Here is a 56713-nt window from a genome sequence, read left to right as displayed (position 1 = left end):
GCATAAAGCAAACAATAGTCAATAAAATAACCATAATAAAGCGTCTTGACGATTTCAAAAATGACAATGTATAGTAAGTGTGATCACGCTTTGTGTGATTAAGCGACTGCCACTGACAGTCGAAAATAAATTTCCAAAGGAAAAATAAGAAATGCGAAACTTTGTCTTTGCCACCGCGGCTACGATCAGCTTCATGGCCGGCACCGCCGTCGCGCAGGAAACCGAGGTATTTGATGTAAGCCTGCCTCTCGGGCCAACCTCGCATCACGCAGTCGGCGTACTCAAATTCGGTGAGGAGCTGGAGAGACTGTCTGGTGGGCGCCTCACCATCCGGCCCCATTACGACAACGCCTTGGGCGGTGAACGCGAGGTCGTCGAGGGAATAAGCTTCGGCCTGATCGACATGGGTATTTCCTCGACCGGACCCATGGGTGGCTTCGTCGATGATTTCATGCTGTTCGACCTACCCTACGTTTTCACCAGCCCTGAACAGGCCTACGGCTTTCTGGATGGGCAATATGGTGACGGGCTGGCGCAGAAGCTGGACGATCAGGCAGGCGTCAAGATCCTGGGTTGGATGGAAAACGGTTTCCGCCACAACACCAACAGCGTTCGGGCGCTGAATACACCCGATGATCTGGCCGGTATCCGGCACCGCACACAGGAAAGCCGTGTGCAGGTCGATACCTGGAGCGCACTGGGGGCTAATGCCTCGCCCATGGCCTGGACCGAGGTCTTTACAGCGCTTCAGCAGGGCGTGATGGACAGCCAGGAAAATCCAATCGCGACGATCTATGACGTCAAATTCTATGAAGTGCAGAAATACCTGAACCTCACGGGCCATGTGTATTCGCCGGCGCCCTTGATGATGGGGTCGAAGCTTTTCAACTCTCTGCCGGACCAGGATCAGGCGATCGTACTTGAGGCTGCCGCAACCGCCGTGCAGGTACAGCGTGAAGCGTCACAGCTCATGGAACAACAACTTATCACCAAATTGGAAGAGCTAGGAATGGTCGTCACACGTCCCGATCTCGCACTATTCCGGGAGCGTGTACAGCCTGTAATTGAGCAGTGGAAAGGGACCGTCGGGGCCGAACTGGTGAATGCCGCTATCAACTTCCAGCCTTGATTGCACTCTCTTTGGCGCGGGCCCGGCAAGCAGCCAAGGCCCGCCATTTCCAACACTTCAGGAGATTCCGATGCAAGTCGTTTTGCGTAAGCTGATACGAGGTGTGGACCAGGTCAACTGGCTGTGCGGATGGTTTCTGGCCGCTCTCCTGCTGGTGATGACCGTGCTGATTAGCTGGCAGGTCTTCGCGCGCTACGTGATGGGCAATTCGCTGACCTTCTCCGAGGAAGTCGCTCGCTTCTCGATGGTCTGGCTGACCATGCTGGGGGCGGCTTACGCCTATCGCCACGGCTCGCTGATCGCGGTCGACATGCTCTCCGAGATTGCGGGGGGGCGGTTTGCAAAGGGACTGCGCCTGATCATTGCGGTGGCATCCTGCATCTTCGCCTGGGTCTTGCTGACAGAGGGGGTCAACATCACGGAACGCGTTGTCGCGCAGACCGCGCCCAGCATACGGGTGTCGATGGCCTGGCTCTACGCGTCAGTGCCTGCGGGCGCGGCAATGATTCTTATCAATGCTTTCGCCATCATCGCAGACAACTTTACCGCAAGAAAGGACTAGGTCATGGCTGTGCTTCTTTTTGGGTCACTTCTGTTGTTTCTGGTGGTTGGCGTGCCCGTGACCTTCGCGCTAGGGCTTGCTGCGATCGTCACCATTTGGCTGGGCGAGATCATGCCTATGCTTATCGTCCCGCAAGAGATGATTCGTTCAATCAATTCATTCCCGTTACTTGCCATCCCATTTTTCATCCTCGCGGGCGATCTGATGCAGCGCGGTGGCATCTCGCACAGACTGGTTGAATTCTCGCGCACGCTCGTAGGCAGCATGAACGGCGGACTGGCAATGGTGGCCATCGTGACGTCAGCCTTCTTCGCCGCAATCTCTGGATCAGGCGCAGCAACCACTGCGGCGGTCGGGGCCATCTTGATCCCGGCGATGATCACCCAAGGCTACAGCGCCTCTTATGCAACGGCCAATCAGGCCGCGTCCGGTGCACTGGGCGTCATTATTCCACCGAGTATTCCGCTGATCCTCTATGCCATCGCCGCCAACCAGTCCGTGAGCGACATGTTCGCGGCGGGCTTCCTGCCGGGATTTGTCGTTGTTGGCTCGCTGATGCTCTACGCCTATTTCCATGCGCTGAAGCATCCCGCGACGCGTGACGAGCCCGCAAGCTTCGCCGAGATTTTTCGGGCGGGCCGCAAGGCCATCCTCGCCTTACTGATGCCAGCGCTGATTCTCGGCGGTATCTATGGCGGCATCGTCACGCCGACGGAAGCAGCGGTCATCGCCGTGGTCTATTCCTTCATCGTCGGAGCCATTATCTATCGTGAACTGCCGTTGCGAGATGTCCCAGACATTCTACGAAAATCTGCCGTCACCTCGGCTGTGGTGGTCAGCATCATCGCAACCGCCGGGCTCTATGGGCGCATCATCCTGTCGTTGGAGATCCCTACGCTCATCTCCGAACTGGTGGTCGGCTTCATCGACAGCCCGTGGCTGTTCGTCATCCTAGTCAACATTCTGCTGCTTTTTGTCGGCATGTTCCTTGAGGCAGCGGCGGCGATCCTGATATTCACACCGATCCTTTTGCCGATCGCGCTGAATTTCGGCATCAACCCGATCCATTTCGGCATCATCATGGTGGTGAATCTCGCGATGGGAATGTTCACACCACCGGTGGGGCTGAACCTGTTCATCGCCTCACAGATATCACGCATCTCGATCGCGCACCTGACGCGAGCAATCCTGCCTTTCGTCGCACTTATGCTTGTGGTGCTGATGATCATCAGTTTCGTCCCCTGGCTGTCTCTGACGCTGACGGGTCATTAATACGCTTGGCGGTTCCGACCCCAGCCTCTAAAAGAAGGAATACTTTGCATGGATCTGTCCCTTGAAGGTGCCCGCATTATCGTCACGGCCGGTGCAGGAGGCATCGGGCGCGCGATTGTCGATGGCTTCCGCGAAGCTGGCGCACAAGTCGCCACCTGCGATATTGATGAAGTAGCCCTTGCTGCGTTGCCTGAAGATATCTTTCGGCAGCAGGTCGATGTCGCGGATAGTGATGCCCTGACGCGATTCGTTGATGCGGCGGTGGAGCGACTTGGCGGGCTCGACTGTTTAGTCAACAACGCCGGTATAGCTGGGCCGACCGGGCGGATCGAGGACCTGGAGGTAGGAGTGATCGAGCAATGCCTGTCGATCTGCCTGACCAGCCAATTCGTAACCATCGGTCGCGCCGTCCCGCATCTGCGACAAAGCCACAATCCGTCGATCGTGAACATTTCTTCGCTGGCGGGCCGACTGGGCTTCAAGCTTCGCAGCCCCTATGCGGCGGCCAAATGGGGTGTGATCGGCCTGACCAAGTCCATGGCCATCGAGCTGGGCCCGGACAAGATCCGCGTTAATGCGATCCTGCCCGGCATAGTGGCCGGTGATCGCCAGCGCAGAGTGCTGGAAGCACGGGCGCTGGCAAGGGGTACTAGCTTCGATGAAGCGGAGCGCGAGGCGTTTTCGTTCACCTCGATTCATGACTATGTCACGCCGCAGCAGATCGCCGATCAGGTTATTTTCCTGGCCAGCCCTCGCAGCATGACCGTGTCGGGACAGTCGATTTCAGTCTGCGGCGATACGGGAATGCTTGGCTGACCGGAGGTCCCATTAATCCGGGCATGCCAACGCAACAGGCGCTGGACTACCCGGAAACAATGGCCGAGGTAGTGAGGAGGAATGGAGCGCTGTGGCGTTGTAAAGCGTTTCCGGTCTGCTATACGTTTACCGCCGCAGTCTCTTTCATCCAATGCGACGATCAAAGGTTTCGAAGGTCATACGAGCGCTGAAAAAACGACAGGCGACTGTCATTAAAATCCAGCCAGGAGCCAGGAGCCATGGGCAAGGTAACGTACGCTTGGCATCGGACCAGACATGATGCTGACGGAACGCTCGAATATCGCAAAAAAGCAATCGAGAAATAGGCGGCTTGACCAGCTCTAATCAGCCCACATTTTAACGGTGTTCAGTTTTTGCAACAGAGTGCCATCGAACGAGAGTGTGTATTGGCCGAAGAGAGCCTCCGACTCAAGCGACAACTGACTAAGAACCCCGAGGAGCTTGAAATCGAAAAAAGCCTTTATTCACGATCGCAGGCAAACTTTCAACATTTTCAGCCTATACGCTTGTGCCCAAAAGTATGCTGGCGTTGGGCTGTTCGGCACATCCTGAACCGCTAGGTCGACCATGCCTACAACGACTGCGCCGGATCTGTAACCGCGCCCCCTACCCCGTTGCCAGGCTGCGTATGTGCCATCAACCGCAGTTGAATCACATAGTTATCCAGCACATCCGCGAGCACCTGATCGCTCGAGCTGGCTTTCATGAACTGCTGCAATTGGTCGAGTCGCGCCCGGACAGCATCACCTTCGCTCCGAAAAGCCTGAGCATCGATAGGCACCTGTAAAGCCACTTTAAGCGCATTCAGCGCGCGTGTTGCGGTCTCACGCTCACAATTAATCGCATCCACGCGGCTCACTTCGCCGGTCAGCCGGTAGATCTGCGCATGCAGCACTTTTGTTTTTTGCCGCCAGCGCTTTTCCGCCCGGTGCTCGAAGAGCTTTTTGAGACCAAAGAACCCCAGTATTCGGCCGCCCAGTGATTCGTACGGCTTGAATTTTTCCACCAGTGCCTGGGCCGCGACCCGCGCATCCTCCGCCGTTTGGCGCGCCTGAGCCGCAACAAGCGCATCCGCCTGGGCTTGCTGATGCAGTTTTTCGGCCCGCTCCTTTTCTTGCGCAATGCGCGCGGTCTGCAACCGGGCTTCTTCCTGCGTCGCTTCCACAAGCCACGTAGCCTGCGCCTGGGCGTCCGACAGGACCTTTGCCGCTTGCCGGTCCACGATATCGGCCTGCCGCTTGGCATTGGCCAGGGCTTCCGCCTTAGCTTGCTCACGTTGCCACTGCGCACGCGTCAGCCGCTGACGCCGCGGCCCTATGCGGGCCTGACCGTAGTGCACGGCAACTTCATGATGATAACGGTCCTGAAACCTCCTCATTTCAGCTTTGTACGCGTCGTTACCGGCTTTTTTACCTTGGCCTGTACGGTCGTTGCCCTGCACAGCTCGGCGGGCCAGCTCACCTTTGTGCAATTGCTTGAAATCATTGCAGGGCTCGGTCGCCCCCACCAGAATGTGGATATGCGGATGACTCTCGTCCCAATGCAGCGCGGCAACCTGTACGCGGCCGGGAAATTCGCTTTGCGCAAATGCAATTGAGTCTTCCGCCCATTCCCGTATCTCTGCCAGGCGCAGCTGCCGCTGCTCGTCCGGCAGCGCGTCCAGGTCAGCGACTGACAGCGGATAACTCGCTATCAGGCCAATGCCTGTATTGGCGTCGGCCCTTACCTTGCGCTTTTTACCGCCATGCAAAGTGGTGCTCGCATCTGCCGCTATCGAAACCTGCTCCGCCACTGCAACGAACGAAGTGCCCAGTAAGTACTCAGGCTGCAACGGCGACTTAACATGCGGGTGGCTGTAAGACACCCGTTCAGCCTCCCGCGCAATTGACGTCAGACTGCGCTTTTTACTCGTCCCCTTAGTTCCGTATGCTTCGTAGTGTATAAATTGATAACCCGCCATGAGTTCCTTCTCTTGCTTTCAACATATAGCACTCCATGCTATTTAGAATATGTTAACCAATCGACTGTAATTCCCATCGCCTGACATCCTGAACAACAGCACGGCATTGGATAGGCAAAAAACACTGATCGATGGAAATAAATTTTCCATCTATGCTCAACCACGAAATAAAAAATTACGCGGCGTCTTTAGCTTTACGAATGGGCTGCTTTCGTTTCACGCGATGAGTACGTCGCTGACGCGGTTCAAAATCATCTTTCATCCGCAAGAAACGCGGGTAATCGACGTGCTCCATATCCATGTCATAGCGTATTTTTTCTATTTCTTTACTCAACGACTGAATATTGAAGCCACGTCCGTAGTTACTCGTCATACTGGCATTCTCGTGCCCGACAATAGCAGCAATACGCGCTTCTTCTACACCGGCATTCCGCAACAGGTCAATAACCGTATGTCGATGACTATGGAAGGATTTATTACCACGATTTTTAATCTGGACTGTGTCGAGATAGCCATTGGCCTTCGCCTCGCCGTCACCATTATACCAGCGTCCAACTTTACGCCCCCAACGACTGCCTTTCTCGTACTCAAGCCCCTCAAACAGCATTGTATTTGACGCATCGCCAACTACGGCCTTATTACGCGATTCCCAATACTCAATAAAACCAAACTTCAGAAGCTGACTATGAATCGGAACCTTGCGCTTCGAGCTTTTGCGCTTCAGGTTCTGATGTTCATCTTCATCGGTAATATTAAAGCACCAGATATCCCCTTCGCACTGGATGTCAGCAACCCCCAGCTGACATAGCTCGTTCAAGCGAGCGCCCGTGTACATGGCCATCAGAGGCACCCAAAAGTGCGCGGACAGGAACTGACGCTTGCCACCCGTGTAATCAGCGGTATACATATACCCATTGACGATAGCTTTCAGGTCGGCAGGATCAAACGGGTGCTTTTCGTCCTCTTCAAGGGTTTCTGCCGGGAAATCGATATCGCGGGCAATATCTTTTTCAAGGTCATCGTTGGAGTAGGCAAAACGTATCAGAGACTGGCAGATTTCAAAGTACGCCTTGGCGGTATTGGGAGATATGCGCGCATAAGTATCCCGCGCCATCAAAACCTGTAGCGACTCGCTCGCCGAGTGGCCCAGATTACGTCGGGCAGGATACTGACGTAGCGTCTTTTTGACGTCAACTATATCGGACTTTTTGAGAGAACCAACAATTTTGTCCTTTCCGATTATCTCGACGATAGCGTTAATCCGGCCGACGTTAATCTGTAAGGTTTTTTCGTCCTTCCACTTTCCCGCCACCAGGCGATCCTGCAAAAAGTCATCAGCAAGCTCACGAACGCTATAGCCTTTTATTTGCCCCCCATTCCCCGATGCAGACTCTTCCAGCACACCAGAAACAGCCGCAGGACGAGATACAGAATGCACTTCAGAGATCTCTGTATACTCACCCATCATTTTTAAATACTTCAACAGCGCTTCCAGGTCTTGATCGGCAGAGCCGTAGTCAAACCGAACTTCACTGCCACTATTACTCTGATGTGTAATGCTTTTTAAAAACATACTGCTATCCTTCTCTACAAATCCTTTTAAGTAACTAACCACCCCCCGGGCCATTATATTGGCCTCATGTTCGGTTAACTCTTTTTTAAAATACTCGTATTTTAAAACGCTAGCAATTAATTCATTAAAAAAATTAATATGTGCGAAAGCCCTGTGTTTAGCAACGGAACGTTCTTTGGTTTTAAGGGAGCAGCGGAATATAGAAGAAATGGACGGCAAAAAACCGAGAACAGCCTTGGGCCAGATCAGGCGAAGGTAGTAAGTCCCGGTTGCAGTACGGTAAGTATGTGGTAAGTGCGCAGGCATGAGCGAAACCCCTAACTGTCATAGCTAAGTGTCACACCTGGGTATTTTTACTGACATTTCCCTTTAAGTCATTGAAACTTAAAGAGAATTAAGAATATGGCGGTGAGGGAGGGATTCGAACCCTCGATACCTTGCGGTATACACACTTTCCAGGCGTGCTCCTTCGGCCACTCGGACACCTCACCATATTGTATGCTGCACTGTCTTTTCAGACTTGTAACTTGCACGCCTGGGCGTACTCGTTACCGTCGTCGCAAGCTCCGACGTTCTCTACGGCTTCGCCTCCGAGTCGGCCACTCGGACACCTCACCATATTGTATGCTGCACTGTCCTTTCAGACTTGTAACCTGCATGCCTGGGCGTACTGGTTACCGTTGTCGCAAGCGCCAACGTTACTTCTTTTCTCAACAGCACCGAGGGCTTTTGCTGCCGTTGCGTAACGTTGAGGCCGCGTAATTTAATGGATAAGGTCATGTATTGCAAACTTTTTATCTGATTTTTTAAGAAAAAGTCAGGCACTGCGAAGATAAGCCTCGCGTGGAGTCTACTTCAGCTCCACCAGGCCCTGTTCGATGGCGAAACGGGTCAGGCCGGCGGCGGTCTGGATGTTGAGCTTGGTCTTGATATTCTGCCGGTGGGTTTCCACGGTTCGCACCGAAATATCCAGGGTGCGGGCGATGTCCTTGTTACTGCCACCTTCCGCCAGCAGGCGCAGTACGGTTTCCTCCCGCGGTGTCAGTGGCTGCGAGTCGGGATCAGGCGCCGATGGACTCAGGGGCGCGGCAAAGGCCTCATCCAGACTGAACAGCGACTGAGACGCACTGGCGCTGAAGTAGGTGCCGCCCTGGTGCACGGTTTCGATGGCTTTTATCAGCTCATCGGAGGAGACATCCTTGAGGATGTAACCCGAAGCGCCGGCACGGATCAGTTGCAGTATGTACTCGCGGTTGTCGTGCATGCTGAGGATCAGCACCCGTACCGAGGGGAAGCGCTGCTGGAATATCTGGGTCGCTTCAAGTCCGCTCATCACGGGCATGGAAACGTCCATCATCACGACATCCGGCTGCAGCTGTTCAGCCAGTTCCAGCGCTTCCTGGCCGTTGTACGCCAGCCCGATGACATCCAGATGGGCTTCGGTGCCAAGCCGGGACGAAATGCCTTCAAGCACCAGTGGGTGGTCGTCCACCAGCAGCACGCGAATGGGTTTAGCGACGGTCATGCTCTAATACTCCCGAGTCTCGTACATAAATACTGCAGGGCAACTCATGCCGGCAGGCCGATGCATAGCCGCGCCCCCTCCCCCGGTGCCGATTCCAGCGCAAGCTCGCCACCGAGCAGCTCCAGCCGGTCGCGGATATTGCGCAGACCAATGCCCGCCTGGGGCGAGAGGTCATCGGGGTCAAAGCCACAGCCGTTGTCTTTCAGCTCAAGCCACAAGAGCCCGCTGCTATACCAACTGCGCACCAAAAGGTGGCTGGCGTCGGCATGTTTTTCAATATTGGTCAGGGCTTCCTGCACCACTCGATACAGGGTGGTTTCAATATCATCATTCAGACGTGCCGCCGGCAGCGAGAGCCGCAGATCCACCAGAATGCCGGTGCGCAGCTTGAATTCATCCAGCAGATTGCGCAGCGCAGGCTCCAGCCCCAGGTCATCGAGAATACTGGGGCGCAGGTTATGGGACACACGGCGCACTTCCTGTATCGCTTCATTAAGCACCGCCATGGCGTGATGCAGATCAGCCGTCGCCGAGGCACTGTCACCGGCCTTGGACAGCTTGTTCAGGGCCGACTCTATGCGAAACTTCACCGACACCATCAGCTGGTTGATGCCATCGTGCAGCTCCCGGGCAAAGCCGCGGCGCTGGCTCACCTGTAGCTGAATCGACTTGTGGGCCAGGGAGCGCAGGCGCCCATCGGCGAGGCGACTTTCATGCAGATTCAGCGCTATGCCGATAACGATAATCACCGCCACCGCCGCCGCCACTATCAGCAGTACGGTAAAGAAGGTATTGCGGATATTGCGCGTCACTTCACTGCGGATCTTCGCCACTTCCTCGGTGATGTCGTCTATATAGAGACCTGTTCCCAGCATCCAGCCCCACTTGGGCAGACTCACCACATAGCCGAGCTTTTCCTCCGACTCGCCCCGGGACGGTTTTTGCCACAGGTAACGATGAAAGCCGCCACCCTCGCGGGCACGCTGCAGCAGGCTGCGAATCACATAGTCGCCGCGCGCATCCTGCATGTCATACAGATCCTGCCCCACCAGGTCGGTGAGAATCGGGTGTACCAGCACCTTGCCGTTACGGTCATAAACGAAGAAGTAGCCATCATCGCCGAAGGTAAGATCACTCAGAATGCGCATGACCTCAATTTTCGCCGCCTCATCATGCACATCGGCATTGGCCACAATATGATCAATGGAGGTCAGCGCCAGACTGACATAATTCTGCAGCTCACGCTGCTTGGTGCTCAGCAGGTTGTCCTCGAAAATGCGGATTTCCTGCTCAGAGAGGTTGCGCGCCTGCTGCAGGCTGACCATGGTCACCAGGCTGCTCACCAGCAACAGTGGCAGGATCGCCAGCAATAACAGCTTGGCCTTTAATGACATACCCATGACACCTCTGGTGAACAAATCCGTACCGCTGCGCGGCAGGATCATGATAACAGCAAAAAACGGCGACCCCGACAGAAGTCGGAGCCGCCGCAGATGGCGATAGCTGTATAAACCTGCGCCGACAGTACCGGTGTCAGGCGGACCTTGCTCAGGTCAAACCATAGAGACCCGGGAACGCCAGAATCGTGACCAGCACCACCAGCTGCAACAGGATAAAAGGCACGACACCCTTATAGATGTGGGTGGTGCGTATCGAGTCCGGCGCGACCCCTTTTAGGTAAAACAGTGCAAAGCCAAAGGGCGGTGTGAGGAAACTGGCCTGCAGGTTCATGGCGATAAGGATCGCAAACCAGATAGGCGCTATCCCCAGGGCATCGGCCACCGGCGCCAGAATCGGCACTATGATAAAGCTGATTTCAACGAAGTCGATAAAAAAGCCCAGCACCAGAATGGCCAGCATCGACAGCAGCAGGAAACCCATCTGGCCGCCGGGCAGCTGTGTCAATACTTCTTCGACGATGTAATCACCACCGGTATAACTGAAGGCCATCGAAAACGCCGTGGCGCCCAGCAGAATGGCAAATACCATGGCGGTGACTTTCACCGTCTCCAGCGAAGCGTCATAGAGCATCTTGAAACTGAACTGGCGATAGATCAGCGCCAGCACCAGGGCACCAACCCCGCCCAGGGCTGAAGACTCGGTGGGCGTAGCAATGCCGGCAAAGATAGAGCCCAGCACCACCAGAATCAGTGCCAGCGGCGGCAGTATCGCCTTAAGCGCCTGACCGTAGTAGCTGCGGCGGCTGATGCTCGGATCCACCGGCAGAGCCGGTGCTGAGGCAGGATTCATAAAGGCATAGATAAGGATATAAACGATATAGGCGCCGATCAGAATCAAACCAGGCCAGAGCGCGGCCTTGAACAGATCCCCCACCGGGATACCCAGCACATCCCCCAGAATGATCAGGATAATGGAAGGCGGAATGATCTGCCCCAGGGTGCCGGATGCGCAGATAGTGCCGCAGGCCAGGGATTTATCGTAGTTGTATTTCAGCATCACGGGCAGCGAAATCAGGCCCATGGCAACGACGGAAGCGCCCACAACACCGGTGGATGCCGCCAGCAGCGCGCCCACCAGCACGGTGGAAATCGCCAGCCCGCCACGCACGCCGCCAAAGAGTTTTGCCATGGCTTCGAGCAGTTGCTCGGCCAGGCGAGTTTTCTGCAGCACCAGGCCCATAAAGATAAACAGCGGCACCGCCATCATAGTGGTACTTTCCATGATGCTTTGAATACGAAACGGCATGAAGGCGAAAATATCCGCGCCTTGCGCAAAAACACCAAACAGCAGCGCGACGCCACCAAAGATAAAAGCCACCGGGAATCCGCTGAGCAGCAGCGCCAGGGCGGCGAAAAACATTACGATACCGATCATGCGCGATCACCTTGAAGGTCGGTCACAGACTGCCCCCGCAGGGTATTAACGGATTTCAGCGCCAGCCCGAAACCACTCAGGGCAGTGGCAAAAAATGCGAACGGAATGGCGGCCTTGATCAGCCAGCGATACCCCAGGCCACCCGGGTCGCCGGAACTCTCACCCAGCAGGAAGGATTCATGGGCGAACCCCACACCGTACCAGCCCACCAGCAGACAGAACGGCAGCAGCAGACAAAGGGTGCCGGTCAGATCGATCCAGGCGCGCTTGCGCAGACTCAGGCGGTCGTAAATGATATCCACGCGTACATGGGCATCGGCGCGCAGGGTGAAGGGAACCCCCAGCAGAAACATCAGCGCAAACAGGTGCCACTCCATTTCCTGCATGGCGATAGAGACATCATTGAACGCATAGCGGCTCACAACGTCGTAGAACACGTTAAACAGCAGCAGCACAAACAGCACGGCAGCGGCCTTGCCAAACAGGTCCGAAACCCGGTTGACCGCACGCTCCAGTTTCAACATCAGCATGGAAACACCTCGGCATCTTTCTCGAAACGCACACCCGGCGCGGAACCAGGCCCCTGATACAGGAACGGGAGCCACTAGCAGCCTGTCGGACTTGGCCGATCGTAGCGAGGGAAAGCCCGATTTGAGGCAGTTTTTGAGCTCTTTTGAGGCAAATAGTGGTTCTATTTAACAAAAAAGAGGACGAAAAATGGCCAAATTCGGCTTTTCCGCAGCAGATCAGTGGTAAGTCCGACAGGCTGCCAGAGGCTCCCGTCGGACGGATCAGTCAGACAGACTGTTCAGGTAGGCGCGGTCGGAAATATTGGTCCAGACCCGGACCCGTTCCTGGTACTTCTGCTGCGATTCGATGATTTTCTTGGCCAGCGGGTCAGCGGCAGCAGCTTCCTGCAGCAGTTCGTCATTGGCACCCTTGAGCGCGGCCATTACATCGTTCGGGAACGTCTTGACCTGGATCTCCGGGAACTCGGTTTTCATTTCCGCCCAGGCGGTGGCCGAGGCATCGTAGTTCTGGATATACATGTCATAGGAGGCTGTACGCATGGAGACGCGCAGGATTTCCTGCAGATCCGCCGGCAGCTTTTCCCAGCTGCGCTTGTTGATCAGGAACTGCAGCTCGGTGGCAGGCTCGTGCCAGCCGGTGTAGTAGTAAGGCGCGATCTTGTGAAAGCCCATACGCAGGTCAAGCCCGGGACCTACCCACTCCAGCGCATCGATGGTACGACGTTCCAGTGCGGTGTAAAGCTCGCCCGGCGGGATATTGGTCGGGTTGGCACCCAGTTTCGCCAGCACTTCACCGGCAAAGCCCGGAATGCGCATTTTCAGGCCCTGGATATCATCCAGCGAGTTGATCTCTTTCTGGAACCAGCCGCCCATCTGGTTGCCGGTATTGCCACCGGGGAAGGACAGCAGGTTAAAGGGCTCGTACACCTCCTGCATCAGGTCCATGCCTTCGCCCTGGTAGAACCAGGCGTACTGCTCGGGGGTGGTCATGCCAAAGGGCATGGTGGTGAAGTACAGGGTATTGGGGACCTTGCCTTTCCAGTAGTAAGACGCCGAGTGGCCCATGTCGTACTGGCCGGCGCGAACCATGTCAAACACACCCAGCGGCGCCTTGTGCTTGTTGGCGGAGTCGATGGTGATCTTCAGGCGACCATTGGACATTTTCTCAGCCATGGCGGCCATGTTGCGCGGCGCATCGCCGAAGATCGGGAAGTTGGTCTGCCAGGTTTCGGCCATTTTCAGGCGGTAAACCTTTTCTTCGGCCTGGGCCGGATTGAACAGCGAGGCTACGCAAGCCGCCGCCGCAATCAGGGTGCGTGCAACAGGGAGTTTAAACATTGTTATTGTCACCTTTTGACTGGCTGCCCCCAGTAGGGGCTTCAAGTGCGCGCATGGCCTGTTTGGCCCTGCACACCCGCATCAGGCCCGTGTCGGAGCCGTTGCGCTATGGTGACGATTCGCCGCCAGCACCGCCATTCGCACTAATGCGCAGCAGGCCCGCAACCGCAGGCGCGGATTCTACTGACGAACCTAAGTAGTACTACCTAGATACCCCAGTTAAGCACCAAGAAAAAAGGCCACCCCAAAGGGGCAGCCTCAAAAGATCATGCAAAAAGGGTAGCGGCGCTATAGAACAGGCAAGGCCGCAACAAGCAGTCGAATCAGTCGGCCTGGCGGCGCAGAAACGCCGGTATATCCAGAAAATCCATATCGTCGGTACCGGTGCGCTGCAACGCCTGGGCCGGCGCTTCGGTCGCAGCCACAGGCGCCGCACGGGCTGCACGTTCATCTGCGCGATTGCGCAGCACGGTCGGCAGCTCCAGCTGGCTGTAGTCGGTGGTCGGTTTGCCGGGGCCCGGGCGGGATGTCACGCTGGCGGAGCCACCATTAGCGACCCGCACTTCCTGCTGCTGAACCTGTCCAAGACCGGTCGCAACCACTGTAATGCGAATTTCGTCACTCATTTCCGGATCAATAACAGTACCCACCACTATGGTGGCGTTGTCAGAGGCGTACTGCTCGACAATACTGCCGACTTCGGAGAACTCGCCAAGGCTCAGGTCAAGCCCTGCGGTAATGTTCACCAGCACGCCGCGCGCGCCCTTGAGGTCGACATCTTCCAGCAGCGGGCTATTGATGGCCGCTTCAGTGGCTTCCCGTGCGCGGCCTTCACCGCGGGCACTGCCGGTACCCATCATCGCCATGCCCATTTCGGACATCACGGTGCGGACGTCGGCGAAATCGACGTTGATCATGCCGGGGCGGATAATCAGATCGGCAATACCCTGCACCGCGCCCCTGAGGACATCATTGGCGGCATTGAAGGCATTGATCAGGCTGCAGTTTCTGCCCAGTACCGGCAACAGCTTTTCATTCGGGATTATAATCAGCGAATCGACGCACTCCTTCAGCTCGCGAATACCCTCTTCCGCGATCTTGAGGCGCTTTTTGCCTTCAAACGGGAAAGGCCGCGTCACGACGGCCACGGTCAGAATACCCAGTTCACGCGCCACTTCGGCCACTATGGGGGCAGCCCCGGTACCGGTGCCACCGCCCATGCCAGCGGTAATGAATACCATATCGGCACCGCTGAGCATCTGTGCGATACGTTCACGGTCTTCCAGCGCGGCCTGGCGACCGATCTCCGGATTAGCCCCGGCACCCAGCCCCTTGGTCAAATCACCACCGAGCTGAATGACACTGCGGGCGGCAAGCCCCGACAGCGCCTGTGCATCGGTATTGGCACAGATAAAATCGACACCTTCAACATCGGCGCTGACCATGTGCTGCACGGCATTACCGCCGCCGCCGCCCACGCCTATCACCTTGATGATGGCATTTTGCGCAATGCTATCAGCGAGTTCGAACATTTGGATCCCCTCCTTGCGAGGTGCCAGCTTCTTCGTCTGAACACCTGCCCTGTTTACGTTATGAACTGCCCTGCGACGAACAAAAACTAAAAATTACCCTGAAACCAGGATTTCATGCGTTCCACCAGCCCCGGCTGCTCGGTGACTTCTATCGGCTGAGGCTCGCGTCTTGACGCTTCGCCCTGGCCGGAATAGGCGCCGTTATAATTTTGCCTGGCATAAAGCAGCAGCCCCTGGGCTGTGGCATACACCGGGTTGCCCAGAATATCCTCCATGCCATGCACGCCGGTGGGGCTGGCGAGCCGCACCGGAATATGGAAAATTTCCTCCGCCAGCTCAACCGCCCCTTCCATCTTGGCGGTACCCCCGGTCAGCACTATGCCTGCGGCCACCAGATCCTCGAAACCACAACGACGCAGCTCCGCCTGAATCAGTGAAAACAGCTCTTCGTAGCGCGGTTCCACCACCTCGGCCAGAGACTGACGCGACAGGCTGCGCGGCGGCCGCTCGCCGACACTGGGAACCTTGATGGTCTCATCGGCACCGGCCAGTTGCGCCAGGGCACAGGCATATTTGACCTTCAGCTCTTCCGCATTCTGGGTGGGGGTGCGCAGTGCCATGGCGATATCATTGGTGACCTGATCGCCCGCCACCGGAATCGACGCCGTATGCCGAATGGCACCGCCGGTAAAGACTGCTATATCGGTCGTGCCGCCACCTATATCCACCAGGCAGACGCCCAGATCCTTTTCATCGTCAGTCAGGACCGAATAGCTCGATGCCAGCGGCTGCAGCACTATGCCGTCGACATCCAGCCCACAGCGGCGTACGCATTTTTCGATGTTCTGTACCGCATTGATGGACCCGGTCACCAGATGTACCTTGGCTTCCAGACGCACACCCGACATCCCGAGCGGCTCCTTGATGCCCTCCTGGTTATCGATCAGGTATTCCTGCGGCAATATATGAATGATTTTCTGATCAGCGGGAATGGCCACGGCCCGGGCGGCATCGATCACCCGCTCCAGGTCCTGTTCGGTCACTTCCCGGTCACGCACGGCAACAATGCCGTGGGAGTTAAGACTGCGGATATGGCTGCCGGCGATACCCACAGTGACGGAGTGAATCTTGCAGCCGGCCATCAGCTCGGCCTCTTCCACTGCCCGCTGGATGGAACTCACGGTGGACTCAATATTGACGACCACACCGCGTTTCAAACCACGCGAAGGCTGGGCCCCTATTCCGACCAGTTCAATACGCCCGTTCGGATCCATCTCGCCCACCATACAGACCACCTTGGAGGTGCCGATGTCGAGTCCGACAATCATATTGTTAGGGGTTACCATCTTGCCATCATCCGCTGTGGATTAAGTCCGTATAGAAAGGCGTTTTGGTTAAATATCGCAAGAACCACGCCAACTTCAATCGACCTTTTGCTAACTGCAGTCATAGCAAGAGATTGAAACAAAATGTACAAAAAAACAACAGCACTTACCACCTTTATATCGGCAATGTTTTACCGAAGTTTAGCAAAATTCTTTGTTTTTCAGTCTTCTAGTTTTTTCTCGGCGGCAAAGTTTTTCCGCCCCTGATGCTAATTAACTCACCCGCTTTTGAGGAATGATTAAAATAAAAATCAAGAATAGATTTTGATAAATAAAATAAACATCAATATTTAATATTGATTAATCTAAAATAAATCAAAAATTGTTTTTGATTTATCGAGCAAGATATCAAAACCTGATCTTGAATATAAAAGTCACAGGTTTGGCTAAAAACTTATTGAACGGCAGCGTTCAGCGCGCCCGGTAACTGTAACCGCCCCTGCTCCCCTGCCATTGCAACGGAGGCTCAAGGCTACCCAGGTATTGGCGGATACTGGTGCACCCATCTGCCAGATAACTGCTGTCCATAAAATTGTCCAGCACCGCCTGCCCCTGGGAGGCCGCCGCCTCAAGACAGAAGGCGAGGTAGCGCGGAAAGGGCAGAATATCATCGCGCCACAGCGGGCCGCTGTAATACTGCCCTACGCGACGATAATACTCCGCGTGGGTCACGCACTTGTTAAGACGGTAATCCATGTCAGTGCTGCTGGTACAGATACGCCCCTGAACCGGCATACCAGCCTCATCCAGTGCCACAACCTCGACCCAGCGATAACGGTGTTCACGTTCGTAGAGTGCGGAAAAATCCGCCTCGGGCACTTCGAAGGCCGAGCAGATAATCTCGCAGCCCGCCATCGCCTGCGTGGAGCAAGAGGCAATTTCAAGGCTTGCAGCATCAGCACCGTGGCGACTGAAAAACACCACCCCGACCTTGTTGAAAATGCGCCTGTAGCCAGGAAGGCGCACCCGTCTGAAGCCGGTGAGGCTCGGCACCGTTTCCAGCGCCGAGCGCTGCGACAGCAAAGAGCCATACCCCAGTACCGTAATCAAGCCTTCGCTTCCTGTCGCAATACCCATGGGTCACTACCAGTAAGTATAGAGCGCGGCGATTGAAGCCAGCACCAGCGGTGCCATCACAAAGAGTGTGCGTACATGGCCGAGCAGCGGCTGCAGCAGCACCAGGTGCGCCACCGGGAAGGTCAGGAAAATGCACAGCAACGGGATCCACCAATCCAGCAGACGAAAACCATAGGCCATGGCTCCCAGCAGCGTCAGCGCGGCGAAGTTGCCGATCATCACTACCCACAACTGGCCACTGCGCTGCAGCGCAAACGGCGGCTTTTGCTCATCGGGCAGCTTGTTAATGGCCCCGGCACTGAGGGCCGCGGACATGGACACAAAACCACTGAGCAAGAATAATACGAGGGGTTCCAAGGGGTAGGCTCCTGTGAGGTCATGGACGGCCGCATTGTACGGGATTTACCGTCTTATCCCCAGCCCTTGAACAGCATGACACCAAGCCTGCTTTGCCCCTCCCCCCTCCACGCCCGCCCCTGTTTTCCCCGCCATCGACCTCGCGGGCCTGGGTTGTTAGTATCCATGGCCCGGCATCACCGCCTTACAGACATCTGCAAAGTACCCTCGCCATGCTGCTGTTCAAACGCCTGCGCAAGCTGATTTACCACAACTTCAAGGAAATGAAGTGGCAGGGCCTGCTAATGTCACTGCTGGCCTATATGCTGCTGTGCTGGCTGGTACTGCGCCTGCTGGGGGAAACCGCACTGGCGGGCGCCGACTACCTCTACTGGATCATCGTCACGGCCTCCACGGTCGGCTACGGTGACCTGTCGCCCGCCACTATGGGGGGCAAGCTGTTTAGCGCATTTTTCGTTATTCCAATCGGTCTGGGCCTGTTCGCGCTGACAGTCGGCAAGGTTGCCGCCTTCAGCGCCTACCAATGGAGAAAGGGCATTATGGGCATGAAGGCACTGAACCTGAACGAACACATCCTGGTTATCGGCTGGGATCCGCACCGCACGCCTCAGCTGCTGCGCCTGTTGCTGATTGAAGCGCAACAGAACCTGGGCCGCACGCTGTGCCTGTGTGTCAGCGACGAAATCGAGAATCCGCTGCCGGGGGAAATCGAATTCGTGCGCGTGTCGGCCTACAACGACCCCGCTGACATGCAGCGCTGCTGCATTGACCAGGCCTCCAGCATCATCATCGACTGCGCCCGGGACGACAGTACCCTGGCCGCCGCGCTCTACAGCCACAGCCGCAACCCCCACGCCCACAGCATCGCCTATTTTCGCGACCAGTCTCTGAGCCAGCTATTGCGCCACCACTGCCCCAATATCGAGTGCACGCCCTCGGTCGCGGTGGAGCTGATGGTCAAGGCCGCCATGGACCCAGGCTCCAGCGCCCTGCACCGCCAGCTGCTGAGCGCAGGCGACGGCATGACCCAGTACTCGGTATGCTACCCCGAGCCGCTGCCACCGATCAGCATTCGCCGCCTCTATGCGCCCCTGAAGGAACACTACCAGGCCACCCTGATCGCGGTGGATCAGGAGGCGGACGGCGAACCCGAGATTAATCCGCCGCTGGATATGGAGCTGCAGCCCGGCGCGCTGATTTACTACATTGCGCCCAGGCGCATCCGTGACTTTGACTGGGCGACGCTGACACAGCCCTGAGCGGTATAAAGTAACTTGAGCGGGGGGCACCTCTGAGCCGCAACTACCTGCGCCCCCCGGGTGCAGCATCGCTGTGCCGGCATACCGGGAGCCCTGCAGGACGGCAAAAAAAGCTAGCAGCCTGTCGGGCTTGACCGATCGTAGCGAGGGAAAGTCCGTTTTGAGGCAGTTTTTGAGCTCTTTTGAGACGAATAGTGGTTCTATTTAACGAAAAAGAGCGCGGGAAATGACCAAAATCGGCTTTTCCGCAGTAGATTAACGTTAAGTCCGACAGGCTGCTAGAATGGCGCCCCCTTGTAAATGACAGTGCGCGCCTTGCCATGACCGACTTTCTCGTCCACGAAGCCATTGAAGACTACGCCTTTATCAGCACCGGCGCAGAGCCTGCATTACTGCAGGAGCTGATCGATGCCACCAACGAAAACATGGGCTGGCCGCAGAAACTGTCGGGCCGCCTGGTGGGGCGCACACTGAAAATGCTGGTGGCGCTGGCACAACCCAAAGTCGCGCTGGAAATCGGCATGTTCACCGGCTATTCGGCGCTGTCGATCGCAGAAGGCATGCCCGACGACGGCCGCCTGATCTGCTGTGAAACCAACCCCCGTGCCATTGAGTTCGCCCAGGGATTTTTTGATCGCAGCGAGCACGGCCACAAGATCGAGGTGATCTTCGGCCGGGCGCTGGATACGTTGGAAACCCTGGATCTGGAGCTGGATTTCAGCTTTATCGACGCCGACAAGCGCAGCTACCTTGAGTACTACGAACGGGTCAAGACCATGACCCGCCCGGGCGGGCTCATAGTGCTGGACAATATGCTCTGGTCCGGCAAGGTCATTCAGCCCGAATCCGATATAGACGACACCCTGGTGGAGCTCAACCGCCGTATCGCCGCCGACCCCGATGTGGAAAACATCTTCCTGACGGTGCGCGACGGCATTAACGTGGTGCGCAAGCTGCGCTAATCGCAGCCCCTCTCCCTATAGCGTAAAGCCCCGCCCTTAATGCCGCGGGACCAGGTCCCCCTGCAGCGCAGCCTGCAGCCCGTGCTCAAGCAACTGTCCGGCAATGCTGCAGGCCGGATGATCGACACCGGCATGCAGCGCCCGCCCCCGCGCGGCGGCGCTCAGCATGGCAGGCGTAAGTTCGAAACGCAGAAAGTGCACGCTGGAGGTCTTCTCTTCGTTGCTGCGCTCCATATCCTCATCGGCAATGGCAAATACCGGCTCCAGCGTGCCCACCTGTATCCAGACTCTGTGTTCGACACCGACCATCGCCTGTAGACGCCGACGCCGCTCCGGTACATCGGCAATTTCGATCATCAGCGTCGCCTTCCAGTTCGAGCCATCCGGAATCAGCGGATTGTAGGCATCAAGTTCATCCCGAATCTCGGCCTCCTCAAACAGTTTTTCGATGCGCAGCATTTCCTGAACCTGGTATTGCACCGTGGTGCGATCCTCGAACAGCAGGCGCAGATGTTCACCGAGCAGCAGCTGACGATCACGCTTGTGGGCCATCACCCGGGCGCGAAAATCACCGCGCATGCGGGCATAGGTTTCCAATGGCCAGAGATCCTGCGGGGTCAGTTTGTCCATGGTAGGGCTCCAGTCTGTACAGGGGAATGAAAGAGTCGCATCAAATGCCGTAGGCCTTGCGCAACAGGCTGATGGGGTGCTCGGCATGATCGACCCCGGCGCTCAGATGGGCAATATGGGTCGCAGCCATGGGGCAGTCGCTGGCAAAGTGATCCGCCTGCTGCTGCTCCACCTTGCGCACCACCGGGCGGGCAATTTTTACCGACTTGTCGCGGGTCTCGGTGCGCACCGCATAGGTGCCGTCATGGCCGGAGCAGCGCTCAATCGCATGCACCTGGGTGCCCGGCACCAGACTCAGCACATCACGGGTTTTAAGGCCGATATTCTGCACCCGCAGATGACAGGCCACCTGATAGCTGATGTCTCCCAGCCCCTGGGTAAAGTCCAGCTTAAGCCCGCCCTCCCGGTGTCGTAGCCACAGATACTCAAACGGATCAAAGAAAGCGGCCCGCACCTTGGCGACATCGGCATCATCGGGAAACAGCAGCGGCAGCTCCTGCTTGAACATCAGTACGCAGGAGGGAATGGGCGCGATCAGATCAAAGCCCTCATCCACCAACCGGGCCAGCAGTGGAATATTAAAGTCCCGCGCCCGGGCAACCGACTCAAGATCGCCCAGTTCCATCTTCGGCATGCCGCAGCACTTCTCCCGCGGCACCATCTCGATATGGATATCGTTGTGCTGATATACCCGGAACAGATCCTCCCCCAGCTCCGGGCTGTTGTAATTGCCATAGCAAGTCGCAAAGAGCGCCACCTTGCCGGTTGTCCCATTGATTTGCAGCGGACTCAGCGACTGCCGCAGTGGCGCGACACGCTTGCGCAGGGTCTTGCTGTGATATTTGGGCAAGGGCGCTTCGTGGTGTACGCCGAGGGATTTTTCCAACACATTGCGAAAGCCCGCGTTGGCGTTCATGGCATTCACGGTCACATCGATCAGCGGAATCGACGCCAGCGCCCCGACACGGTCGGTACTGGTCAGTGTCAGATCCCGCCAGGACGCCCCTGTCTGCTGAAAATGCACCGCCTTGGCACGCAGCATCAAATGCGGGAAATCCACATTCCATTCGTGGGGCGGCACATAGGGGCACTTGGTCATGTAGCACAGATCACAGAGGTAACACTGATCCGCCACCTTCATGTAATCCGCCTTGTCGACGCCATCCACCTCCATGGTGTCGGACTCGTCCACCAGATCGAACAGGGTCGGGAAGGCATCACAGAGACTGACGCAACGCCTGCATCCGTGGCAGATATCGAACACCCGCTCCAGCTCCTGGTTCAGCGCCGCGCTGTCGTAAAAAGCCGGCGACTGCCAGTCGATTGGATGGCGGGTGGGCGCCTCAAGGCTGCCCTCGCGCGATATCTTGCTCTGGCTCATGGCTCGGTTACCTGAAAGTTAGCCGCAAAGTACTCATGCAGGCAGATACTGGAGAGCACTGATGGAGAACACCCAGGCCCTCCCCCTAAACAAGCTTCTGCTCAGCCATCCAGGCCGTCGAGGGCTTTCTGGAAGCGATTGGCGTGGCTGCGTTCTGCCTTGGCCAGGGTTTCGAACCAGTCGGCGACCTCATCGAAGCCTTCCGCACGGGCGGTTTTAGCCATGCCCGGATACATGTCGGTGTATTCATGGGTTTCACCGGCAATGGCGGATTTGAGGTTCAGCCCAGTGGCACCGATCGGCAAGCCGGTGGCCGGGTCCCCCACTTCTTCCAGATATTCCAGGTGACCATGGGCGTGACCGGTTTCACCTTCTGCGGTGGAACGGAACACGGCGGACACATCGTTGTAGCCTTCAACGTCCGCCTTGGCGGCGAAATACAGATAGCGGCGATTGGCCTGGGATTCGCCGGCAAAGGCGTCCTTCAGGTTTTGTTCGGTCTGGGAACCTTTGAGCGACATGACGCACCTCCTGACACTATGGGGAAAACGCTGCTTCAAGGGGGCGAATGGCGTTCACGGCCGCGCCGCCCTGGTTAAAAAGTAGGCGGACAACTAGAATCTGTACAATAGATAAATTCTCATGCAATGATCGAATTTTCCGATGACTCACCCGCCGACCTTCAAACAGCTCAAATACCTCTGCGCCGTGGCCGAGCAGTTGCACTTTGGTCGCGCCGCCCGTGCCTGCCATGTGTCTCAGTCCAGCCTGAGTGCCGGTATTGCCGAGCTGGAAGCGCACCTGGGCGTGGTGCTGCTGGAGCGCAACAACAAGCGCGTGCTGCTCACCGAGGTAGGCGCCGCGGTGGTGACCCGCAGCCATCAGATACTGAACGCCGTGGATGATCTGGCAGCCCTGTGCGAACAGGCGGTGCCGCCCCTGAGTGGCCGCATGCGCCTGGGGGTTATTCCCACCATCGCCCCCTTTCTGCTACCCGGCCTGCTCAATCGCCTGCGCGCCCAGCATCCACAGTTTCAGCTCTATATCCGTGAGGACCTGAGCCAGCATCTGGTGGATGCACTGCACCAGGGCGACCTGGATCTGTTGCTGCTGGCCATTCCCTTCCCGGCGGATGCGGTCCAGTGCATGCACCTGTTTTACGATGGCTTTGTACTGGCCTGCCCATCACAGCATCCGCTGAACCGGGTTGAGCAGCTGTACACCCAGGATCTGGCCGGACAGGATTTGCTGCTGCTGGAAGAAGGCCACTGCCTGCGCGGACACGCCCTCGCCGCCTGCCATCTCACCAGTGCAACCCTGTCGATGCCCTATCAGGCCACCAGCCTGAATACCCTGGTCCAGATGGTGGCAAACGGCATCGGTATTACCCTGCTGCCCCGCATGGCGCTGGACACACCTATCCTCGCCGGCACCGATGTGCAGACCCGTGAATTTGCAGAGACAGGCGTTCAACGCGCCATCGGCCTGATGTGGCGCCGCCAGGCCGCCCGGGCCGATGAATTTCGCCTGCTGGGTGAATTTATCCAGCAATACAGAGTCCCTGCTATCAGCCCCGCCACGCCCTGAAGGGCCTCGACTTCGGAGATTCAATGCGCCCGGCCCTCTGGCTTCTAACACCCCTGCTGCTGCTCGCACTGCTGTACGCGCTGCTGCCCAGGCTCGCCAGCTACAGCATCGAGCGCTGGCTGCAGGCCCGTGGCATCGAGCAACCCCGTATCGAACTGGACTACCCGGGCTGGAACCGGCTGCAGATTCGCAGCTTCAGGCTCAGCCAGCAACAGAATGGCCAGCGTATCACCCTCGACTCGGGCCCCGTTCTGATCGAGTACGATCCGCTGGATCTGATCGGCCAGCTGCATCTGAACAGCCTGCGCATTTCCAGCCTCAAACTGCAGTTGCAAACACAGCCAGGCACCGCGTCTGACCCGGCCGCGCTGGATCTGCGCCCGTTACTGCCCGCGGCCTGGCTCGCACTGGCACCGGCTGACCGCCTCCAGGTTGGCCAGCTCGACCTCAGCCTGCTGACCGAGGGCCAACCCAGTCGCGGCCTGCGCGGCAACATCGACCTGCACCAGGGCCAACTGCACAGTCGCATGCAGCTATTTGAAAACGACAGCGCCCTGGGCTGGCTCGATCTGGCGCTGGATGAGGACAACCGCTTTGAACTGAGCCTGCTGCAGGATAACAATCCCGTTTACCAGGCCCGTGGCGAACTGCGCCAGGACGCTGGGCAACTGGAGATTCAGCTGCGGCAATCACTTGAGCTGGCCGAGGCCCTGCGCTGGCTGCAACAGCTGCCCAGCCCCCTGTTATTAGGCGATCAGCTCTCCGGCCAGCGCTTATCCGACGAGATGCCCGCCATCCAGGGCCGAGTTGAGGCCCAGGGCCTGCTGCGCCTGCCCCTCGCATTTGAAAGCGACCACTGGCTGCAGCAGATGACCCTGGAACAAAACCTGGCCGGCGCGTTGCAGCTTGATCTGAATCGGCCTGAGCTGCAGCGTGTGCAACTGCCACTGGATGCCAGCCTGAGCCTTGCGGCAGGTACCCTGAGTTTCAGCCTGGCCGCTGGCAGCCGGGTCGACCTCAGCGGCCTGGCCCTTCCCGGATTCGCGCCCGTGCAGGCCAGCGCGCAGCTACAGACCCCGCTGCAATGGTCCCGACGCCTGGACGATGCGGATACTGCGCCGCTGCAATTACCCGCCTTTGAGCTGCTGCTGCAAAGCCCCGCGCTGCAGCATGCCCGCGGCACCCTCAAGCTCAGCCCGGCCAGGCTCGATATCAGCCAGCTGGATCTGCAGCAGTACAGCGCCGCCGGTCGGCTGCGCATCGCCGAGATCAACTGGCAGATGCCGGGGCAGCCCTTCCCCTTGGCCGCACTGGACAGCCGCTTTGAACTCAAAGACTCGGTGCTCAGCAACCGTTTTACACTGGACCTGGCGGATCCTGCACTCAAGCTGCAGGGCCGCGCCAGCACCCGCCTGTCACCCTTTGTCAGCGATATCCACTGGCAGGCCAGCCCGCTGTCACTGCAACAGGCCGAGCGTCTGTGGAACCGCTATTATCCCCCGGCACCACCTGAACTCAGTGTCAGCGCAGGCGTGCTGCACCATAATGGCAGCGCCAATATCAGCAGCCGCGGCCTCGCACTGCGCCTGGAACAGCACACCGATCAACTCGCCGCACGCTGGGGCGCCCTTGAACTGCAGGGCCTCAACTGGCAGTCCAGTACCGAGCTGCGCCACAGCGGCCAGCTGCTCCACCAAGGACAGGTACAGGTCGAGCGCCTGGATACCGGCTTCCCGCTACAGGCCATTGCGCTGGACTATGGCTATCGGCAAACACCGGCACAGACACCCGTCCTGCAACTGAATAGCCTCACCGCACAACTGCTCGGCGGCGCCCTGGCGCTTGATTCAGTTGCGATAAATCCCCTGTCCCCCACACTGAGCACAGAACTGAGACTGCAACAGCTGCAACTGGCCAAGGTGCTCGAGCTGCAGCAGCAGGAAGGCCTCAGTGGCGAAGGCCTGTTGTCCGGTCGACTGCCGCTGACCTTTGATGCCAGCGGGTTTCAGGTACGGGATGGCCTGATTGCCAGCGAAGGCCCGGGCGAGATTCGCTTTGCACCCGATGCCAAGGTGGCCGCCTTGGGCCAGGCTCACCAGGGCATGGCCATGGCGCTAAAGGCGCTGAAAAACTTTCAGTACGAGGCGTTGTCGGTCAAGCTGCAATACGACGCCAGCGGCGCTGCCCTGATGAATACACGGCTGCAGGGCAGAAACCCGGACTGGAATAATGGCAGACCGGTCGATTTCAGCATCAATATCGAGCAGAACCTGCTTAAACTGATGCAGACGCTGCAATTTACGGACAAATTGACGGAATCGATCGAGAAGCGTTACCGTTGAGAGCTGACTCGCAGTCACAGCACTGCCGAGCCCTGGAGGAGACACGCATATGTACCTACACCGATTAATGCCCAGGGCCTCGCTGCTCACGGCCGGCGTTCTGCTTGGCGCATGCACGCCAACCGTGCAGGTCGCCATGCCCAATGAGCCGATCACCATCAACCTGAACGTCAAGATTGAACATGAAATCCTGGTCAAGGTTGATAGGGAAATCGATTCCCTGCTCAAAGAAAACAGCAATCTCTTCTAAGGACGTTGCCATGAACAACACGCTTAAATCACTACTGTCACTGATTGCTCTCACCGCCAGTCTGCTGGCGACGTCCGCCTGGGCCCTGTCACTGGATGATGCCAAAAGTCAGGGGCTGGTCGGCGAGCGCAGCAACGGCTACCTGGGCATAGTCGTGAACAATCCGTCCGCAGACGTCAAGACGCTGGTGGCGGACATCAACAGCAAACGCAAGCAGGCCTACCAGGAAAGCGCCAGCAGCGCGGGGGTTGAACTGCAGATCATCGAACTGCGCATCGGCCAGCGTCTGCAGCAAAAAACCGGCGGCGGTCAGTATATCCAGACCGAGGGTGGCGCCTGGCAGCGCAAGTGAGCCAAACCACAGTTGAACTGCAACGAAAGGACTGCGCGTGATTCCCAAGTCTGCCACCTCCGGCATGTCATATCGTCTGAGCAATTTTATCGGTTTAAGCATCTGCGCCGGTGCACTGGGGTTCGCCCTGCTCTACCTGCAGCAGGAACAGGGGCTGGAGTCCTGCCCGCTGTGCACCCTGACAAGATTCATTTTCCTCTGTCTGACGCTGCTGTTTGGCATTGGCTGGATACTGAACCCCAGGCCCTGGCTGCAGCGCCTGCTGTCGGGACTGAATCTGCTGCTGCTCATCGCAGGCCTGGCCACCAGCCTGAAACATGCCTGGATCAACGCCACCGCCACGCCGGACTGCACAGCAGACACGCCGCCTGATGCCCTTTCTGCACTGCAATCCATTAGCCAGGCCCTGGCTGATAACTGCGCCAGCGGCACGGACTGGAGCCTGCTCGGCCTGCAGGTACCGCACCTGTCACTCCTGCTCTTCGTCGTTCTGCTGGTACTGGTGTGGCAGCAACTGCGCAAGAAAAGCCGCCGCAGCTATTTTAACTGAGTCGACCCCATGCGAATGAAAGCCTTACTCGCAGGCCTGTTGCCATTACTGCTGCCATGGCCAGCACTGGCCACAGAAGATGAGCCCTGGACCTACAACTTCTATCTGGAAAACGATCTGTTCGCTCAAACCGATCAGAACTACACCAACGGTATCCGCTTTTCCGCCGTGTCCCCGGATATAGACAACTTTCTCTACGATCCACGCCTGCCCGACTGGGTGCTCACGGTAAACGACTGGTTCGAGCCCTTCTACCCGGTGCCCGAATCGCGCATCGACGCCGTCAGACGCAACATAGTACTGACGCTGGGGCAGCAGATTTTCACCCCAGAGGATAGTGTTCGTACCACCCTCGACCTCAACGATCGCCCCTATGCGGCCTGGCTGTACGGCGGCGTGGGCTATCACGCCAAAACTCGCAACAAGCTGAACTCGGTGGAGCTCAACCTGGGCTTCGTCGGTCCCGTGGCGCTGGGCCAGCAAGCGCAGGACTTTATCCACGACCTGCGCGGCTTCGACAAATTCCAGGGCTGGGACAACCAGATCAAAAATGAGCCCGGCCTGCAGCTGGTCTATGAACACAAGGAACGCAGCCAGACCGAAAGTCGCCCCTCGGGCCTGGGCATCGATTTCATCTGGCACGGCGGCGCCAGCCTTGGCAACGTCACCACTTATGCCAACGCGGGCGCAGAATTGCGCGCAGGCTGGCACCTGCCCGATGACTTTGGCACCTCGGCCCTGCGCCCTGGTGGCGACAACAGTGCACCGGGGCGCCGCGACCCTCGCTACTACGGTAGCTGGGGCCTGCACGGCTTTATTTCCGTCGATGGCCGCTGGGTACTGCAGGATATTTTTCTGGATGGAAACAGCTGGCGCAACAGCCACTCGGTCAGCAAGGAGCCACTGGTGGGCGAAGCCGCCATCGGCGTCTCCGCCCTTTTCGAGCGCTGGAAACTGTCCTTTGCGCGGGTACACCGCAGTCGCGAATTCGAGGGCCAATCCAGCGGCCACAGTTACGGATCCTTGTCAGCGTCCTATAACTACTGACAAAGCCCGGCGTGCCTAACCCCTTTGCGCCCGTCGGCATATAACAACAGGGAATCAGATCATGAATATTCTGTTTTACGGCCAGGGGCTTGCGAATGATGACTGGCTAGACGCGATGCGCACCACCTGGCCCGACAGCGACATTCAACTCTGGTCAGCGCAGCTGGACGCTAACTGGCAGGCTGACTACGCCCTGCTGTGGCACCCGCCGCGCGAGCTCTTCGCCAGCCAGCACAATCTGAAAACCATTTTCAACCTGGGCGCCGGCGTCGATGCCCTGCTACGCCTGCCGGGCCGCCCCGTCGAAGTACCCATAATCAAGCTGCGCAATGCCGGCATGGATCCCTGGATGTTCGACTATATCCACTACGGCGTGCTACATTTTGGGCGCAACTTCGACCACTACCGGCGCCAACAGCAGCAAAGGAAGTGGCAACCCCACGCCAGCCTGGCCCCCAACGCCTGCTGCATAGGCGTACTGGGACTGGGCGCCCTGGGCCAGACAGTGGCACAACGCTTTGAGCAGCTGGGCTATCGGGTGCAGGGCTGGAGCCGCGGTCCCAAGAGCATCGAGGGCGTCGATAGCTACTCCGGGCTGGAGCACCTGGGTGACTTTCTCGGGCGCTGTGATGTGCTGGTCAACCTGCTGCCAGGCACAGAGCAAACGTACAATCTGCTTGATGCCAGCCGCCTGGCGCAGTTACGCCAGGGAGCCGTACTCATTAACGCAGGACGTGGCACCACGCTAGACCCAGACGCGCTGAACAGTGCGCTGGAGAGCGGGCACCTGCGCGGCGCCCTGCTGGACGTGTTTCACACCGAGCCTCTGCCAGGCGATCACCCACTCTGGGCAAGATCCGATGTCATCATCACGCCCCATATAGCCGCACCGACCCTGATCGATGAGGCGCTGGGGCAGATCGCCGCTGATATACAATCGCTGCAGCAGGGCCTCTTCGTGCCCCGTGTCGATAGTACACTGGGGTATTAAGCCGGCCCGCCCGCCGCATCCAACGAACTCGACTACAGTGTCTCAATAGGGATCACCAATGACCCGCCGAGGCAAGTACTGCGATGGAGTTTAAAGACTATTACAAGGTTCTCGGTGTCGCTGCCGACGCCGACAAGCCCACCATCAAGAACGCCTATCGAAAGCTGGCGCGCAAATATCACCCCGATGTCAGCAGCGAGTCCAACGCCGAAGCCCAGTTCAAGGACGTCGCAGAAGCCTACGAGGTCCTGAAGGATGCCCAGAAACGGGCAGAATATGACGAACTGAGACGCTATGGCCGCCATGGCAAGACATTCGAGCCTCCGCCGGACTGGCAACCATCAAGCGGATTCGGCGATAGCAGTCACGCCACCTTTTCTGGCGATTTCTCGGATTTTTTTGAATCCATATTTGGTGGCGCACAGCAACGGCAGCAGCCACATCGAGGAACAGAACGCGATTTTGAACGCCGAGGTCGTGATATCGAGCTCGACCTGCCCGTCTTTCTGGAAGACACCCTCTCGGAAGAATCCATGCCTGTCGCCTTCGAGGTGACCGGGCCCGGCGCCAATGGTCAGCAGACCCGGCGCAAAAAGCACCTGAACGTAAAAATTCCGGCCGGTGTCGGCGAGGGTGAGCGCATTCGCCTCAAGGGTCAGGGAGCTCCGGGGACGGGCGGAGGGCCCGCCGGTGACCTGTATCTGCGGATCCGTCTTGTGCCTCACCCGCTGTTCGATGTCGAGGGGCACAACCTGGTTATCACAGTACCGCTTGCCCCCTGGGAAGCCGCGCTGGGCGCCAAAATTGAGGTCCCTACCCTGACCGGCAGAATTCACCTGAGCATTCCCGCCAACAGCCAGACCGGTCAGCGTTTGCGCGCCAAGGGAAAAGGCCTTGTTGGCAGAAGCCACAAAGGCGATCTCTTCGCAGTGCTGAAAGTCGTGATGCCGCCCGCCAGCAATGACAAGATTCGCCAACAGTGGCAGCAACTGGCCGAATCGGCATCTTTTGACCCCAGAGCCGAATGGAGCAAGCGATGACCCCGAGCTCTCACATCATTGAAATGACCCTGGACGAGTTCATTCACGCCTCTCACCTGCCAAGCGACATCCTGCAGCGAATGATTGAGGCCGGCATTCTGGACCCGCACGCAGATGCAGCCGGTGAATGGCGTTTCGAATTTCAGATGGTCTTTACTGCCCGGCGGGCATTGCGTCTGCATCGAGAGCTTGAGATTGACTGGTCCGGGATTGCACTGGCGCTTGATCTTCTGAACGAACTGGAGCAGCTCAGAGACGAAAACCGCATGCTCCGGCAACGCCTGGGACGATTTACCGATGACTGACACCCGCACCTGACACTGACTCCAATCCCGGACAAAAAAGCCTAGGGCACCGCAGTACCCACCTGAGCACTGCGGGCGACAGCCCTGAGGTTTTCCTTCATTTCGTACATGCGGCTATCCGCCAGCGCCATCAGCGCATCCAGACTGTCAGCCTCGCGCGCATAGAGCGCCCAGCCCATGCTGGCGCCCACGACGATACTCTGGCCTTTATAGCGTACCGGCACTCGCAGGGCGACCGAGAGCTTTTGCAGTACCGCATCCACATTCGCTGCCGACTCGATGCCCGGCAGCAGCAACACAAACTCGTCGCCACCGGTGCGAGCCACCGTATCCACCGCACGCAGCGCATGGCGCAAGCGCAAAGCGGTCTCCTGCAGTACCTGATCGCCGGCATGATGGCCATAGCGATCATTCACCGGCTTGAAGCCATTAAGATCGACATAGCAAAGGGCAAAACCACTGTCATTACGCCGAGTCTGGGCGATCAGCTGATTAGCGCGCTCAAGCAAGATGCGCCGGTTGGGGAGGCCGGTGAGGGAATCGACCGAGGCCTGATGGCGGGCACGGCAAAATACCCGAATAAGTTGCACTAATAACGCCACTATGGCCAGCAGCAAGCCATACAAAAGCCCCCTGACCCGCATGCCGGAATGCCCCTGCAGGCGGTAGTCTGGCACGACCGCAATTTCCCACTGACTGTGGCGAAAGTTGACGGGCTGCGTCAGCACAGCGCGGTTTTCAAACACCGCTGAAGGCCCAAAAAACTGCTCACCCCGGGCCCCCTGACCGTCGGTTCCGCGCAATGCTATACCTCTGGGATTGTCATTCAGCCCCGCAGCGCCCAGCAGGGAATTCATGTCGATGACAATCGACACCATGCCCCAATAACGGCTGTCCTTGCCTTCATCAATAAATATCGGGCTGCGCGCAATCAGGCCACTACCGCCCTGGACAAGTGGCAGAGGCCCGCTCACCAGCATGTCGCCATGCTCGATGGCGCGCTGAATGGTCGGCCACTGTTTCGGATCCTGGGTGTAATCAAGCCCCAGCGCGGCTTCATTGCCGGTGAGCGGATAGACAAAGCGAACCACATTGTCCGGTGCCAACCCAATATTGCGGATATGATCACTGCCGCGCACTATGTATGGCGCGACCACGGCCAGTTCCGCCGGCGTCGCATCCGGGCGCGCCACTATATAGGCCGTCAGGCCGCGGGTCAGATAGAGTACCGAGTTAATTTCGCTTTCGAGCCAGGCACGCAGCTCCGACAGCTGTATCTGGGTTTCCAGCTGCACAGATTCACGGTCACGCTCGGCGGCCAGGCGCGCTACGTATTCGGTTCCCAGAATGCCGCTGAGTACCACCACCAGCACCCCTATATAGGGCAGCAACAGCCCACCGAACGCCTCCCTGGCCCTGCGAATTATCATGCGTACGGGTGCTCCCTACCTCAAAGATGTTGCCTGGCTTTTACCCAAGATGAATTACAAAGGCCCCACAGCAACCAGCAGCAACTCAGCCAAAGCACTTTCTTATTTCAGTATACCCAGCAAAAATCGGAATAGTATTCAGAAAAATCAGAAATCATCGCAATTTTAGTACAAGCTGCCACTGCGCGGCGCTGACCGGCTGTACCGAAAGTCGCCCCTGGCGAACAAGCGTCATATCGGCCAGCGCCGCAGTCGCCTTGATCTGGCGCAGCGGTATGACCTGGCTGAAGCACTCACGCAGGCGGATATCCACACAGAACCAGCGCGGTGACCCCGGAGCCGCTTTTACATCAAAGAGCGCATGGGAGGGTTCAAACTGGCTCGGGTCCGGATAGGCCCCTCGAACCACCTCGGCAACACCGGCAATCCCAACCTGCTTGCAGCTGCTGTGGTAAATAAACACCTGATCACCGACACGCACCTCATCACGCAGAAAATTGCGCGCCTGATAGTTGCGTATTTCATCCCAGCGCGCCGTCTGATCAGGCGCCCGGGCCAGATCATCAATGCCGAACACATCCGGTTCGGTCTTGAACAACCAGTATTGCATCCCTGTCAGCCCCCGTTGTTGAACCGGCCATCAGTATACCGCAGCCATCCGTCGACGGCCGCCATGAAGCACGACATCACCCCAACTGGCGGCGACACCACTGAGCCGCACCTTGAAGAGCCCGTCACAGGAGGGCTTGACTTCGGAATTTAATCGATTAAACTCCAATTTAAACGATTAAACGGCGATTATAATGACGACAATAACCGATCCAAAAAAACGTGCGACCATCAAAGATGTTGCCCGTGTCTCTGGTACCTCTTCGGCAACCGTCTCGATGGCGCTGCGCAAAGATCCCCGTATCAGCGAAGAAACACGCAGCCGCGTCGAGACAGCCGCAGTTGAAGTCGGATATGTCTATAACCGCAGTGCCGCCAACCTGCGTAATCAATCTTCAGACATCATCGGCCTGGTGATCGGCGATATCGCCAACCCGTTCTTTGCCCAGTTGTCCGCCGGGGTCAACGAAGTGTTGACCGAAGCCGGCAAGATGCTGTTCCTGGCCAGTTATAACGAGGACCCGGAACGCCAGGCATCGTTACTTTCACGCCTGAGCGAACAGAGTGTCGATGGAATTCTGCTGTGCCCGGCCTTCGGTACTGACCCTGCCATGGTCAACACCCTGCAGCAGTGGCAGATTCCCTGTGTTCAGCTGCTGCGCACCCTGCCGGATTCGCCATTTGACTATGTCAGCACCGATTACCGCAGCGGGATAGACCAGATCTGCGAGCACCTTATGGCCCTAGGCCACCGTCATATTGCCTTTGTCGGCGGTGACCGGCTGCACTCGGCAACCCTGGAACGACACCAGGGCTTTATTGATGCCCTGCAACGGCACGAGCAGGACGCCAGCCTGATTTTTCACATCGAGCCCAGTCGCCGCAGTGGCAGGAATTTCGTCGAAACCTTGCGCCGCGAACATCCCGAGGTCAGCGCGGCGGTCTGTTTCAACGACGTTACCGCCTTTGGCATGATGGCCGGCCTGCGGCGCCTTGGACTGGTGCCCGGCAAGGATTTCGCGGTCACCGGATTCGACAATGTGGAAGAAGCCGAAGATCGCATACCGGCCCTGACCACCATCGATTCCCATGCGTTTGAAATGGGTCGCCGGGCGGCGCACATGTTGCTGGCCCGTATGGAATCTCCAGATCAACCCAGGCAGCAGTATATTCTGCCGGCGGAACTGATCATACGCGGCTCCTGCGGCAATAGCGGCGCCCTCCCCATCCCCGAGCTTCCTGGCGATAGGCTCTAACCCACAGCGCTTCACTCAATAACCTGAATTGCCACACCCGATAAGCCGGCGCCAGCCGTTATCGGGGCAATACCCCTGTGCCTGAAGCACTCTTGAACCAATGGAGAAGATAAAAATTATGAAAGCCTTCATTAAGTCACTCTCGGCCAGCCTGGTCGTCGGTGCGACCGCCCTTACACTGACAACCGCCGTCTCTGCAGCCTCCGTAACGCTGCGCTTTGGTCACCTTGGAGCCGAAGATACGGCCTATCAGGAGGGCGCGGTCAAATTCCAGCAACTGGTAAGACAGTATTCTGATAACGACATAGACGTGCAGATATTTCCCAACGGCGTGCTTGGTGACGAGGGAGAGCTGTTCGAGCAGCAAATAGCCGGTGTACTGGATGCATCCATTATCAACCCCGGAAAAATCACCGATTTTTCCGAAACCGCCAACATCTTCAGCTTTCCGTTTCTGTACCGCGATGCCGCTCACTGGAACAGCGTACTGAGCGGCGACCTCGGCAAGGAAATCAGTCATCGCATCCATGCGGAGTCCGGCGTGACGGTGATCGGTTACTTCGGCGGCGGCAAGCGGCAGATCGTCAGTAACAAGCCGCTGAACAGCCTGGATGACCTGCAGGGCATGAAGGTTCGAGTGAACCCGACAGACCCGCTGATCGAAGCTTGGAGCGCACTGGGCGCACAACCGACCACCTTTGCCTGGAAGGAAATCTATACCGGTCTGCAACTGGGGGCCATCGACGGCCTGCTCAACGAGCCCGAATGGATTTACCGCATGCGTTTTCATGAGGTCGCTCCCCATATCGGCCTGTCGGAGCACGACATCACCGTGCGTCTGATGACGCTGTCCGGCAAGGCCCTGGACAAGCTGTCAGCAACGCAGCAAACGGCTGTCAACCGGGCCGCCGCCGAGGCTTCGGCCTATGCCCGCCAGATACAGCTGAAACTGGATGCCAAATCCGAGGCGGACCTGGTTGCCGAAGGCGCCATTCTGTATCCACTGGATCGGGTCGAGATGAAACGCCGGGTACAGGCGCCGCTGCTGGCCGTGGCGAAGAAAATGGAACTGGACGATCTGTATCTGCGTATTCAGCAGGCCGAGTAAGCCGCTGCCGGGGCGGCAGCTTGCGTTGTGGCCCCGTTTCCAGTCTCACAGACTCACAAGGTAACTGGCATGATTTTTACCGATAACCTGAACGTCAGACGCGCAGGTTCGTTACGCCCTGCGCTGATCACACTGGAAGGCGTCAACCGGCACCTCGAACACGGACTGGAGCGGCTGCTGCAGGTGCTGCTGTTCGCCTTTGTCGGCCTGATCGCCTACCAGATTCTGAGCCGCAACCTGCCGGCCCTGCCGGTGATTTACTGGAGCGAAGAACTGGCGCGCTTCAGCTTTCAATGGTCCATCGCCTTTGGCACGGCGCTGGGTGTACTGCACGCGGATCATTTTGTGCTGCACGCTTTCAAGCCCGGCCGGCGCGCCGACCGGGCCTGCCGCCTGATCGCCGAACTGGCCATGCTGGCACTGGCGCTCTACCTGATGATCTACGGCTACGAGTTTGCGGACTCCGGCTGGCATCGCAAATCCACCGCAGCGCGCCTGCCCATGTTCTGGATGTACATCACCTTCACCACCTGCGGCAGCATCATGCTGCTGTTCTCGCTGCAACGCCTGCTGGGACTCTGGCTGTACGGCTTTGCCTACCTGGAACGCCTTGGCGACACCAGCGCACTGAATCCGGACGGCGCCAGCGACTTCGACAACAAAAACCATAACGACGCCCGCAGAGACAGCTTACAGGAGCCAAAATCATGATCGAAGCCGACTTCTTCTGGCTCTTGCCCTGGGCCCTGTTCCTGCTGCTGGGACTCTTCATCACCATCGGCATCCCCATCGCCTTTGCGCTGATCGCCAGCGCCGTTGCCATCACCCTGCTGGACCCGCGCCTGACAAACTGGATCGTCTTCCAGCGCATGTACAACGGCATGGATTCTTTCGTGCTGCTGGCAGTCCCCATCTTTCTGCTGGCCGGCAACCTGATCAACCAGGCGGAGGTCACCGACAAGCTGATCCGTTTCGCCATGAACCTGCTGGGTCGCTTCAAGGGCGCCCTGGCCCATGTCAATGTGGCGGTCAGCATGATGTTCGCCGGTGTGTCGGGCTCATCCACCGCCGACAGCGCCGGGGTGGGGTCCATCCTGATACCCTCAATGAAACGCGAGGGCTATCCCACGGAGTTCGCCGTAGCCGTCACTGCAGCCTCGTCGGTAATCGGCATCATCATTCCGCCCAGCATCAACATGATCGTCTGGGGCGCGCTCACCAATACGTCCATCGGCGGCATGTTTCTGGCCGGGATTGTACCTGGCATCATGATCGGTCTGTCACAGCTGCTCACCAACACCTGGTTCGTGCGCAAACTGAAGATCCCGGTACAGGCGCCGGCCAGTCGCCGGGCACTGTTGATCTCCTCCAAGGATGGGCTCCTGGCAGCCGCTATTCCGGTACTGATTATCGGTGGCATCCGCTTTGGCTGGTTTACGCCCACTGAAGCTGCCGTCATTGCCGTGATCTATGCCCTTTTTCTGGGCTTTGTTATCTACCGCACCCTGAACCTGAGCAAGGTCATGCAGGCCAGCACCTCAACCATTCGCCTGTCTGCGCTTTCACTGTTCAGCCTGGTAGCGGCGTCCATCTTCGGCTATCTGATCTCGTTCTATGAAGTGCCCAACACCCTGATGGGCGGTATCACCCTGACCGATCCGGTCACCCTGATGCTGGTCATGACCCTGGTGATGCTGCTGATTGGCACCTTTATGGACTCACTGCCGGCCATGGCCATCATCGCGCCGCTGTTCCTGCCATTGGCGCTGCAGGCCGGCATACACCCGGTGCAATTCGGCATTGTCGGCGTCATGGCGCTGGGCTTTGGCCTGATCACTCCGCCCTACGGCCTGTGCCTGATGATCGCCTCCAAGATTGGCGGCATTAACCTGCTCAAATGCCTGGTACCGACCCTGATTTATCTCGGCGCCATGACCGCCGTCCTGCTGCTGATCATTGTTTTCCCGGAGCTGACCCTGGGACTGCCAGAACTGATGGCACCCGAACTCATTGGCATTCGTTCCTGACAGGAGAAACAGACTGTGAAACCTAGCATCGTAACACTCGCACAGCTGGCGCCCGCCGCCATCATGGAAGAACTGCAGGCCCGCTACGAAGTGCGGCACTTTGGGCCCGGCGGCGACCCGGCCGACCTCAGCGCGCTTGCCGGCGACTGCGGAATACTGGTCACTAATGGCGCCATCGGTGCCAGCACCGCGCTCATGGCGGCCATGCCGGCGTTGAAGCTGATCACTGTCTATGGCGTTGGTCTGGACGCGATTGATCTGGAGTACTGCCGCTCACGGGGCATCGCCGTCACCTCGACACCGGGTGTGCTGACCGAAAGCGTGGCGGACCTGGCACTGGGGCTGCTGCTCAGTGCCAGCCGTCGCATCGCCGAAGGCGACCGCTTTGTGCGCGCAGGCTGCTGGTCAGACGGCAAGCTTGGACTCGGCTGGAGCCTGCGCCACCGCAAGCTGGGTATTCTGGGCTACGGTCAGATTGGCCAGGAGATCGCCCGCCTAGCCCGGGCGTTTGCCATGGATATTTACTACAGCGACCGCGTTCCCAGGCCGGATCTGCCGGGTACCTTCATTGCCGATCCGGTCGAACTGGCGCAGACCGTGGATGCGCTGGTGGTCGCCTGTGCCGGCGGCCCGTCCACCGCCGGCCTGGTGAGTCGGGATGTCATGCGGGCACTGGGGCCCAACGGCCTTCTGGTCAATGTTGCCCGCGGCACTGTGGTGGATGAAAGTGCCCTGCTGCAGGCGCTGCAGGCCCAAGAGCTGGGCGCCGCCGCCCTGGATGTGTTCGCCGATGAGCCCCGCGTGCCACGTGCGCTGCTGGAGCATCCACAGTTGGTATTAACGCCCCACATCGCCAGTGCCACCGACCAGGCCCGCATGGCCATGGGGCGTCTGGTACTGGACAACATCGCGGCCCACGTGGCGAATCACCCCCTCCCTACCCCGGTTCCAGGAGTCTGAGCATGTTACGTATAGCTTCAATCGGCGAATGCATGATCGAAATTCAGGACATGGCCGATGGCACTACCCGCCGCACCTTTGGTGGCGACACTCTTAACGTCGCCGTCTATGCCAAACGTGCACTGGGTGATCAGGCCGCCTGTGTCAGTTATGTCTCCGCCCTGGGCGATGACCCCTTCAGCCTCGAAATGCGCGACTTTATCGCCACTGAAGCCATCGATACCTCCACCGTGCTCAGCCTGCCCGGGCAACTGCCAGGGCTCTATGCCATTACGCTGGAGAACGGCGAGCGCAAACCCTGGTTCTGGCGCTCACAAGCCGCCGCAAGGCAGCTGGTGCAGGCACCGGCTTTCACCGAGCTCTGTGCGCGGCTGGAGGACTACGATGCGCTCTACTTCTCAGGCATTACCCTGGGCATCCTGGATCCGGACAGCCGTACCCGCTTGCTGACCTTTTTGGGACGCATGCGCCACGCGGGCAAAACCATCATTTTTGATACCAACTACCGCCCGCGACTGTGGCAGAGCCAAGCGGAGGCACAGCAGGCTGTGACCGATGCCCTGCAGGTATGCACTCTAGCACTGCCAACATTCGAGGATGAACAGGCCTTGTTCGGCGATGCCTGCGCCAGCGACACCATTGTCCGCATTCAGCGCAGTGGCGTTGGGGAAATCGTCGTCAAACAGGGTGCCGAGCCATGCCTGGGCCGCTGTGCAGAATCCGACTTCGAGGTTGCACCCATGCAAGTATCACAGCCGGTGGATACCACGGCGGCGGGCGACTCCTTCAATGGAGCTTATATAGCTGCGCGCTTGAACGGCAAGAGCGCGGAACAGGCTGCCGCAGACGGGCATCGCATGGCGAGTCATGTTATTGGCTATCGCGGTGCCATAGTTCCACAACTGCAACACTGATTCCGCCCGTAAAACCCAACAGGGTGAGGCCAACTTCTCACCCCGTCGATACAAGGACACAACATGTCTCTGACTGCACAACAAATTGAACAGGCCGCCGCACCACTGATTCGTGCGAGGCTGGAGCATACCCAGCTGAGCGAGCTGCCCTCTGGCTGCACGCCCGACTCCTACCAGGACGCCTATGCGATACAGGATGCGGTCTGTCACGCACTCTGGCTAAACCGCGGCCTGCGAATAAATGCTTGGAAAGCCGGGGCTGCCAATGCCAGCGTCACGCCCTTTGTGGCGCCCATCCCCCCCGATCGAGTATTCGACAACCACAGTACCCTGGCGGCTGCGGATTTCCATGAAATCGGCGCCGAGGCAGAGCTGGCCTATCGACTGGGGCGGGACCTGCCCGCACGAGATGCGCCCTACAGCGAAGCCGAGGTCCGCAGTGCCATCGACGGCATACAGGTCACCATCGAGATTATCGACAGTCGCATGCGACACTGGCGGGAACAGACGGCGTTCTGGCAGCTGGCCGACAGCCAGATGAACGGTGCCCTGATTGTGGGAGATCTGTATGCCGACTGGCAGAACATTGACCACAGCCAGCAGCAGGCTCTGTTACTGGTCGACGGCTCTGAGCACGTCAGTGCCACCGCCAGCAATACAGTGGGAGATCCGTTCAACATCATGACAGCCGCCGTCAACGCCACGGTACAGCGTTTTGGCGGGCTCAGGGCCGGGGATCTTTTCAGTGCCGGCAGTTGGACCGGTACCTGTTTCGTTGAACCCGGTTGTGAAATCATCGCCCGTTTCCCTGGGATCGGGGATACCAGGGTCAGCATCAGCTGATGCTGATCAAACCCCGGCAGGGTCGATTAAGCCCGGTTCACGACCTGTTCAGATGAAAGTGGCAAGATGAACTCTATACCGCTTGTTAACTGATCAGGGAGAGATGGATGAGCACGACACAGCGTAGCAGCGCACTGCTGCTGGGACTCTGTATTCTGCTGGGGCTCTCAGCCCTGGGATATCTGCTGGGCGAAGGCGCGCTGCGGGTGAAGGAACATGAACGCTCGGTCACCGTAAAGGGCCTGTCGGAACGGGAGTATCCGGCCGATATCGTACTCTGGCCGATTCAGTTCAGCGTCGTGGATAACGACCTGACCGCACTCTATACGCGCCAGCAGCGCCATGGCGAACAGATTCGCGCCTTCCTGCTGCTGCGCGGCATTGAGCCCTCTGAAATAAGCCTGTCCCCCCCGGCGGTCATCGACAAGCAGGTACAGCAATACGGCGATGGCAATTACAGCCAGCGCTACAGCGCCACTCAAACTGTTACCCTGTACTCCACCCGTATCGATCAGGTACGCCTTGTGATGCAGGATCTGGCGGAGCTGGGGCAAAGTGGCATTGCCCTGACGGGAGATCAGTACGGCAACAGTACCGAGTACCTGTTCAATCGCCTGAACGACGTCAAGCCCGACATGGTCGAGGAAGCAACCCGCGAGGCGCGCGCGGTGGCAGAAAAATTCGCTGCCGATTCCGACAGCCGGCTCGGCAAGATTCGCTCGGCGCAGCAGGGCCAGTTCTCGATCTCGGACCGGGACCGCAACAACCCCCACATCAAAAAGCTGCGGGTGGTCTCCACCGTCGAGTACTACCTGTCGGACTGATTCTCAGACATCGTTCACGGGCATTGCCGGCCTGCAAATCAAGGCTGCGGCCCGTTTTTCGCCGACCCATCTGCAACCAGAGCGTCCAGATCCATCATCCGGATCGCGCTGATCGCCGCCTCCCAGGCACCTTCGCGACAGAGCCCGCTGATGGCCGCGTTTTCATACCCCTGCAGGGCCGCCAGGATGGCGGCAGTCTGTACCGCCCGTGCCAGTTTAAGTGCATCTTTATGGGGCATCTTTGCCACCTCTGCATATATAACTCAAACTCAAGCATAGCCTGCAGGCACAGCAAGGCCCGTCCAGCTCAAAACTGTCCCAATTGGTTTCAAAAAACATTGGTTTTTTTGCTGTGGATTGTTCATATTCGGCATTCAAATCAGGCGCTCATCAACACCCGCGTCTATTGTTGGCCACAGCCGTTGCGCCAACCATTTTCAATTGACACCCGGAGAACCGAGTGGATGAAAAGTACGACTTCCATACTCAAAACGCTTGTCACCGGCCTGGTGTTCGGAGCCTCGCTGCAGGCCTCTGCACAGCAGGAACTGCACATTTACAACTGGTCGGACTATATCGCCGAAGACACCCTCGAGCGCTTCCAGCAGGAAAGCGGCATCAAGGTGCTCTACGACGTGTATGACTCCAACGAGGTGCTGGAGGCAAAACTGCTGGCCGGCCACAGCGGCTACGATCTGGTATTCCCCACCGCCAGGCCCTTTGCCGACCGCCAGATCAAGGCGGGCATCTTCCAGCCGCTGGACAAGACCAAGCTCAGCAATTACGCCAACCTCGATCCGGTTATTCTGAACTCCCTGGCCGATATCGACACCGATAGCGCGTACCTGGCGCCCTACATGTGGGGCACCACGGGCCTGGGCATCAACCTGACCAAAGTACGTGAATTGCTGGGTGCCGATACGCCCCTGGACAGCTGGAGCCTGGTGTTTGACCCCGCCGTCACCGCCAAACTCGCCAGCTGCGGCATCTCGCTGATGGATGACCCCACCGAAGTGCTGGTGGCCGCCAGGGCTTATATCGGTCAGGCACCGAACGACTACAGCAACGCGGCCCTGGATGAGGCCGCCGTGGTGCTGAACGCGGTACGGCCGAACATCCGCTACTACCACAGCTCGCAGTACATCAACGACCTGGCCAACGGTGATATCTGTGTCGCCCACGGCTACAGCGGCGATGTGCTGCAGGCCAAGGCCCGCGCCGAGGAAGCCGGCAACGGCGTCGAGATCGCTTACCTGGTGCCGCGCGAAGGCGCCGTGGTCTGGACCGATGTTATGGCCATTCCGGCCGATGCCCCCAACAGTGATGCGGCACACCGCTTTATCGACTTCGTGCTGCGCCCGGATGTGATTGCACCGATCAGCAACTATGTCGCCTACGCCAATGCCAACGCAGCAGCCACGGACCTGGTGGATGAGGCCGTGCGCCAGGATCCCGGCATTTACCCGCCCCAGGCCACGCGTGAGCGCTTTATCACGCTGAAAACACCCAGCAACCGCGAAACCAAGGCGATCAACCGCCTCTGGACGCGGATAAAAACCGGCCAGTAAGGCCAGTCCCCAGCCTCAACAATGCCCCCTCGGGGGCATTTCTGATTCAGGAACCCGGTAGCAGCAATGACACAAACCCCGATCTCACCGGCACCCGACGCTGCAGATACCGCCTCCACGACAGCCTCTGTGCGGCTGGAGGGCATCAGCAAATCCTTCGGCAACAGCTACGCGGTGAACAATGTCAGCCTGGACATTCAGCAGGGTGAGTTCTTTTCGCTGCTGGGTCCCTCCGGCTGCGGCAAAACCACCCTGCTGCGCATGCTCGCGGGCTTTGAAACGCCGGATCGCGGCCGCGTGCTGATCGATGGCCAGGACATGACCCGGGTGCCGCCCTATGAGCGGCCGGTCAACATGATGTTCCAGTCCTATGCCCTGTTCCCCCACATGAGCGTGGCGGACAACATTGCCTTTGGGCTGAAGCAGACGCCCATGGCCCGCGGCGCACGCAATCTGCGCGTGACGCAAATGATGGAGCTGGTGCAGATCAGCCCGCTGGCAAAGCGCAAGCCGCACCAGCTCTCTGGCGGGCAGCGCCAGCGTGTCGCCCTGGCCCGCGCCCTGGCACGGCACCCGCGTATTCTGTTGCTGGACGAACCCCTGGGCGCGCTGGACAAAAAGCTGCGCGAGAAAACCCAGTTCGAGCTGGTCAACATTCAGGAGCGCCTGGGCACCACCTTTATCGTCGTCACCCATGATCAGGAAGAGGCCATGACCATGTCATCCCGCATCGCCCTGATGCGTGACGGCCAGATCGAGCAGTTGGACGCGCCCAGGCGTCTGTACGAGTTCCCCGCCACCCGTTATGCCGCCTCCTTTATCGGCTCTATTAACCTGTTCCAGGCCCGCGTACTGCAGCAAAGCGGCGATGAAGTCCGCCTGGCCTGCGACCAGGCCGGCGCCGAACTACAGGTGCGCAGCAGCGAAAAAATGCTGCCCGGCATGGCGCTGACACTGGCCGTACGGCCGGAAAAGGTGCGCTTGCTGGCCCCCGGCGAACAGAGCCCCAACCAGATACGAGGACGCATCAAGGAAATCGCTTACCTGGGGGGCGTGTCGATCTACCACGCAGAGCTTTCCAGTGGCAAACGGGTGCAGTTTACCCAGTCCAATGTGCAGGCACTGGCCGAGCAGCCCCTGAGCTGGGAGCAGGACGTCGTGCTCGGCTGGCAGCCCGACAGCTGCTCGGTACTGACCGAATGAGTACCGGTGCAGCGCGTGCGCTCACAGGCCGGCGCCTGATCATCGGCCTGCCCTCGCTCTGGCTCGCTCTGTTCTTTGCGCTGCCCTTCCTGTTCGTACTCAAGCTCAGCCTGTCCGAGTCCGTGCTGGCGCAGCCGCCCTATCTCGACCTGCTACGCGAGTTCAGGGACGGCGTACTGGTGCTCGCCATTAACCTGGGCAACTATCAGCTGCTGCTGGAAGACAGCCTGTATTTCAAGGCCCTGCTCAGCTCGCTGCAGATCGCCGGCCTCTCGACCCTGCTGACGCTGCTGCTGGGCTACCCCATGGCCTATGCCATCGCCCGGGCGCCACGCCACTGGCGCCTGCCACTGATGATGCTGATCATACTGCCGTTCTGGACGTCTTTCCTGATCCGGGTCTACGCCTGGATCGGCATTCTGAAAAACAACGGCCTGATCAATCAACTGCTGATGGGGCTGGGCATCATAGACACTCCGCTGGAAATGCTGCACACGCCGTTCGCTGTCTATATCGGCATCGTTTACAGCTACCTGCCCTTCATGGTGCTACCGCTCTACGCCACCCTGGTTCGGCTGGATCTGACCCTGCTCGAAGCGGCGGCGGACCTGGGTTGCCGGCCCTGGAAACAGTTCCTGCGCATCACCCTGCCGCTGTCCATGCCCGGTGTGCTGGCCGGCGCCATGCTGGTGTTTATCCCCGTGATGGGTGAATTCGTTATTCCGGACCTGCTCGGCGGCCCCGACACCCTGATGCTCGGCAAGCTGATGTGGACCGAGTTTTTCAGCAACAAGGACTGGCCACTGGCCTCGGCACTGGCCGCGGTACTGCTGGTAGTACTCATAATTCCATTTATGCTGCTGCGCCATTATGAGCAGCGTGATCTGGGGGCTCAGTAATGTTTCGCCGTGCACCGCTGCTAATGACGGTACTGCTGTTTGGCTACGCCTTCCTCTACGGGCCTATTCTCAGCCTGATGGTGTATTCGTTTAATGAAAGCCGGCTGGTAACTGTGTGGGGCGGCTTCAGCACAAAATGGTACGGCGAACTGCTGCATAACGAGCAGATACTCGGCGCCGCCTGGCTCAGCATCAAGATCGCCGCCATCAACGCCAGCGCCGCCGTGGTACTGGGTACCCTGGCGGCAATGGCACTGGTGCGCTACCGGCGCTTTCGCGGCCGTACCAGTCTGGAAATCATGGTGACGGCCCCCATGGTACTGCCGGACGTCATTATCGGGCTCTCGCTGCTACTGCTGTTTGTCTCCATGCAAACCCTGATCGGCTGGCCCGCCGGCCGCGGCCAGACCACCATCACCCTGGCCCACATTACCTTTTCAATGGCCTACGTTACCGTGGTAGTACGCAGCCGCCTGGCGCATATGGACATGTCGCTGGAGGAAGCGGCGCTGGACCTCGGCGCCCGGCCGCTGAAGGTGTTTTTCGCCATCACCCTGCCGATTATCGCACCGGCCCTGGTGGCCGGCTGGCTGCTGGCTTTTACACTGTCGATGGACGATCTGGTGATTGCCAGTTTCGTATCCGGCCCTGGCGCCACGACCCTGCCCATGGTGGTCTATTCAAGTGTGCGCCTTGGCGTCAGCCCGCAGATCAATGCACTGGCAACCCTGATTGTGGTCATCGTCAGCATTGCCGTGGTCATCGCCGGAGTTCTGCTGTACCGACAGGAGAAAAACAGCGCCTACCGCAATGGATAGAATTACAGCGCAATGCGGAACCTCGGCGCACCTGCACGCCGATAAATAGGGTTATACTGCTGAGCGGACTTTCAATATAGCGCCGACAGGACAGCATTAAGGATGATGGACGCGACCCAGCACACACGTGGCCTGCAACTCGTCAAACGCATCTACCCTGGGCGCAGCACTGGATTTATGCTGGGCGCCATCAGCGTCGCCTCGGTGCTGTATGAGCAGAATGTCGGCCCCGGCAGCTGGTTAATGATTGCCTTCAGCGGCCTTCTCTGGCCCCTGCTGGCGTACTGGCGAGCCTGTCGCAGCAGCAATCCCTACGCCGCTGAAAAGCAAAACCAGCATTTTGATGCCGCCCAATGCGGCTTCTGGACCGCCATGATGGGCTTCAATCTGCTGCCGGCCACCATGGGCTTTGCCATGCTGGGCATGGTGCTGCTGTCCCTGGGTGGCAAAAAACGCTGCCTGAAAGGCATCCTGGTTTTTACCCTGACCGCCGCTGTCACCTGGTTACTGAGTGACATACCGCTGCAACTGCAACCTTCACTGTTCACCCTGCTGGCCAGCGTGCCGATACTGCTGTTCTATCCGCTGCTCATCGGCTACAGCGCCTACAGCTTCGCCCTTGCCGCCAATGAACAGCGCAAGCAGCTGGAAATTGTCAGCCGCACTGACGGCTTGTCAGGACTGAATAATCGTCAGCACTGGGAGCAGCGCGTCGCCGACGCCTTTGCCCAGGCTCATAGCGAGCAGCATGCATACAGCCTGATTATGCTGGATATTGATTATTTCAAGCAGGTAAACGACCACTTTGGCCACGGTGCCGGGGATGATGTGATTCGTCAGGTCGCCCGTCTGCTGGAGGAGTGCTTTGCGCACGACGCTTGCCTGGGCCGCTATGGCGGTGATGAATTCGGCATACTGTTACCGAACTGCGGCGCCGCCGAGGCTCTGGCGCGGGCCGAGAAAGCACGCCAGCATGTTTTCACCTACCTTCATTCCCAAAGCCCCGCAACCATTAGCTTAGGCATTGCCGAACTCGATACGAAAGCCTCTGCCGAGAGCTACTCCGACTGGATTCTGCATGCCGACCTTGCGCTCTATCAAGCCAAACGCCAGGGGCGCAACTGCGCCGTATGCTTCTCCCAGCTGGCTGATGCCCGCCTGACCGCAGAGGCCTGACATAAGGCTGCACATATCCAGCCCAGCGCCCAGAGGCCGCATTGCCGGATAGAGTCCACCCAAAAGAATCAGTTAAAGACGTTTTTCACCGCTATGGGCAAACTGAAGGTGACACGTCCCTGGGCCATATCCCCGCGCATGCGCAGGTGACCACCATGACGCTCAATCACGGCACAGGCATCGGGACTGCGCATAACAGGCTCACTCCAGACATCATCGGTGCTTAGCCTGGTCATGCGTGGCAACTGCAGATCGCCAATATCCTGCACGGTAATCAGCAGCTCGCTTTCGCTCTGATGCAAACGCACCAGCAAGCGACTGCTGCGATGCTGACTGACCAGCTCCACCACCAGTGAACGCAAGGCCGACGCCAACAGTTCAGTCTCGCCGTAGAGGGTTCCAAGTGCGCTGGGTGCCTGCAGGAAAAACTCGTCAACGCCTTCCAGTGCCGGGCCGAACGCCCGCTCAATAAGCATCAGCGGATCCACCGCCCCGCCCCTGAGATCCGCCGCCAACAGCACCTTAGGCGCGTCAGGCTGGGCCTCCAGTTGCAGCAACTGCTGTAACTGTTTTAGCTGCTGTGGCTCAAGAGAAGCCTGCACAGCCGGACTGGAACAGAACTCGACCAACCCGCGCTGGGGTTCGGGCACCCGTGTCGCCTGCATGTCCACGACCGCATCGGGCTGGTGCTGAAACAGCAGGAACTCAAACTTGAGCCAGCGAATGGCCAGAGCAGAATGGAGTTGCTGGGTTACCGGCTGGCGTATCAGGACATGATCACCCTCGCGGTGCAGTACCTCGACCTGCATGCCAGGCACCAGAGCAAACTGACGCTCGGCCAGTGTGCTCACCAGCAACAGGCTGCCGGTGTGATTAATAAGGGCGACTCTGCCGTGGAGCTGATCGAGCAGGCGCTGGAAGAACGTCAATCGCATGACACACAAATCCGGAAAAATCAGAATGCGTGTATATTACTACATTTTCCGAATTTATCGTTCAATAACCTGGCCGCATACACAAAGCCCCTCACAAAAGCAGGGCATAGCTGTAGGCCGGTTTTACACTTACACAAAAAACGGGGCACACGGGACCAGAACAGAAAGAACAAGCATCACAGGATCCAACGCAGCTGTGTTAGAACGCAGCGCAATCAGGCAGTAAGAAAACAAGTGGCTCAATCAGACGATTGAGCCGGCGATTAACGGTTGCGCTGGCGCTCGAGAATCTGCTCAACACGCAGCTTTATTTCATTAAACGGAATCGGCTTTGGCAGCACCTGGCACTCGACTCCGACCGGCATACGCGTCAGCACCTCATCGGCTTCCAGTGCTGAAATCACCATCAGTTCCATGCGCTCCAGCAACCCACTGTGCTTGAGCGCCGCAATAATGCTGAAGCCATCAATATTTGGCAGGTTCAAATCGAGCACCAGCAGTTGCGGTTCCACCTGACCCACACTCAGCAATCCACTGTAGCCATTGTCCGACAGATGCAGCTCCAGCGGTAGCTGCCAGCTTTTCAGCGTCAGCTCATAGAGTCGCAACAGCACCTTTTCATCATCGATGACCAGCACCCGCACCGGCGCATTGCGAGAGGCATCCGCCTCATTCTGCGCATCAGACAACACCGGTCCCTTGCCGTCCTGCAGCTCGCGCACCAGCTTTTCCACCTGCAGCAGACTGAAGCGACGATGCCCGCCCGGTGTTTTCCAGCTCTCGATAACTTCGGCATCCGCCCACAACTGCACCGTGCGCGCAGACACGCCCAGCATTTCAGCCGCCTTGCGACTGGTACAAATATCATCCGGTTTGAATTTCATGGGCATTCTTTGCTATGTGATCCTTGACAGCGGCATTTTACACCTTTTTGGTACCCTGCGTTTATGCACGGGAAACCCCTAGTTTCAGCTTAACAGCCTGCGGGTACAATTGCGCTACAGCTCGTCCCCCGACAAGGCTTCCCTTCCCCGCACGCGCCTCTGGCCTGGCATCACAAAACGCCAGGGAGACACCCACTATTGCCTAATGGTTACCGCCCAAGCATTCAATTCTGCTTAACAACCCGTACAATACGTCTAGATGTTATTTAAAGCAGCAAATCATTAGCATGTATTGCTCTTTTTGCCCGCGTTCTTGAGATCCGATCCATGTTTCACGCCTTCAAACTCGCCACTCGCCAGGTACCGACTCCCCTGGCCGGGCTTGCCCTGGGTATTGCCGCACTCGGCGCCTGCTGGGAACTGTACAGCCCGCACCAGGGGCAGGCTCAATTGACCGGCGCCCTGCTTGCGAGCGTCCTGTTGCTGGCGGTTCTGTGCAAGTTTGTGCTCAACCCACTGCTGCTGTGGCGCGACCTGGCCCACCCGGTTGTGGGTGGCGTAGTACCCACCTTCAGCATGGCCACCATGGTCATCAGCGATGCACTGCACCCACTTGTGCCGACCTTTGCCGGTGGCATCTGGCTGCTGGCCGTGGCATTGCACCTGACATTTCTGCTGCTGTTCGCGCTGCACCGCATTCGAAAGTTCGAACTGCACCATATGGCGCCGAGCTGGTTTGTGCCGCCCGTGGGCATCGTCAGCGCGGCCCTGACCTGCCCGCCTGAAGCCGTCGAACTGGCCCGCAATCTGATGTGGTTTGGGCTGATCAGTTACAGTCTGCTGCTGCCGCTCATGCTGTACCGGCTTATTTTCGCCAAGCGCCTGCCGCGGGCGGCCCGCCCCATCCTGGCCATACTGGCGGCGCCTGCCAATCTCTGCCTGGCAGGCTATATCAGCATTATCGATGAACCGTCCATTCTGCTGATTGCCGTGCTGGGCACGGTGGCCCAACTGATGACACTGATCATATACATGGCATTTTTTCAGCTGATGCGACTGCCGTTCAGCGCCTCCCACGCCGCCTTTGCGTTTCCGGTGGTGGTCAGCGCACTGGCGATGCTGGAGCTCACCGATGTCCTGCAGACGCTGGGGGCTCCTGCGGATGTAGTAGGCCAGATAGATACGCTGGCAACAGCGCAACTCGGCCTCGCCAGCCTGATGGTGCTCTATGTCTCAGGGCGCCTGCTGCTGTATTACGCCACCAGCCTGCGCGCAGCCGAGGCCCAGTCGACCAGCAGCGACTGACCGCGCTACCCGGGCAGGGCTTTAGCCCTGGGGGCTATCGTCGGGGCCGTGGTGTACCTTCATCAGGGTGTGGTTGCGCCCCTCCACCAGCTCATCGCCGAACCAGGACAGGCTGTCATGCATTTTCACCACTTCACCCACAATCACCAGCGCAGGCGCCTCAAGCTGCGCCTTGCGCTGCAGTTCGGCGATCGTATCCAGGGTGCCGGTCAGTACCTTCTGATCAGCAGACGTGCCTTTTGAGATGATGGCAGCGGGTGTAGTGCCCGGCTTGCCGTGGGCCACCAGTTTGGTAGCCAGTTCCGGCAACGTATGCAGCCCCATGTAGAACACTATGGTCTGATTGGGGTGCACAAGCTCTGCGAAGTTGAGGTCCGTGGTGCGATTTTTCAGCTGTCCGGTGACAAATTTCACCGACTGCGCATGCTCCCTGTGCGTGAGCGGTATGCCGGCGTAGGTGGCACAGGCGCTGGCGGCGGTGATCCCCGGTACCACCTGGAACGGGATACCGTGGGGCTTGAGCGACTGCAGCTCCTCGGCACCACGGCCGAAGATAAACGGATCACCGCCCTTAAGACGGCATACGCGCTTACCCTGCAGGGCATATTTCAGCAGCAGCTCGTTGATGCCCTCCTGAGGCACGGCGTGATTGTCCCGCTGCTTGCCGACATACACCATGTCTGCATCACGCCGGCACAGATCCAGCACCGCCTCTGATACCAGAGCATCGTAGAGCACCACATCGGCCTGCTGCATCAGGCGCAGCGCCTTGAATGTCAGCAGCTCCGGGTCGCCCGGACCTGCTCCCACCAGATAGACCTCGCCCACCTGGTGTTCGGGATCACCTTCATCGAGCTTGGATTGCAGCAACTTTTCCGCCGCCTGCATACGCCCGGCAAAAGCCTGCTCCGCCACCTGCCCCTGCAACACCGACTCCCAGAACTTGCGGCGCTGATTGACGCCGCCAAAGCGCGCCTTGACCTGATCGCGAAAACGCCCGGCCAGGGCTCCGAGCTGGCTATAGCCATTGGGAATCAGGGTCTCGAGCCGGGCCCGCAACATGCGCGCCAGCACCGGTGAAGCCCCACCCGATGAAATGCCAATAACGATGGGGGAACGATCAACAATGGCCGGAAAGACGAAGGTACAGAGCGCCGGGCAATCCACCACGTTAATCGGCAAGCGGCGCTGCACGGCATCATAATGGATACGCTCATGCAGGACTTCATCGTCGGTCGCCGCGACCACCAGCACGCAACCGTCAAGCAGGGCGGGATGATATTCGCCAATCACCTGCTGACCGCCCTGCACCTCGACCATTTCAGCCAGCTGCGTACAGATATCCCGCGCCACCACCGTCAAGCGGGCACCGGCACGCAACAGCAGCTTGGCCTTGCGCATGGCAATCTGCCCACCGCCCACCAGCAACACCGGCTGGTCCTTTAGACGGAAAAAAAGAGGAAGGTACTCCACGATCCGAACTCCTGCTGCCTGATGACAATCTGTAGTGTATCTCAATTCGCCGCGCTCTCAGCGCACGCACGCATAAGCCTGTAGCAAGATCGCTGCCAAGGCGTGAAACCTCATCACAGCGGTCTTTTGGCACCATTTTAAGGCCTATCGGACAAACACCCTGGGATTCCAGCCGATTGACGGCCAAGCCGCGTACCGCAGCAGCTAGAACGCCCCATAAAAGAGCAGCAGAACGCACCAAAATCGAGCGTTAGTGTACTGCTTCGCTCTTAGAGGCGCTTTTAGCGAGTCGCCAGGAGGTTGGCCGCACGGCGCATTTTCGAAGGCATAGTGGGCCTATGTCGAGGAAATGCAACACCGCGAACGGCCTTCTGGCGGCTCGCCCGCAGGGAGCGCGCCAATTCGCGCCCTGCTGCGTTACCGCTCTTGGCAAGAGCCCCACTATTACCGGCGAACGGCGCCTTGCCGGACACGAGTTGGCGGGCTCTATAAGCACCCATTAGGGCGAAGCAGTACACTAGACCCTATCCCGCACAACAAAAACGCCGCGGCGGTAACCCGCAGCGGCGCCTGGGCACAACGTCCGACCTTACTTGAACTTCAGCGGTGTCGCCGGGTGCAGACCGCACTCGCGGTTGTCCGGATTTTCCCACCACCAGCGGCCGGAACGTACATCTTCACCCATGGAGATGGCACGGGTACAGGGCGCACAGCCGATGCTCGGATAGTGCTGGTCGTGCAGCGCGTTGTAGGGTACGTCCAGCGCGCGGATATAGGCCCAGACATCCTTCTCGCTCCAGTCCGCCAGCGGGTTCAGTTTCTGCAGACCGTTGCCCTTGTCCCATTCGCTGAAGGCGATTTCATCGCGGGTAACCGATTGTTCGCGACGCAAACCGGTAATCCAGGCTTTCTGGCCGGCCAGGGCACGCTTTAGCGGCTTGATCTTGCGCACGAAGCAGCACCCTTTGCGCAGATCCTGCGACTCATAGAATGCATTGATGCCATGGTCCGCCACAAAAGCTTCCACATCGGCAGCCTCCGGGTAATACACCTTGAAGCTCACCTGTGGATAACGAGCCTTGGCGTCGGCCAGCAGTTTCAGGGTTTCCTCCGGCAGACGCCCGGTATCGAGCACGAAAATGCCGATGCCGGGGGCGTGCTTGCTGATCAGATCGGTCAGCACCATGTCTTCAGCGCCAAGACTGTTGGCAAACACAATGCCGGCGCTATAGTCGTCAGCCGCCTGCTTCAGCAGGCCGGCTACATGCTCAACCCGGGCGTTCAGCTCGGCGCTCAACTGCTCACTCATGCAAAGTATCCTCTATAAAAAACGGCTGTCGGCCATGCCGCGGAAAGTCCGACGAGCATGGCAACAGCCGTTCTGGCGACAAGATGTCTAGCTGCCCCACTTAACCCTGACGGTAGATCGGGCGCGGATCGTCAGCGCCGGCCTGGTAATGCACGCTCACTTCACCGAAGGCATTCAGCACTTCTGGCTTGAAGCGGTCTTCCGGCACAGCCAGGGCATCAAAACCGCAGCGCTGCATATGGTCCAGACGATCACGGGTGACATCGCCCACGGCGCGCAGCTGACCGGCAAAACCGGCGCGACGCACGAGACGCGCCTGGCTGAAACCACGGCCGTCGCGGAATACCGGGAACTCGATAGCCACCAGCGCCAGGCCGGACAGGTCTGTCAGCAGCGGCTCTATATTATCATCACCGTTGAACTGCACACCCAGACGACCGGCGCGGCCATTCAGGCTGTCGCGGTTTTCCAGGTAAAGCGCCAGCGGCACAACGATATCACCGTCCTGCGGCACCTGTTCCAGGGTCGCTTCCGCATCCAGAAACTGCCAGCTATCCTGGGCTACAACTTCGCGATTAATGAGCAGCGGCATAGACTTTCTCCTTGAACGGGGCAACACCGATGCGACGCACCGTCTCAATGAACAATTCACCTTCTTCGCGGGACTCAACGTAGGTCAGCAGCAGCTTTTCAAGCGTGTCTGCGACTTCATCAGCCTGTACCGAGCGACCCAGCACCTTGCCCAAAGACGCATCTTCCTTGTCGGAGCCGCCGATGGTGATCTGATACCAGTCCTCACCGCCCTTGTCGACACCCAGAATACCGATATGGCCGACGTGGTGGTGGCCACAGGCGTTGATGCAGCCAGACATATTGAGGCGAATTTCACCCAGTTCGTACTGGTAATCCAGATCTTCGAACTTCTGATTGATCTGATCAGCAATCCCCAGGGTCTTGGCGTTGGCCAGAGCGCAGAAATCGCCCCCCGGGCACACGATCATGTCGCTGAGCATGTTGATGTTCGGACGCGCCATGTTGTGCTCGGCCAGCACCTTCCAGAGTGCATACAGATCAGCGTTCTTCACATCGGCCAGCACCAGGTTCTGGGTGTGCGTCACGCGGATTTCGCCGCCGCAGTACTGATCAGCCAGATCGGCCACTATATCCATCTGCAGATCGGTGGCATCGCCTGCCGGTGCCAGCATGGGCTTGAGCGAAACGACCACGGCACGATAGCCGTTCACCTTGTGCACTACGGTGTTTTTCTCGTACCAGACACGGAAATCCGTATCGGCTTCGAGCTGTGCGTTCAGGCTGACATCTTCAGCCGCCTCCGCGTCGTATTCGAAGGTGTTGAAGAAGTTTTCCACGCGGGCGAATTCTTCAGCGGTGATTTCAAGCTCAGGCTGCTCGGCCTTGATCAGTTCCCATTCGGCTTCAACCAGACGGGCAAACTCTTCGGCACCCAGTGCGTGCACCAGAATCTTGATACGGGCCTTGTACTTGTTGTCGCGACGACCATTAAGGTTGTACACGCGCAGGATAGCTTCAAGGTAGGACAGCAGATCAGCCTTGGGCAGGAAGCTGCGGATCGACTTGCCGATCATGGGTGTACGGCCGAGACCGCCACCGACCAGCACTTCAAAGCCAACGTCACCGGCGGCATTCTGCACCAGGTGCAGACCGATATCATGTACCTGGGATGCGGCGCGGTCTTCCGGACCACCGGTGACGGCGATCTTGAACTTGCGCGGCAGGTAGGCAAACTCAGGGTGCAGCGTGGACCACTGGCGAATCAGCTCGCAGAACGGCCGCGGGTCTTCGATTTCGTTGGCGTTCACACCGGCGAAATGGTCCGTGGTGGTGTTGCGGATACAGTTGCCGGAGGTCTGGATGGCGTGCATCTGCACCTGCGCCAGTTCCGCCAGAATATCGGGCACTTCTTCCAGCTTGGGCCAGTTGAACTGCACGTTGGTGCGGGTGGTGAAATGGGCATAGTTCTTGTCGTACGTACGGGCGATATGCCCAAGCTTGCGCATCTGTACGGACGACAGCAACCCGTAGGGAATCGCCACACGCAGCATTGGCGCCTGACGCTGAATGTACAAGCCATTCATCAGTCGCAGCGGCAAAAATTCTTCATCCGGCAGCTCACCTGCCAGGAAACGTCGGGTCTGGTCACGGAACTGCGCCACACGCGCATCCACCAGACTCTGGTCTACTTCAGTATATTGATACATGCTAACTACACCTTGCCTGACGGGGAGGCCCGCCACTCATCTCAAAGCCCGTGGAAAGATTCGATCAACCTGCCAGAACAAAGCGCAGACCAATCGCGAATAGAATCGAACCCATGATCGGCTGCATCACTCGCGGCGACAGCCGGACGCCTACATGACTGCCCAGAAATACACCAGGCAGGGAACCGATCAACAAGTATACCAGCAATGTCAAATCGACATTACCCATTGAATAGTGCCCGGCACCGGCGATGCTGGTCAGCACCACGGCGTGAACCAGGTCGGTACCCACGATAGCCGGCATGCTCAGGCGCGGGTACAGCACAATCAGCATGGCCGTGCCCAGTGCACCGGCGCCCACGGACGACAAGGTGACCAGCGCACCCAGCAGCAGCCCCATCAGGGTGGTAACCAGGGGGCGCCAGCGCCGCGCATGAACGGCCAGCGGATGACCGTCAAGGCGCATGGCGCGCTCGCGAATCTGATTGCGCAGGAACACGGCGATCGAGGTCAGTACAAGCGATACACCGAGCGTCATGTTCATCAGGCTCTCGATGCTTTCCAGCGCCTCGAGCCCTTTCAGGTAATGCAGCGTCAGCAGGCTGCCCGGCACGCTGCCCAGCAGCAGCATCCCAACCACCTTCCAGTGCACCATCTTGCGCCGCGCATAGGACCACATGCCGCCGAACTTGGTGACTGCGGCATAGAGCAGATCGGTGCTCACGGCCACGACCGGTGCTATGCCAAAGACAACGATCAGAATCGGGGTCATCAGGGCACCACCACCGATACCGGTCAGCCCAACGATAAAACCGACGACCAAGCCTGCAAAACTGTATGCGAATTCCATGCTGCCCAACCACTCATGCAGGCGAACTGCTGCTATTAATTGCGGCCATCATACTGGCCACCACTTATAACTCTAAATACTTATTTGAAATTTTGTTATAACCAAAATAACACAAAAAACCCAACAGAACCCACCGACCTCTTATTCCATATAGATCTAAACGAAGTCTAATATATTCTTTTTGATTGTATGCGTAATGCTGCAATAATGCGCCGCATCATAGGTTAATAGCCGTTTGGCGCCCACCGGGCAGCAAACAGCCTACTCAATACAGGTAAGGAAGGGGTCGATCCATGAATCAGTTGCCGGAACACCGTCTGACACATCTAAGACAGCTGGAAGCCGAGAGCATCCACATCATCCGGGAAGTGGCCGCGAGCTTTGACAACCCCGTCATGCTGTACTCCGTCGGCAAGGACTCCTCCGTCATGCTGCACCTGGCACGCAAGGCGTTCTACCCGGGCAAGCCCCCCTTCCCGCTGATGCACGTCGACACCACCTGGAAATTTCGCGAAATGATCGCCTTTCGCGACAAGATGGCGGAAAAGGCCGGCATGGACCTGATCGTGCATATCAACCCCGAGGGTGTTGAGATGAACATCAGCCCCTTCGTGCACGGTTCCAAAACCCATACCGATGTCATGAAAACCCAGGGCCTGAAGCAGGCACTGGACAAGTACAAGTTTGATGCGGCCTTCGGCGGCGCCCGTCGTGATGAAGAAAAATCCCGCGCCAAGGAACGTGTCTTTTCGTTCCGCGACAAGCATCACCGCTGGGATCCGAAGAACCAGCGCCCGGAACTCTGGAACACCTTCAACACCCGTATCGACAAGGGTGAGAGCATCCGCGTCTTCCCGCTGTCCAACTGGACGGAACTGGATATCTGGCAGTACATCTACCTCGAGCAGATCGAAATCGTGCCGCTGTACTACTCCGCCCTGCGCCCGGTTGTCGAGCGTGACGGCATGCAGATCATGGTGGATGACGACCGCCTGCCGCTGCAGCCAGGTGAAGAGCCCGTAATGAAAAAGGTGCGTTTCCGTACCCTGGGCTGCTACCCGCTGACCGGTGCCGTTGAGTCCGAAGCAGACACCCTGCCCGAGATCATCCAGGAAATGCTGCTGACCACGACGTCCGAGCGCCAGGGGCGAGCCATCGACCACGACGGCGCAGGCTCCATGGAACAGAAAAAGATCGAAGGCTACTTCTGAGCAACACCCAGGGCCGCGACCGCGTCGACCACGACGGTACAAGACCCATGGAACAGAAGAAGATCGAAGGCTACTTCTGATCAAAATCCGGGCCCCTGCCATCATTTGCTTATAAGGCAGACCTGGCCCGGACACAACATCCAATACGACACCAAGACGCTGCTGCCGCGGCCCCGCCGCCGGCAGCGTCAAGCCTGGAGCTAACACATGAGTCACCAAAGCGACCTGATCGCCACTGATATTCAGCAATACCTGTCCCAGCA

At 58.4% G+C, this 56713-nt stretch carries 55 protein-coding genes and 1 tRNA gene (1 of these 56 only partly in view); 31 read left to right on the top strand and 25 right to left on the bottom strand.

The genetic code is table 11. The features are described from left to right. The first annotated feature begins 151 nt into the window (after nt 1–151). The 4 genes from A8C75_RS06665 (at nt 152) to A8C75_RS06650 (ending at nt 3779) form a co-directional block, all read left to right on the top strand. Nucleotides 152–1129 (top strand): TRAP transporter substrate-binding protein, encoded by a 978-nt coding sequence (locus A8C75_RS06665; RefSeq protein WP_067379762.1) that lies wholly within the window; start codon nt 152–154, stop codon nt 1127–1129. A 70-nt stretch (nt 1130–1199) separates the two neighbouring features. Further along, nucleotides 1200–1691, top strand: a complete 492-nt coding sequence (locus tag A8C75_RS06660) for a TRAP transporter small permease (RefSeq protein WP_067379759.1) — start codon at nt 1200–1202, stop codon at nt 1689–1691. Nucleotides 1692–1694: 3 nt separating this feature from the next. Next, nucleotides 1695–2963: a TRAP transporter large permease gene (locus tag A8C75_RS06655; protein WP_067379757.1), complete on the top strand. Its 1269-nt coding sequence runs from the start codon at nt 1695–1697 to the stop codon at nt 2961–2963. 48 nt (nt 2964–3011) lie between these two features. After that, nucleotides 3012–3779 carry an SDR family oxidoreductase gene (locus A8C75_RS06650; protein WP_067379755.1) on the top strand — a complete coding sequence of 256 codons (768 nt, stop codon included), beginning with the start codon at nt 3012–3014 and terminating at the stop codon, nt 3777–3779. A gap of 592 nt (nt 3780–4371) precedes the next feature. On the opposite strand, the gene A8C75_RS06645 is transcribed toward A8C75_RS06650, so the two are convergent. The 12 genes from A8C75_RS06645 to A8C75_RS06590 all read right to left on the bottom strand — a co-directional run bounded on the left by A8C75_RS06645 (nt 4372) and on the right by A8C75_RS06590 (nt 17912). After that, nucleotides 4372–5760 carry a plasmid recombination protein gene (locus tag A8C75_RS06645; RefSeq protein ID WP_157890229.1) on the bottom strand — a complete coding sequence of 463 codons (1389 nt, stop codon included), beginning with the start codon at nt 5758–5760 and terminating at the stop codon, nt 4372–4374. A gap of 175 nt (nt 5761–5935) precedes the next feature. Next, nucleotides 5936–7639 carry a site-specific integrase gene (locus tag A8C75_RS06640; RefSeq protein WP_084783803.1) on the bottom strand — a complete coding sequence of 568 codons (1704 nt, stop codon included), beginning with the start codon at nt 7637–7639 and terminating at the stop codon, nt 5936–5938. Between the two features lie 97 nt (nt 7640–7736). Continuing rightward, nucleotides 7737–7824, bottom strand: a tRNA-Ser gene (locus tag A8C75_RS06635). A 359-nt stretch (nt 7825–8183) separates the two neighbouring features. Then, nucleotides 8184–8858: a response regulator gene (locus A8C75_RS06630; protein ID WP_067379749.1), complete on the bottom strand. Its 675-nt coding sequence runs from the start codon at nt 8856–8858 to the stop codon at nt 8184–8186. A 44-nt stretch (nt 8859–8902) separates the two neighbouring features. Continuing rightward, nucleotides 8903–10258: a cache domain-containing protein gene (locus A8C75_RS06625; protein ID WP_227819851.1), complete on the bottom strand. Its 1356-nt coding sequence runs from the start codon at nt 10256–10258 to the stop codon at nt 8903–8905. A 148-nt stretch (nt 10259–10406) separates the two neighbouring features. Then, nucleotides 10407–11693 carry a TRAP transporter large permease gene (locus A8C75_RS06620; protein WP_067379747.1) on the bottom strand — a complete coding sequence of 429 codons (1287 nt, stop codon included), beginning with the start codon at nt 11691–11693 and terminating at the stop codon, nt 10407–10409. Further along, nucleotides 11690–12223 (bottom strand): TRAP transporter small permease subunit, encoded by a 534-nt coding sequence (locus A8C75_RS06615; RefSeq protein ID WP_067379745.1) that lies wholly within the window; start codon nt 12221–12223, stop codon nt 11690–11692. Before A8C75_RS06615 ends, A8C75_RS06620 begins: the two co-directional genes overlap by 4 nt. Nucleotides 12224–12484: 261 nt before the next feature. Beyond that, the gene (locus A8C75_RS06610) at nt 12485–13561 is read right to left on the bottom strand and encodes a TRAP transporter substrate-binding protein (protein WP_067379742.1); all 1077 of its coding nucleotides are present in this window, start codon (nt 13559–13561) and stop codon (nt 12485–12487) included. Nucleotides 13562–13884: 323 nt separating this feature from the next. Beyond that, nucleotides 13885–15093 carry a cell division protein FtsZ gene (gene ftsZ / locus A8C75_RS06605; RefSeq protein WP_067379740.1) on the bottom strand — a complete coding sequence of 403 codons (1209 nt, stop codon included), beginning with the start codon at nt 15091–15093 and terminating at the stop codon, nt 13885–13887. 86 nt (nt 15094–15179) lie between these two features. After that, nucleotides 15180–16439, bottom strand: a complete 1260-nt coding sequence (gene ftsA / locus A8C75_RS06600) for a cell division protein FtsA (RefSeq protein WP_067379739.1) — start codon at nt 16437–16439, stop codon at nt 15180–15182. Between the two features lie 450 nt (nt 16440–16889). After that, a complete protein-coding gene (locus A8C75_RS06595; RefSeq protein WP_067379737.1) occupies nt 16890–17555 on the bottom strand; it encodes a gamma-glutamylcyclotransferase family protein in 666 nt (221 codons plus the stop codon). A 6-nt stretch (nt 17556–17561) separates the two neighbouring features. Further along, nucleotides 17562–17912: a hypothetical protein gene (locus tag A8C75_RS06590; protein ID WP_067379734.1), complete on the bottom strand. Its 351-nt coding sequence runs from the start codon at nt 17910–17912 to the stop codon at nt 17562–17564. A gap of 212 nt (nt 17913–18124) precedes the next feature. Here A8C75_RS06590 and A8C75_RS06585 point away from each other — a divergent pair, with 212 nt between their 5' ends. Together A8C75_RS06585 and A8C75_RS06580 are read left to right on the top strand one after the other, a co-directional pair. Next, nucleotides 18125–19171, top strand: coding sequence for a potassium channel family protein (locus tag A8C75_RS06585; protein WP_084783802.1), 1047 nt, complete (start codon nt 18125–18127; stop codon nt 19169–19171). 320 nt (nt 19172–19491) lie between these two features. After that, entirely contained in the window at nt 19492–20133 is a 642-nt protein-coding gene (locus A8C75_RS06580) for an O-methyltransferase (RefSeq protein WP_067379732.1), read from the top strand. 36 nt (nt 20134–20169) lie between these two features. On the opposite strand, the gene A8C75_RS06575 is transcribed toward A8C75_RS06580, so the two are convergent. The 3 genes from A8C75_RS06575 to A8C75_RS06565 all read right to left on the bottom strand — a co-directional run bounded on the left by A8C75_RS06575 (nt 20170) and on the right by A8C75_RS06565 (nt 22665). Beyond that, nucleotides 20170–20763 (bottom strand): DUF3501 family protein, encoded by a 594-nt coding sequence (locus A8C75_RS06575; RefSeq protein ID WP_067379730.1) that lies wholly within the window; start codon nt 20761–20763, stop codon nt 20170–20172. 40 nt (nt 20764–20803) lie between these two features. Next, on the bottom strand, nt 20804–22144 hold the full coding sequence (locus A8C75_RS06570; RefSeq protein ID WP_067379728.1) for a heterodisulfide reductase-related iron-sulfur binding cluster: 1341 nt from the start codon (nt 22142–22144) through the stop codon (nt 20804–20806). Nucleotides 22145–22245: 101 nt separating this feature from the next. Continuing rightward, entirely contained in the window at nt 22246–22665 is a 420-nt protein-coding gene (locus tag A8C75_RS06565; protein ID WP_067379725.1) for a rubrerythrin family protein, read from the bottom strand. 142 nt (nt 22666–22807) lie between these two features. Here A8C75_RS06565 and A8C75_RS06560 point away from each other — a divergent pair, with 142 nt between their 5' ends. From A8C75_RS06560 to A8C75_RS06520, 9 genes are all read left to right on the top strand, one after another. Continuing rightward, nucleotides 22808–23731, top strand: a complete 924-nt coding sequence (locus A8C75_RS06560; RefSeq protein ID WP_067379723.1) for a hydrogen peroxide-inducible genes activator — start codon at nt 22808–22810, stop codon at nt 23729–23731. A gap of 23 nt (nt 23732–23754) precedes the next feature. Continuing rightward, nucleotides 23755–26073, top strand: a complete 2319-nt coding sequence (locus tag A8C75_RS06555; protein WP_067379721.1) for an intermembrane phospholipid transport YdbH family protein — start codon at nt 23755–23757, stop codon at nt 26071–26073. Between the two features lie 49 nt (nt 26074–26122). Further along, entirely contained in the window at nt 26123–26323 is a 201-nt protein-coding gene (locus tag A8C75_RS06550; protein ID WP_067379718.1) for a YnbE family lipoprotein, read from the top strand. 10 nt (nt 26324–26333) lie between these two features. Continuing rightward, entirely contained in the window at nt 26334–26675 is a 342-nt protein-coding gene (locus tag A8C75_RS06545) for a YdbL family probable chaperone protein (RefSeq protein ID WP_067379716.1), read from the top strand. Nucleotides 26676–26712: 37 nt separating this feature from the next. Beyond that, nucleotides 26713–27225: a disulfide bond formation protein B gene (locus A8C75_RS06540; protein ID WP_067379714.1), complete on the top strand. Its 513-nt coding sequence runs from the start codon at nt 26713–26715 to the stop codon at nt 27223–27225. 9 nt (nt 27226–27234) lie between these two features. Then, complete coding sequence (locus A8C75_RS06535) at nt 27235–28272, top strand: lipid A deacylase LpxR family protein (protein ID WP_227819850.1); 1038 nt, start codon at nt 27235–27237, stop codon at nt 28270–28272. A 61-nt stretch (nt 28273–28333) separates the two neighbouring features. After that, a complete protein-coding gene (locus A8C75_RS06530) occupies nt 28334–29263 on the top strand; it encodes a 2-hydroxyacid dehydrogenase (protein ID WP_067379709.1) in 930 nt (309 codons plus the stop codon). 83 nt (nt 29264–29346) lie between these two features. Further along, nucleotides 29347–30303, top strand: coding sequence for a DnaJ C-terminal domain-containing protein (locus A8C75_RS06525; protein WP_067379707.1), 957 nt, complete (start codon nt 29347–29349; stop codon nt 30301–30303). Then, complete coding sequence (locus tag A8C75_RS06520; RefSeq protein WP_067379705.1) at nt 30300–30608, top strand: chaperone modulator CbpM; 309 nt, start codon at nt 30300–30302, stop codon at nt 30606–30608. The genes A8C75_RS06525 and A8C75_RS06520 overlap by 4 nt, the downstream gene beginning before the upstream one ends. 41 nt (nt 30609–30649) lie before the next feature. Here A8C75_RS06520 and A8C75_RS06515 read toward each other — a convergent pair whose 3' ends face one another. Beyond that, nucleotides 30650–32038, bottom strand: coding sequence for a diguanylate cyclase domain-containing protein (locus A8C75_RS06515; RefSeq protein ID WP_067379703.1), 1389 nt, complete (start codon nt 32036–32038; stop codon nt 30650–30652). Between the two features lie 154 nt (nt 32039–32192). Then, nucleotides 32193–32648 carry an EVE domain-containing protein gene (locus A8C75_RS06510; RefSeq protein ID WP_067379700.1) on the bottom strand — a complete coding sequence of 152 codons (456 nt, stop codon included), beginning with the start codon at nt 32646–32648 and terminating at the stop codon, nt 32193–32195. A gap of 193 nt (nt 32649–32841) precedes the next feature. Between A8C75_RS06510 and A8C75_RS06505 the strand changes: the two genes are divergently transcribed. The 8 genes from A8C75_RS06505 (at nt 32842) to A8C75_RS06470 (ending at nt 40579) form a co-directional block, all read left to right on the top strand. Further along, nucleotides 32842–33903, top strand: coding sequence for a LacI family DNA-binding transcriptional regulator (locus A8C75_RS06505; RefSeq protein ID WP_067379697.1), 1062 nt, complete (start codon nt 32842–32844; stop codon nt 33901–33903). Between the two features lie 118 nt (nt 33904–34021). Next, nucleotides 34022–35011 carry a TRAP transporter substrate-binding protein gene (locus A8C75_RS06500; protein WP_067379694.1) on the top strand — a complete coding sequence of 330 codons (990 nt, stop codon included), beginning with the start codon at nt 34022–34024 and terminating at the stop codon, nt 35009–35011. Nucleotides 35012–35080: 69 nt separating this feature from the next. Further along, nucleotides 35081–35722 (top strand): TRAP transporter small permease, encoded by a 642-nt coding sequence (locus tag A8C75_RS06495; RefSeq protein ID WP_084783800.1) that lies wholly within the window; start codon nt 35081–35083, stop codon nt 35720–35722. Then, the gene (locus A8C75_RS06490) at nt 35719–37038 is read left to right on the top strand and encodes a TRAP transporter large permease (protein WP_067379690.1); all 1320 of its coding nucleotides are present in this window, start codon (nt 35719–35721) and stop codon (nt 37036–37038) included. Before A8C75_RS06495 ends, A8C75_RS06490 begins: the two co-directional genes overlap by 4 nt. Before the next feature lie 15 nt (nt 37039–37053). After that, nucleotides 37054–37998, top strand: coding sequence for a 2-hydroxyacid dehydrogenase (locus A8C75_RS06485; protein ID WP_227819849.1), 945 nt, complete (start codon nt 37054–37056; stop codon nt 37996–37998). A gap of 2 nt (nt 37999–38000) precedes the next feature. After that, complete coding sequence (locus A8C75_RS06480; RefSeq protein ID WP_227819848.1) at nt 38001–38912, top strand: sugar kinase; 912 nt, start codon at nt 38001–38003, stop codon at nt 38910–38912. 63 nt (nt 38913–38975) lie between these two features. Further along, nucleotides 38976–39755, top strand: coding sequence for a 2-keto-4-pentenoate hydratase (locus A8C75_RS06475; RefSeq protein WP_067379682.1), 780 nt, complete (start codon nt 38976–38978; stop codon nt 39753–39755). A gap of 107 nt (nt 39756–39862) precedes the next feature. After that, the gene (locus A8C75_RS06470; RefSeq protein ID WP_067379679.1) at nt 39863–40579 is read left to right on the top strand and encodes an SIMPL domain-containing protein; all 717 of its coding nucleotides are present in this window, start codon (nt 39863–39865) and stop codon (nt 40577–40579) included. A 38-nt stretch (nt 40580–40617) separates the two neighbouring features. Here the strand turns inward: A8C75_RS06470 and A8C75_RS06465 are convergent, their stop codons facing one another. Then, entirely contained in the window at nt 40618–40818 is a 201-nt protein-coding gene (locus tag A8C75_RS06465; RefSeq protein ID WP_067379676.1) for an acetyltransferase, read from the bottom strand. A gap of 225 nt (nt 40819–41043) precedes the next feature. Between A8C75_RS06465 and A8C75_RS06460 the strand changes: the two genes are divergently transcribed. The 5 genes from A8C75_RS06460 to A8C75_RS06440 all read left to right on the top strand — a co-directional run bounded on the left by A8C75_RS06460 (nt 41044) and on the right by A8C75_RS06440 (nt 46243). Next, nucleotides 41044–42147 carry a polyamine ABC transporter substrate-binding protein gene (locus A8C75_RS06460; protein ID WP_067379673.1) on the top strand — a complete coding sequence of 368 codons (1104 nt, stop codon included), beginning with the start codon at nt 41044–41046 and terminating at the stop codon, nt 42145–42147. Nucleotides 42148–42213: 66 nt separating this feature from the next. Then, on the top strand, nt 42214–43350 hold the full coding sequence (locus tag A8C75_RS06455; protein WP_067379670.1) for an ABC transporter ATP-binding protein: 1137 nt from the start codon (nt 42214–42216) through the stop codon (nt 43348–43350). After that, nucleotides 43347–44249 (top strand): ABC transporter permease subunit, encoded by a 903-nt coding sequence (locus tag A8C75_RS06450; protein WP_067379667.1) that lies wholly within the window; start codon nt 43347–43349, stop codon nt 44247–44249. Before A8C75_RS06455 ends, A8C75_RS06450 begins: the two co-directional genes overlap by 4 nt. Continuing rightward, on the top strand, nt 44249–45067 hold the full coding sequence (locus A8C75_RS06445) for an ABC transporter permease subunit (RefSeq protein ID WP_067379665.1): 819 nt from the start codon (nt 44249–44251) through the stop codon (nt 45065–45067). Before A8C75_RS06450 ends, A8C75_RS06445 begins: the two co-directional genes overlap by 1 nt. 102 nt (nt 45068–45169) lie before the next feature. Then, complete coding sequence (locus A8C75_RS06440) at nt 45170–46243, top strand: diguanylate cyclase domain-containing protein (RefSeq protein ID WP_067379663.1); 1074 nt, start codon at nt 45170–45172, stop codon at nt 46241–46243. A 68-nt stretch (nt 46244–46311) separates the two neighbouring features. On the opposite strand, the gene A8C75_RS06435 is transcribed toward A8C75_RS06440, so the two are convergent. Together A8C75_RS06435 and A8C75_RS06430 are read right to left on the bottom strand one after the other, a co-directional pair. Beyond that, the gene (locus A8C75_RS06435; RefSeq protein ID WP_067379660.1) at nt 46312–47178 is read right to left on the bottom strand and encodes a sensor histidine kinase; all 867 of its coding nucleotides are present in this window, start codon (nt 47176–47178) and stop codon (nt 46312–46314) included. Between the two features lie 263 nt (nt 47179–47441). Beyond that, entirely contained in the window at nt 47442–48062 is a 621-nt protein-coding gene (locus tag A8C75_RS06430; protein WP_067379658.1) for a response regulator, read from the bottom strand. A 327-nt stretch (nt 48063–48389) separates the two neighbouring features. On the opposite strand from A8C75_RS06430, the gene A8C75_RS06425 reads away from it, so the two are divergent. Continuing rightward, nucleotides 48390–49367 carry a TDT family transporter gene (locus A8C75_RS06425; protein ID WP_067379655.1) on the top strand — a complete coding sequence of 326 codons (978 nt, stop codon included), beginning with the start codon at nt 48390–48392 and terminating at the stop codon, nt 49365–49367. Nucleotides 49368–49388: 21 nt separating this feature from the next. Here A8C75_RS06425 and cysG read toward each other — a convergent pair whose 3' ends face one another. The 5 genes from cysG to A8C75_RS06400 all read right to left on the bottom strand — a co-directional run bounded on the left by cysG (nt 49389) and on the right by A8C75_RS06400 (nt 55239). After that, on the bottom strand, nt 49389–50840 hold the full coding sequence (gene cysG, locus A8C75_RS06420; RefSeq protein ID WP_067379651.1) for a siroheme synthase CysG: 1452 nt from the start codon (nt 50838–50840) through the stop codon (nt 49389–49391). 589 nt (nt 50841–51429) lie between these two features. Further along, on the bottom strand, nt 51430–52149 hold the full coding sequence (locus A8C75_RS06415) for a phosphoadenylyl-sulfate reductase (RefSeq protein ID WP_067379650.1): 720 nt from the start codon (nt 52147–52149) through the stop codon (nt 51430–51432). A gap of 100 nt (nt 52150–52249) precedes the next feature. Then, a complete protein-coding gene (locus A8C75_RS06410) occupies nt 52250–52741 on the bottom strand; it encodes a DUF934 domain-containing protein (RefSeq protein WP_067379647.1) in 492 nt (163 codons plus the stop codon). Further along, a complete protein-coding gene (locus A8C75_RS06405; protein WP_067379645.1) occupies nt 52725–54389 on the bottom strand; it encodes a nitrite/sulfite reductase in 1665 nt (554 codons plus the stop codon). Before A8C75_RS06405 ends, A8C75_RS06410 begins: the two co-directional genes overlap by 17 nt. A gap of 64 nt (nt 54390–54453) precedes the next feature. Further along, entirely contained in the window at nt 54454–55239 is a 786-nt protein-coding gene (locus tag A8C75_RS06400) for a sulfite exporter TauE/SafE family protein (protein WP_067379642.1), read from the bottom strand. Between the two features lie 293 nt (nt 55240–55532). Here A8C75_RS06400 and cysD point away from each other — a divergent pair, with 293 nt between their 5' ends. Together cysD and cysN are read left to right on the top strand one after the other, a co-directional pair. Then, nucleotides 55533–56450, top strand: a complete 918-nt coding sequence (cysD, locus tag A8C75_RS06395) for a sulfate adenylyltransferase subunit CysD (RefSeq protein WP_067379639.1) — start codon at nt 55533–55535, stop codon at nt 56448–56450. 207 nt (nt 56451–56657) lie between these two features. Further along, nucleotides 56658–56713 carry the 5' end (the start) of a sulfate adenylyltransferase subunit CysN gene (cysN, locus tag A8C75_RS06390; protein ID WP_067379636.1) on the top strand. 1669 nt of this gene lie beyond the right edge of the window, so 56 of the gene's 1725 nt are visible here — the first part of the coding sequence; its start codon is at nt 56658–56660; the stop codon falls past the right edge of the window.

Source organism: Marinobacterium aestuarii, from assembly GCF_001651805.1.
Lineage (GTDB): Bacteria > Pseudomonadota > Gammaproteobacteria > Pseudomonadales > Balneatricaceae > Marinobacterium_A > Marinobacterium_A aestuarii.
This window is presented reverse-complemented; position numbering and strand designations above follow the sequence as displayed.

What these genes read in the sequence shown, in the direction of transcription:
- A8C75_RS06510 (WP_067379700.1), bottom strand. Translation starts at nt 32,648, where the DNA reads ATGCAATACTGGTTGTTCAAGACCGAACCGGATGTGTTCGGCATTGAT.
- A8C75_RS06515 (WP_067379703.1), bottom strand. Translation starts at nt 32,038, where the DNA reads ATGATAATTCGCAGGGCCAGGGAGGCGTTCGGTGGGCTGTTGCTGCCC.
- A8C75_RS06430 (WP_067379658.1), bottom strand. Translation starts at nt 48,062, where the DNA reads ATGAAATTCAAACCGGATGATATTTGTACCAGTCGCAAGGCGGCTGAA.
- A8C75_RS06475 (WP_067379682.1), top strand. Translation starts at nt 38,976, where the DNA reads ATGTCTCTGACTGCACAACAAATTGAACAGGCCGCCGCACCACTGATT.
- A8C75_RS06525 (WP_067379707.1), top strand. Translation starts at nt 29,347, where the DNA reads ATGGAGTTTAAAGACTATTACAAGGTTCTCGGTGTCGCTGCCGACGCC.
- A8C75_RS06505 (WP_067379697.1), top strand. Translation starts at nt 32,842, where the DNA reads ATGACGACAATAACCGATCCAAAAAAACGTGCGACCATCAAAGATGTT.
- A8C75_RS06560 (WP_067379723.1), top strand. Translation starts at nt 22,808, where the DNA reads ATGACTCACCCGCCGACCTTCAAACAGCTCAAATACCTCTGCGCCGTG.
- A8C75_RS06615 (WP_067379745.1), bottom strand. Translation starts at nt 12,223, where the DNA reads ATGCTGATGTTGAAACTGGAGCGTGCGGTCAACCGGGTTTCGGACCTG.
- A8C75_RS06575 (WP_067379730.1), bottom strand. Translation starts at nt 20,763, where the DNA reads ATGGACAAACTGACCCCGCAGGATCTCTGGCCATTGGAAACCTATGCC.
- A8C75_RS06520 (WP_067379705.1), top strand. Translation starts at nt 30,300, where the DNA reads ATGACCCCGAGCTCTCACATCATTGAAATGACCCTGGACGAGTTCATT.
- A8C75_RS06650 (WP_067379755.1), top strand. Translation starts at nt 3,012, where the DNA reads ATGGATCTGTCCCTTGAAGGTGCCCGCATTATCGTCACGGCCGGTGCA.
- A8C75_RS06570 (WP_067379728.1), bottom strand. Translation starts at nt 22,144, where the DNA reads ATGAGCCAGAGCAAGATATCGCGCGAGGGCAGCCTTGAGGCGCCCACC.
- A8C75_RS06630 (WP_067379749.1), bottom strand. Translation starts at nt 8,858, where the DNA reads ATGACCGTCGCTAAACCCATTCGCGTGCTGCTGGTGGACGACCACCCA.
- cysD (WP_067379639.1), top strand. Translation starts at nt 55,533, where the DNA reads ATGAATCAGTTGCCGGAACACCGTCTGACACATCTAAGACAGCTGGAA.
- A8C75_RS06440 (WP_067379663.1), top strand. Translation starts at nt 45,170, where the DNA reads ATGATGGACGCGACCCAGCACACACGTGGCCTGCAACTCGTCAAACGC.
- A8C75_RS06490 (WP_067379690.1), top strand. Translation starts at nt 35,719, where the DNA reads ATGATCGAAGCCGACTTCTTCTGGCTCTTGCCCTGGGCCCTGTTCCTG.
- A8C75_RS06450 (WP_067379667.1), top strand. Translation starts at nt 43,347, where the DNA reads ATGAGTACCGGTGCAGCGCGTGCGCTCACAGGCCGGCGCCTGATCATC.
- A8C75_RS06620 (WP_067379747.1), bottom strand. Translation starts at nt 11,693, where the DNA reads ATGATCGGTATCGTAATGTTTTTCGCCGCCCTGGCGCTGCTGCTCAGC.
- A8C75_RS06665 (WP_067379762.1), top strand. Translation starts at nt 152, where the DNA reads ATGCGAAACTTTGTCTTTGCCACCGCGGCTACGATCAGCTTCATGGCC.
- A8C75_RS06435 (WP_067379660.1), bottom strand. Translation starts at nt 47,178, where the DNA reads ATGCGATTGACGTTCTTCCAGCGCCTGCTCGATCAGCTCCACGGCAGA.
- A8C75_RS06645 (WP_157890229.1), bottom strand. Translation starts at nt 5,760, where the DNA reads ATGGCGGGTTATCAATTTATACACTACGAAGCATACGGAACTAAGGGG.
- A8C75_RS06625 (WP_227819851.1), bottom strand. Translation starts at nt 10,258, where the DNA reads ATGGGTATGTCATTAAAGGCCAAGCTGTTATTGCTGGCGATCCTGCCA.
- A8C75_RS06410 (WP_067379647.1), bottom strand. Translation starts at nt 52,741, where the DNA reads ATGCCGCTGCTCATTAATCGCGAAGTTGTAGCCCAGGATAGCTGGCAG.
- A8C75_RS06530 (WP_067379709.1), top strand. Translation starts at nt 28,334, where the DNA reads ATGAATATTCTGTTTTACGGCCAGGGGCTTGCGAATGATGACTGGCTA.
- A8C75_RS06495 (WP_084783800.1), top strand. Translation starts at nt 35,081, where the DNA reads ATGATTTTTACCGATAACCTGAACGTCAGACGCGCAGGTTCGTTACGC.
- A8C75_RS06550 (WP_067379718.1), top strand. Translation starts at nt 26,123, where the DNA reads ATGTACCTACACCGATTAATGCCCAGGGCCTCGCTGCTCACGGCCGGC.
- A8C75_RS06400 (WP_067379642.1), bottom strand. Translation starts at nt 55,239, where the DNA reads ATGGAATTCGCATACAGTTTTGCAGGCTTGGTCGTCGGTTTTATCGTT.
- A8C75_RS06445 (WP_067379665.1), top strand. Translation starts at nt 44,249, where the DNA reads ATGTTTCGCCGTGCACCGCTGCTAATGACGGTACTGCTGTTTGGCTAC.
- A8C75_RS06465 (WP_067379676.1), bottom strand. Translation starts at nt 40,818, where the DNA reads ATGCCCCATAAAGATGCACTTAAACTGGCACGGGCGGTACAGACTGCC.
- A8C75_RS06640 (WP_084783803.1), bottom strand. Translation starts at nt 7,639, where the DNA reads ATGCCTGCGCACTTACCACATACTTACCGTACTGCAACCGGGACTTAC.
- A8C75_RS06595 (WP_067379737.1), bottom strand. Translation starts at nt 17,555, where the DNA reads ATGGGTATTGCGACAGGAAGCGAAGGCTTGATTACGGTACTGGGGTAT.
- A8C75_RS06535 (WP_227819850.1), top strand. Translation starts at nt 27,235, where the DNA reads ATGCGAATGAAAGCCTTACTCGCAGGCCTGTTGCCATTACTGCTGCCA.
- A8C75_RS06425 (WP_067379655.1), top strand. Translation starts at nt 48,390, where the DNA reads ATGTTTCACGCCTTCAAACTCGCCACTCGCCAGGTACCGACTCCCCTG.
- A8C75_RS06565 (WP_067379725.1), bottom strand. Translation starts at nt 22,665, where the DNA reads ATGTCGCTCAAAGGTTCCCAGACCGAACAAAACCTGAAGGACGCCTTT.
- ftsZ (WP_067379740.1), bottom strand. Translation starts at nt 15,093, where the DNA reads ATGTTCGAACTCGCTGATAGCATTGCGCAAAATGCCATCATCAAGGTG.
- A8C75_RS06555 (WP_067379721.1), top strand. Translation starts at nt 23,755, where the DNA reads ATGCGCCCGGCCCTCTGGCTTCTAACACCCCTGCTGCTGCTCGCACTG.
- A8C75_RS06500 (WP_067379694.1), top strand. Translation starts at nt 34,022, where the DNA reads ATGAAAGCCTTCATTAAGTCACTCTCGGCCAGCCTGGTCGTCGGTGCG.
- A8C75_RS06660 (WP_067379759.1), top strand. Translation starts at nt 1,200, where the DNA reads ATGCAAGTCGTTTTGCGTAAGCTGATACGAGGTGTGGACCAGGTCAAC.
- A8C75_RS06580 (WP_067379732.1), top strand. Translation starts at nt 19,492, where the DNA reads ATGACCGACTTTCTCGTCCACGAAGCCATTGAAGACTACGCCTTTATC.
- A8C75_RS06470 (WP_067379679.1), top strand. Translation starts at nt 39,863, where the DNA reads ATGAGCACGACACAGCGTAGCAGCGCACTGCTGCTGGGACTCTGTATT.
- A8C75_RS06455 (WP_067379670.1), top strand. Translation starts at nt 42,214, where the DNA reads ATGACACAAACCCCGATCTCACCGGCACCCGACGCTGCAGATACCGCC.
- A8C75_RS06415 (WP_067379650.1), bottom strand. Translation starts at nt 52,149, where the DNA reads ATGAGTGAGCAGTTGAGCGCCGAGCTGAACGCCCGGGTTGAGCATGTA.
- A8C75_RS06480 (WP_227819848.1), top strand. Translation starts at nt 38,001, where the DNA reads ATGTTACGTATAGCTTCAATCGGCGAATGCATGATCGAAATTCAGGAC.
- A8C75_RS06460 (WP_067379673.1), top strand. Translation starts at nt 41,044, where the DNA reads ATGAAAAGTACGACTTCCATACTCAAAACGCTTGTCACCGGCCTGGTG.
- A8C75_RS06585 (WP_084783802.1), top strand. Translation starts at nt 18,125, where the DNA reads ATGCTGCTGTTCAAACGCCTGCGCAAGCTGATTTACCACAACTTCAAG.
- A8C75_RS06545 (WP_067379716.1), top strand. Translation starts at nt 26,334, where the DNA reads ATGAACAACACGCTTAAATCACTACTGTCACTGATTGCTCTCACCGCC.
- A8C75_RS06610 (WP_067379742.1), bottom strand. Translation starts at nt 13,561, where the DNA reads ATGTTTAAACTCCCTGTTGCACGCACCCTGATTGCGGCGGCGGCTTGC.
- A8C75_RS06405 (WP_067379645.1), bottom strand. Translation starts at nt 54,389, where the DNA reads ATGTATCAATATACTGAAGTAGACCAGAGTCTGGTGGATGCGCGTGTG.
- ftsA (WP_067379739.1), bottom strand. Translation starts at nt 16,439, where the DNA reads ATGGTAACCCCTAACAATATGATTGTCGGACTCGACATCGGCACCTCC.
- A8C75_RS06655 (WP_067379757.1), top strand. Translation starts at nt 1,695, where the DNA reads ATGGCTGTGCTTCTTTTTGGGTCACTTCTGTTGTTTCTGGTGGTTGGC.